At 60.6% G+C, this 41562-nt stretch carries 45 protein-coding genes (1 of these 45 cut by a window edge); 6 read left to right on the plus strand and 39 right to left on the minus strand.

The window, feature by feature from the left end; all coding sequences use genetic code 11:
• Positions 1–398 carry the 3' end of a LacI family DNA-binding transcriptional regulator gene (locus tag V8P77_RS29560; protein WP_335915720.1) on the plus strand. Its footprint begins 628 nt before the window's first position, so only the last 398 of its 1026 coding nucleotides appear in the window; its start codon lies off the left edge, out of view; its stop codon occupies positions 396–398.
• Here the strand turns inward: V8P77_RS29560 and folD are convergent, their stop codons facing one another.
• The 26 genes from folD to V8P77_RS29690 form a co-directional block, all read right to left on the minus strand.
• Positions 399–1298: a bifunctional methylenetetrahydrofolate dehydrogenase/methenyltetrahydrofolate cyclohydrolase FolD gene (gene folD, locus V8P77_RS29565; RefSeq protein ID WP_335915722.1), complete on the minus strand. Its 900-nt coding sequence runs from the start codon at positions 1296–1298 to the stop codon at positions 399–401.
• Between the two features lie 120 nt (positions 1299–1418).
• Entirely contained in the window at positions 1419–3185 is a 1767-nt protein-coding gene (locus tag V8P77_RS29570) for a succinoglycan biosynthesis protein exop (RefSeq protein ID WP_335915723.1), read from the minus strand.
• A gap of 119 nt (positions 3186–3304) precedes the next feature.
• Positions 3305–4144: a WecB/TagA/CpsF family glycosyltransferase gene (locus tag V8P77_RS29575; protein WP_335915724.1), complete on the minus strand. Its 840-nt coding sequence runs from the start codon at positions 4142–4144 to the stop codon at positions 3305–3307.
• Between the two features lie 381 nt (positions 4145–4525).
• Positions 4526–5065 (minus strand): hypothetical protein, encoded by a 540-nt coding sequence (locus V8P77_RS29580; RefSeq protein ID WP_335915726.1) that lies wholly within the window; start codon positions 5063–5065, stop codon positions 4526–4528.
• A complete protein-coding gene (locus V8P77_RS29585; protein ID WP_003545575.1) occupies positions 5065–5430 on the minus strand; it encodes a hypothetical protein in 366 nt (121 codons plus the stop codon). Before V8P77_RS29585 ends, V8P77_RS29580 begins: the two co-directional genes overlap by 1 nt.
• Positions 5431–5553: 123 nt before the next feature.
• Positions 5554–6117 carry a rod-binding protein gene (locus tag V8P77_RS29590; protein ID WP_335915728.1) on the minus strand — a complete coding sequence of 188 codons (564 nt, stop codon included), beginning with the start codon at positions 6115–6117 and terminating at the stop codon, positions 5554–5556.
• Between the two features lie 32 nt (positions 6118–6149).
• Positions 6150–6563, minus strand: coding sequence for a hypothetical protein (locus V8P77_RS29595; RefSeq protein WP_072639630.1), 414 nt, complete (start codon positions 6561–6563; stop codon positions 6150–6152).
• A gap of 7 nt (positions 6564–6570) precedes the next feature.
• On the minus strand, positions 6571–7323 hold the full coding sequence (locus tag V8P77_RS29600; RefSeq protein WP_335915729.1) for a flagellar biosynthetic protein FliR: 753 nt from the start codon (positions 7321–7323) through the stop codon (positions 6571–6573).
• Positions 7320–9407 (minus strand): flagellar biosynthesis protein FlhA, encoded by a 2088-nt coding sequence (flhA, locus tag V8P77_RS29605; protein ID WP_077977635.1) that lies wholly within the window; start codon positions 9405–9407, stop codon positions 7320–7322. The genes V8P77_RS29600 and flhA overlap by 4 nt, the downstream gene beginning before the upstream one ends.
• 192 nt (positions 9408–9599) lie before the next feature.
• Entirely contained in the window at positions 9600–9866 is a 267-nt protein-coding gene (gene fliQ / locus V8P77_RS29610; RefSeq protein WP_009992823.1) for a flagellar biosynthesis protein FliQ, read from the minus strand.
• Between the two features lie 98 nt (positions 9867–9964).
• The gene (flgD, locus tag V8P77_RS29615) at positions 9965–10393 is read right to left on the minus strand and encodes a flagellar hook assembly protein FlgD (RefSeq protein ID WP_130786431.1); all 429 of its coding nucleotides are present in this window, start codon (positions 10391–10393) and stop codon (positions 9965–9967) included.
• The gene (flbT, locus tag V8P77_RS29620; RefSeq protein WP_003556571.1) at positions 10384–10833 is read right to left on the minus strand and encodes a flagellar biosynthesis repressor FlbT; all 450 of its coding nucleotides are present in this window, start codon (positions 10831–10833) and stop codon (positions 10384–10386) included. The genes flgD and flbT overlap by 10 nt, the downstream gene beginning before the upstream one ends.
• Positions 10830–11177, minus strand: a complete 348-nt coding sequence (gene flaF / locus V8P77_RS29625) for a flagellar biosynthesis regulator FlaF (protein ID WP_003556569.1) — start codon at positions 11175–11177, stop codon at positions 10830–10832. Before flaF ends, flbT begins: the two co-directional genes overlap by 4 nt.
• 34 nt (positions 11178–11211) lie before the next feature.
• Positions 11212–12258: a flagellar hook-associated family protein gene (locus V8P77_RS29630; RefSeq protein WP_335915737.1), complete on the minus strand. Its 1047-nt coding sequence runs from the start codon at positions 12256–12258 to the stop codon at positions 11212–11214.
• 3 nt (positions 12259–12261) lie between these two features.
• Positions 12262–13749, minus strand: a complete 1488-nt coding sequence (flgK, locus tag V8P77_RS29635) for a flagellar hook-associated protein FlgK (RefSeq protein ID WP_335915738.1) — start codon at positions 13747–13749, stop codon at positions 12262–12264.
• A gap of 19 nt (positions 13750–13768) precedes the next feature.
• The gene (locus V8P77_RS29640) at positions 13769–15079 is read right to left on the minus strand and encodes a flagellar hook protein FlgE (protein WP_335915739.1); all 1311 of its coding nucleotides are present in this window, start codon (positions 15077–15079) and stop codon (positions 13769–13771) included.
• Positions 15080–15204: 125 nt separating this feature from the next.
• Positions 15205–15876, minus strand: a complete 672-nt coding sequence (gene rem / locus V8P77_RS29645; protein ID WP_003545558.1) for a transcriptional activator Rem — start codon at positions 15874–15876, stop codon at positions 15205–15207.
• Positions 15877–16156: 280 nt separating this feature from the next.
• Positions 16157–16714, minus strand: coding sequence for a transglycosylase SLT domain-containing protein (locus tag V8P77_RS29650; protein WP_335915741.1), 558 nt, complete (start codon positions 16712–16714; stop codon positions 16157–16159).
• The gene (fliK, locus tag V8P77_RS29655) at positions 16662–18098 is read right to left on the minus strand and encodes a flagellar hook-length control protein FliK (protein WP_335915743.1); all 1437 of its coding nucleotides are present in this window, start codon (positions 18096–18098) and stop codon (positions 16662–16664) included. Before fliK ends, V8P77_RS29650 begins: the two co-directional genes overlap by 53 nt.
• A complete protein-coding gene (gene motC, locus V8P77_RS29660; protein ID WP_335915745.1) occupies positions 18095–19390 on the minus strand; it encodes a chemotaxis protein MotC in 1296 nt (431 codons plus the stop codon). Before motC ends, fliK begins: the two co-directional genes overlap by 4 nt.
• A gap of 4 nt (positions 19391–19394) precedes the next feature.
• Positions 19395–20726, minus strand: coding sequence for a MotB family protein (locus V8P77_RS29665; RefSeq protein WP_335915747.1), 1332 nt, complete (start codon positions 20724–20726; stop codon positions 19395–19397).
• Positions 20723–21352 (minus strand): FliH/SctL family protein, encoded by a 630-nt coding sequence (locus V8P77_RS29670; protein ID WP_335915748.1) that lies wholly within the window; start codon positions 21350–21352, stop codon positions 20723–20725. The genes V8P77_RS29665 and V8P77_RS29670 overlap by 4 nt, the downstream gene beginning before the upstream one ends.
• A gap of 202 nt (positions 21353–21554) precedes the next feature.
• Positions 21555–22517 (minus strand): flagellin N-terminal helical domain-containing protein, encoded by a 963-nt coding sequence (locus tag V8P77_RS29675; RefSeq protein ID WP_335915749.1) that lies wholly within the window; start codon positions 22515–22517, stop codon positions 21555–21557.
• A gap of 300 nt (positions 22518–22817) precedes the next feature.
• Positions 22818–23729, minus strand: a complete 912-nt coding sequence (locus V8P77_RS29680; RefSeq protein ID WP_168304751.1) for a flagellin N-terminal helical domain-containing protein — start codon at positions 23727–23729, stop codon at positions 22818–22820.
• 245 nt (positions 23730–23974) lie between these two features.
• Complete coding sequence (locus V8P77_RS29685; protein WP_335915752.1) at positions 23975–24883, minus strand: flagellin N-terminal helical domain-containing protein; 909 nt, start codon at positions 24881–24883, stop codon at positions 23975–23977.
• A gap of 281 nt (positions 24884–25164) precedes the next feature.
• Positions 25165–26070 carry a flagellin N-terminal helical domain-containing protein gene (locus tag V8P77_RS29690; protein WP_335915753.1) on the minus strand — a complete coding sequence of 302 codons (906 nt, stop codon included), beginning with the start codon at positions 26068–26070 and terminating at the stop codon, positions 25165–25167.
• A 430-nt stretch (positions 26071–26500) separates the two neighbouring features.
• Between V8P77_RS29690 and V8P77_RS29695 the strand changes: the two genes are divergently transcribed.
• A complete protein-coding gene (locus tag V8P77_RS29695; RefSeq protein ID WP_335915755.1) occupies positions 26501–28471 on the plus strand; it encodes an O-linked N-acetylglucosamine transferase, SPINDLY family protein in 1971 nt (656 codons plus the stop codon).
• A gap of 106 nt (positions 28472–28577) precedes the next feature.
• On the opposite strand, the gene fliP is transcribed toward V8P77_RS29695, so the two are convergent.
• The 13 genes from fliP to flgF form a co-directional block, all read right to left on the minus strand.
• Positions 28578–29315, minus strand: coding sequence for a flagellar type III secretion system pore protein FliP (gene fliP / locus V8P77_RS29700; RefSeq protein WP_335915757.1), 738 nt, complete (start codon positions 29313–29315; stop codon positions 28578–28580).
• The gene (locus tag V8P77_RS29705; protein ID WP_003545539.1) at positions 29312–29818 is read right to left on the minus strand and encodes a flagellar basal body-associated FliL family protein; all 507 of its coding nucleotides are present in this window, start codon (positions 29816–29818) and stop codon (positions 29312–29314) included. Before V8P77_RS29705 ends, fliP begins: the two co-directional genes overlap by 4 nt.
• Before the next feature lie 12 nt (positions 29819–29830).
• A complete protein-coding gene (gene flgH, locus V8P77_RS29710) occupies positions 29831–30547 on the minus strand; it encodes a flagellar basal body L-ring protein FlgH (RefSeq protein WP_222261855.1) in 717 nt (238 codons plus the stop codon).
• The gene (locus V8P77_RS29715) at positions 30544–31086 is read right to left on the minus strand and encodes a MotE family protein (RefSeq protein ID WP_335915759.1); all 543 of its coding nucleotides are present in this window, start codon (positions 31084–31086) and stop codon (positions 30544–30546) included. Before V8P77_RS29715 ends, flgH begins: the two co-directional genes overlap by 4 nt.
• Positions 31083–32204 carry a flagellar basal body P-ring protein FlgI gene (locus tag V8P77_RS29720; RefSeq protein ID WP_335915761.1) on the minus strand — a complete coding sequence of 374 codons (1122 nt, stop codon included), beginning with the start codon at positions 32202–32204 and terminating at the stop codon, positions 31083–31085. The genes V8P77_RS29715 and V8P77_RS29720 overlap by 4 nt, the downstream gene beginning before the upstream one ends.
• Positions 32201–32683 (minus strand): flagellar basal body P-ring formation chaperone FlgA, encoded by a 483-nt coding sequence (gene flgA / locus V8P77_RS29725; protein ID WP_335915763.1) that lies wholly within the window; start codon positions 32681–32683, stop codon positions 32201–32203. Before flgA ends, V8P77_RS29720 begins: the two co-directional genes overlap by 4 nt.
• Before the next feature lie 17 nt (positions 32684–32700).
• Entirely contained in the window at positions 32701–33489 is a 789-nt protein-coding gene (gene flgG / locus V8P77_RS29730) for a flagellar basal-body rod protein FlgG (protein ID WP_003545534.1), read from the minus strand.
• 19 nt (positions 33490–33508) lie between these two features.
• Positions 33509–33850 carry a flagellar hook-basal body complex protein FliE gene (fliE, locus tag V8P77_RS29735; protein WP_028743724.1) on the minus strand — a complete coding sequence of 114 codons (342 nt, stop codon included), beginning with the start codon at positions 33848–33850 and terminating at the stop codon, positions 33509–33511.
• A 2-nt stretch (positions 33851–33852) separates the two neighbouring features.
• Positions 33853–34269, minus strand: a complete 417-nt coding sequence (gene flgC / locus V8P77_RS29740; RefSeq protein WP_003545531.1) for a flagellar basal body rod protein FlgC — start codon at positions 34267–34269, stop codon at positions 33853–33855.
• A 4-nt stretch (positions 34270–34273) separates the two neighbouring features.
• Positions 34274–34666, minus strand: coding sequence for a flagellar basal body rod protein FlgB (gene flgB / locus V8P77_RS29745; protein WP_017958990.1), 393 nt, complete (start codon positions 34664–34666; stop codon positions 34274–34276).
• A gap of 264 nt (positions 34667–34930) precedes the next feature.
• The gene (locus V8P77_RS29750) at positions 34931–35473 is read right to left on the minus strand and encodes a flagellar protein (protein ID WP_335915766.1); all 543 of its coding nucleotides are present in this window, start codon (positions 35471–35473) and stop codon (positions 34931–34933) included.
• Between the two features lie 2 nt (positions 35474–35475).
• Positions 35476–36876, minus strand: coding sequence for a flagellar protein export ATPase FliI (fliI, locus tag V8P77_RS29755; RefSeq protein ID WP_335915768.1), 1401 nt, complete (start codon positions 36874–36876; stop codon positions 35476–35478).
• A 116-nt stretch (positions 36877–36992) separates the two neighbouring features.
• Entirely contained in the window at positions 36993–37727 is a 735-nt protein-coding gene (gene flgF, locus V8P77_RS29760; protein WP_335915769.1) for a flagellar basal-body rod protein FlgF, read from the minus strand.
• A gap of 252 nt (positions 37728–37979) precedes the next feature.
• Between flgF and motA the strand changes: the two genes are divergently transcribed.
• From motA to fliG, 4 genes are all read left to right on the plus strand, one after another.
• Positions 37980–38852 (plus strand): flagellar motor stator protein MotA, encoded by an 873-nt coding sequence (gene motA, locus V8P77_RS29765; protein ID WP_011650470.1) that lies wholly within the window; start codon positions 37980–37982, stop codon positions 38850–38852.
• Positions 38853–39803 carry a FliM/FliN family flagellar motor switch protein gene (locus V8P77_RS29770; RefSeq protein ID WP_335915771.1) on the plus strand — a complete coding sequence of 317 codons (951 nt, stop codon included), beginning with the start codon at positions 38853–38855 and terminating at the stop codon, positions 39801–39803.
• 65 nt (positions 39804–39868) lie between these two features.
• A complete protein-coding gene (gene fliN, locus V8P77_RS29775; protein ID WP_335915773.1) occupies positions 39869–40456 on the plus strand; it encodes a flagellar motor switch protein FliN in 588 nt (195 codons plus the stop codon).
• 28 nt (positions 40457–40484) lie between these two features.
• Positions 40485–41525: a flagellar motor switch protein FliG gene (gene fliG / locus V8P77_RS29780; RefSeq protein ID WP_003545520.1), complete on the plus strand. Its 1041-nt coding sequence runs from the start codon at positions 40485–40487 to the stop codon at positions 41523–41525.
• Positions 41526–41562: the final 37 nt, after the last annotated feature.

Genomic DNA, 41562 nt, shown 5'->3' on the forward strand with positions numbered 1-41562 from the left:
TCGCGCTCGAGGAGGGTTGCATGAGCCACGCGCTGATGACGGACGAACAAGGCCTGCTGGCGATGGAACATTTCCTGCAATTGCCGGAGCGGCCGACGGCGATCCTCTGCTCCAGCACGGTGCTGGCGCTCGGCGCGATCCGCGCGGTCAACCAGGCGGGATTGCGGCTCGGCGAGGATATCTCGCTGATCGCCCATGACGACGTGTTGCCGCTGCTGAAGCCGGAAAATTTCTCGGTGCCGCTGACGACCACGCGCTCTTCACTGCGGGCGGCCGGCGTGCGTATCGCGCAGCGGCTGATCGGCACGGTGAAGCATGCCGGCCCCTTCCCCGACCAGGAGCTCTGGAAGACCGAGTTGATCGTCAGGGCCTCGACCGGCCCTGCCCCGCGGCCGTAATCAAAACTGGGGCGGCGTCTGCCCGGCAGCGCGATGAGCGGCGATCAGGGTGTTGGCCATCAGCATGGCGATGGTCATCGGCCCGACGCCGCCGGGAACCGGAGTGATGGTGCCGGCGACCGCTGAGACCTCCTCGAAGGCGACGTCGCCGACGAGCCGGGTCTTGCCCTCGCCTCTTTCGGGGGCTGCCACCCGATTGATGCCGACGTCGATGACTGTCGCACCGGGCTTGACCCAATCGGCCCTGACCATCTCCGGCCGGCCAACGGCGGCCACCAGGATATCGGCGTTACGGCAGACCTCGGCGAGATTCTTGGTCCTGGAATGGGCGATCGTCACCGTCGCATTGGCGTTGAGCAGCAATTGCGCCATCGGCTTGCCGAACAGGTTGGAGCGACCGATGACGACGGCGTTGAGGCCGGAGAGATCCTCGCCGTGGGTGCGGCGGACGAAGACCATGGCGCCGGCCGGGGTGCAGGAGACCAGTCCGGTCTTCAGGTCGCCGGTGGCGAGCTTGCCGGCATTGACGACGCTCAGGCCGTCGACATCCTTTTCCGGCAGGATCGACTGGATGATCGCCTCGCTGTCGAGCGGCTTCGGCAAGGGCAGCTGCACCAGAATGCCGTGGATCGACGGATCGGCGTTGAGGGTGGCGACGAGAGCTGCCAGATCCTCCTGCTTCGTTTCCGCCGGCAGCGTGTGCTGAACGGATTTGAAGCCGCACTCCTTGGCCATGCGGCCCTTGGAGCCGACATAGGCGTGGCTTGCCGGGTCGTCGCCGACGATGACGACCGCAAGGCCGGTGGTGACGCCGCTGCTCTTTTCCAGCGCCGCCGTCGCACTCTTGACCGTCTGAATGACCGATGCAGCTACGTTCTTTCCGTCGATTACTGTCGTCACGCGTCTCTCCGCCCTGTTTCGCGTCAATCTATGGATAGTTGACGAGCATCAAATGCTCGCTAACGCCCTATCCTGTCGGAAAGCAGCAATGCAATATCAAAAATGCAAGGAAATGTTCGTTCAACGCGGCTGCCGCGCTTCAAGCGCATGAACACGAAGCCGGTCGCGCAGGCCGGAGATTTCGGAGCGCAGCACCTCCATTTCGTCGACAGGCGCGGGGTCCTGCGCGGGGGTCGACGGCGGAGCCTGCGGCCGGGATACCGGCATTTTCTCGCTTGCGGAATCAGCGACAGGTCTGCGAAGCCGGAGCAGGAAAGCCGCGGCAAAGCCTATCGCAAGGCCCACGACTGCGCCCATCAGCGAGCGGCCGATCCGGCCATCCGTTGCCGATACCACTGTCGCCAGCGCCGGCTTCAGGAGAACGACACGACCGTTAGCGGCCGTTTCCACCGCTGCGGACGTCGCCTCTTCAAGGCGCGAGCGGGCGGCATTCGCCTTTTCCGTGAGTTCGGTCAGGCGTGACAAATCGACGCCGGTATCGCGGCTCTGGGCGATCAGCGTGTTGCGGCGGTCGTTCAGACTCTTGCGCGCATCGACGGCGGCCTTGGCGGCGAGGTTGGCGGTCTGGGCAAGACGGCTGAGCTCCTTGCCCATATTCTCCTTGAGACCGTTCGTTTCGGCTTGCTGCTGCAAGAGGCGCGGATGGCGCGGGCCGAGCTCGGCCGAAAGCTGCGCAAGCGCTGTCTTGGCGACGGCATACTTGTCGCGCCAGTCCTGCAGCACCGGCGAGAGCATAACGGCGGGGAGCGAACCGTCGAGGACCTCCGCAAGTTTTGCGGCCTTGAGCCGGTCGGCCTGCGCCTTTGCGGCAAGAATGTTCTGGTCGGCCGCTTTCAGATCGGCATCGAGCCGGTCGATCTGACGGCGGAGATCGATCGCCACCTTGACATTGCCTTCGCCGCTCTTTGCCGTGAAAGCGGCAAGCTCTGCTTTTGCCTCGTCATGGGTTTTGCGCAAGGCAACATCGGTTTCGACGTTGCCGCCGGCTCCGTCTGCTGCGGAAACCGTTTCGGCAAGCCTTGCGGCGATGCGCATGGATTTGCCGCTGTCGCCGGTCGTCACCCTGACGAGGATGGTCCCGGCGGCGGCATCGGGCAGTATCTCGACTGCATGTTTCAGCGTCACCTCGGCGCGGGAGGCCGGATCGGCAGCAGCACCGGTCGCCGAGAGGAGATCGAGCGCGACGCCGAGCGCATTGGCGCTGGCGCCGGCAAATTCGGGATCATGATCGAGTTTCAGGGTGGCAACCGTCGAAGCAACCACCCGCGCCGACAGCAGCCCTTTCGCCGCGGCCTGGGTGAAGGCAGCGCGGCTTGCGGCATCGCTCTTCACCGCAAGCGTCGCCTCGGCACGGTAGAGGGCCGGCGAAGCCGGCATCAGCGCCGGCAAGCCCGCGCCGATCATCGTCGCGGCGGCCACCGTCATCGCACGGCCGATCCCGCTTGCCCGACGCCGCGGCGCTACCGGCCGGAGCTCGGCGGGTTCTTCACGGATCGCGGCCAGCGGTTCCGGTGGGATCATCGGCTCGTCGGCCGGAACGCTCAGCTCTTCATCGCCCGCCGGCCCCTGAAGAAGCGGATGGCCGACGTCATTGGCGGCCCGGAGACGGTTGCCGAGGATGGTTTCGATGCGGTCGACCAGTGGTGCGGTGCGCGCCGCTCTTGCGCGCTGTTCTTCCAGCGCGCGGCCGATGGCGCGCAGCAATTCGGCCTCGGGTGGCGCGATATCAGGCCGGCTCGACCGAAGCGCCCTGTAGGAATCGTCATGGGGGCGCGGCCCTGCGGCTGCGCGATCCTGGAAGCTGTTTCTGGCCCTGATATCGTACATTGCGCCACATCTCATGCACATGATGGCCGAGTTCGCTCATCCGCACGGATGCAGATGATTAAGCCACTCTAAACATTCATGGCAAAGAAATGGTTAACCGCAGCAGGCGAGAACTGAGGTCAGCTCGCCTTCTTATGCTCCGACCGCGGCTGCAACGCGCTGCCGTGCTCTTCCGGATGGCTGAGGATCCTTTCGCGCCGGCGGAAACGGTAGCGCAGGACATGGAAGAGGAATACCGGGATGCCGATGATGTAACGGCGCCAGAGGCGCGTCGGCTCCTGCAGCAGGCGATAGGCCCATTCCAGGCGCATCATCCGCACCGTCTTCGGCGCACGCGGGACGGCGCCGGAGACGAAGTCGAAGAGAGCGCCCACCGTCAACACCAGCCGCGCATGATCGGCGCGGATATGATCGTGAACCCATTTCTCCTGCAGCGGCGTTCCCATGCCGACGATCAGGATATCGAGCTTCTGGCGCTCAAGCTCCTCGATGACATCAGTTGGTTCGGCCTTGTCGAAATAGCCGTCCGAAACGACGACGAATTCATGCCAGGGCGTGTGCTTGCGGAAATTTTCGGCCGCCGCCTCGACGACCGAGCGCGTGCCGCCGATGAGACCGATGCGCCGCGGAGCCTCCATGAAGGTCAGGAAAGCCGGCACGAAATCGGTGCCATTCAGATTGGCCGGAAACGGCGCGCCATGGGCGATCTGCGATGCGATGTTGAGGCCGATACCATCCGGCAGCACCAGATTGTGCGACATGATCCGATAATATTCGTCGTCGCGTAGCGTCGTCAGCATGTTATGGGCGTTGACGAAGCAAACCACGGTCTGGCCGACGGGAATGGAGGCCAGCTCGTTAATGAAAACGAGGGCGTCGTCCCAGCCGAGATCGCAGACCGGCAGATCGAAGATCGTCCGCCGCGATGCGAGCACCGCGAAGTTTGCAATCAGATTCATTCCTACCTCCTGCCGAGGGTGCTGCATGCGCCCGACATCCCGGAAAACAAGCCCACATTTCCGCACCGGAGGTCTCGAAAGGACCGGTTGCGTCCCGCCGGTGCGCGTCGCTCCGATCCCGGATAAGCGGCGCATGCCAAGCTGTGAGACCTGATATAACAGGACGGCTTCAAACAACCCTTAGGAAAATTCCTTGAATTTCCATGCTCGTATAAGTCGTTTATTAACCACGCGCGTCCATTGACAAACGGCGCCTTGCGGCGCCGTTTGTCATCGATGATCGAATGATGTCTAAAGCATGTGCAGCGGTTTTGCGACAACGACACGCGTAAAACAAAGACCTAAAGCGCGAGGAGCGAATCTGAAAGATCGCGACGCGTTTTAGTGGGCCGCTGGCGCCGGTGCTTCGGTCGCTGGTGCGGTCTCGACGATCTTGACGGGTGCGCCCACCTTCTTCGGCTGACCGGCGGAGCTTTCCTTGACGTCTTCCTTGGAGAGATAGTCGAGCTGCTCCAGCATCACGTCGGCGACGTATTCGCCGCCGAGGCGCTCGTTCATGCCCTTCTTGATCTCCTCGCGGAAAGCCTTCGGATCGAAGGATTTGATGTGGGCGATATCGACCATCTTGTTGCCGACCAGCAGGCTGAAAAGCTCGTCCGTCGTCATCTCGCTCAGCGGCAGCGTCACGCCTTTCAGCATGTCCTTGTTCATCATGAACGAAACGCGGCCGAGGAAATAACCGGTGATCGCACCGTTGCCGATGATCGGCACTGTGATCGTTTCACCCTTCACCAGTTCAAGCGCGCTCTGCTTGGAATCCGTTGCTGCGGGCGCCGGCGCGGTCGCCAGGTACACCGAGAAATAGACCGATGCCAAGGTGATGGCGCAAACCCAGACACCGGTGAGGACGAGCTTGATCATCAGTTTCCACGCGCGGCGAATTGTTCCTGGGAATAGGTGCCGTCGGCGTCAGCGTCCTGAACTGCGTTCTTCAGCAGGTCGGCGACAGCGCGAACCGCTTCGAGATGCGCCTCGACGCGACGGGCATTGAGAACCAGCTTCTTCTTCAGGCCGTGTAGTTGATCGAGATGGGCAGCGGCAAGCTCGGCCGGATCGGTATCGCGGAAAAGCATCGACAACTCGTAGAGGCAGCGGCTCTTATGCGCATTGGAGACCTTGAGATCGAACTGCGGGTCGTTGCCGATCCGGGTGTTCTCATTGTCGATGATCATTTCGAGGCGTCCGAGAACGGATTTGATCCTGTATTCGTTCGAAATTATTTCCATGGTACCCTCGGTTATGCTTCGCTTAGAGCATGATGCCAAAAACGTACGCGGTTTTCGGACGACAGCATGCTCTAACTGTTAATTGGAACGGGATTCGATTTTTTTTGGCCAACCGGCCTAAGATCATCCTGTTCTATCGGTCTTGGCTTCGGCGGTCGGCGTGCCAAAGGTCTTGCGCTGGAAGTCGTCGATCATGCTGAGCGCGGTATTGCGGTCATCGTCATCGGTCGAGGCATTGACGATCTTGCCTTCCTGCCGGCGCAGAAGTTCGCTGTACATCTGCTTGGCAATGCCGATGCCGTCACCCTTGGCCATGACGTTGCCGAGCTGTTCGGCCATCATACCTTTCCAGATATCGCCGGTCGCGCCCTTGCCGTAGACCTCTTCGCTTTCGCTCGGCAGCATGGACTTGACGAAATTCTGCAGGACCATGGCCTCGAACTTCCGGTAGCTTTCCGGAACTTCCTCGGTTTTGGTGCGGTTCTGGACGTTGGCGAGGCCGCTCTTCTGGCCGACATGATCGAGAACGTCGACCGTATTGGAGAAGCCCTTGCCATTTTCGGCGAGACTCGTTGCGGCAAAGGCCGCACGATTTGCCTTCAATTTTTCCTGGGCCGCCTGAACCTCCATGGGGTCGGCAGCTTTGACAACGTCCAGGACCAGATCACTGGGGGGCGAAATAGCCACGTTACAATCCTCTGAATTTAAGATCGTAACGACTATGGTTTTTGAAGCTTGCTGGAGGCTGGCGTTGCGAATTGCTGGTCGATGACATCGTAGACGGCATTGTCATCGGCCTCGCGGCGCTCGACTTCGAGGGCTTCCTTCATGCCGTCTTCGAGGCGGTCGCCCTTGGCGCGCTCGCGCGTCAGCCGCATCTCGTGGATCTGCTGCATGCCGGTCAGCTGCTGGTCCTTGATGGTGAGTCTGCCGAATCGGTCGGCGTAATTCTGCGAGAAGGCGTGGTGGACGGGGTCCATCGAGCCGAGCGCGAGGATGACGTCGTCCATCGCCACATTGACCTCGACACGCTGGCGGCTGGTTTCGGCCAGGTCGTTCTCGGCCATTCTTTCGATATGCCGCTGCACCGAGAGCAGCCGCTTGAGCTTCTGGGAGCGCTTCCTTTCGATCATATCAGCCTCATCGCCCGATATAGATTGAGCCGAAGGACTGGCCGAACTGGCTGACCATCGCCGCAATCGAGAAATAAATCAGGAAGAGCCCGCCCATCAGCAGATAGGGCGTGGAAATGAAGTAGACCGGGATCTGCGGCGCCAGCTTGTTGATGAAACCGATCGAGACGTTGAAAATCAGGCCGTAGATCAAAAAGGGGCTCGCCAGCCGCAGCATGATGTAGGTGGTCTGCTCCAGCGTGTCGGTAAAAGAGATCAGCGTCGCGCGCATCTGCATCATGCCTCCGAATGGCATGGTCGTGTAGGAATCGATCAGCGCGCGGAAGACGATGTGATGGAAGTCCATGATGAAGAGGATCATCATGCCGGCAAAGGTGATAAAGGCCGACAGGCTGGTCTCCGGCGTGTCTTCGAGGATGTCGGCGGAACCCGGCTGGGTGTAGCCGACCATCATGGCGGTGATCGAGGCAGCGAACTGCATGCCGAGCGTGTAGATCCTCGCCAGCATGCCATACATCACGCCGATCAGCGATTCGCTGAAGATCAGGCCGATATAGGTTCCGGCACCGGTGTGAACGGCCGGATAGACAGTATCCCAGAGCAACGGCATGACGGCGATCGAGAGCGCGCTGGCGATGAAGACGCGCAGCTGTGCGGGCACGCGCGCCGAGGAAAAACCCGGAAGAGCCAGCACACAGCCACCGATCCGGCAGAAAACCAGAAACAGCGCGAGAACGGTCCCTTGCGGGTCTGTCATCATGAAATAGAGCCCAAAATCTTTATCTCGATGCCCTTGGCCAGTTCGACATGCGACAGGACCGGGAGCGTGGCGAACAGCCTCTCGATGATCATGCGCACATAGGAGCGTGTTTCCGGCGACGTGACAAGTGCGAATGGCAGACCGCGATCCATGAACTCACGGATAACTTTGGTGGCCTGTTCGCTGAACTCCTCCAGGCTGCGCGGATCGATGTCGAATTCGATCACCTCGCCCTTGGCGTCGCGCTTCAGCGCCTGGTGGAAAGCCAGATCCCATTTGCTGCCCAGCCGCAGCACGCGCAGCACGCCGTTATCGGCGAGATCGCCGCAAAGCTGCTGGGCCATGCGGATGCGGACATGCTCGACGATCTGCTCGGTCTTCCTGACATGCGGGGCAAGCTCGGCCACCGCCTCGAGAATGAGGTGCAGGTTGCGGATCGAGACACGTTCGGCGAGCAGCAGCTTGAGCACTGCCTGCAGGCCGGAATAGGACATGTGCGACGAGCAGATCTCGTCAGCGAGCTTCTTGTATTCGGGGTCGAGCCGATCGATCAGCACCTTGACGTCCTTATAGGACAGCAGCTGCGGCAGGTTGTTGCGGATGACCTCGCTCATATGGGTCAGCACGACGGAGACATTGTCGATCGGCTGGAAGCCCTCGCGCTTCAGATCGTCGGCGAAGTTTTCGAGGATGGAGACGGCAGGCATGCCGAAAGCGGGTTCGCGGATTTCGTCGCCGGGAATGCTCGGCCGGCGGCCAGCGCCGGTGACCACGAGGACTTCGCCGACGCGCAGCAGGTTGGAAGCGACCGTCGTGCCATGGATGCGGATCTGGTAGGACTTCTCGGCGATGGCGATATCGTCCGTCACCTTGATCTCGGGCACGACGAAGCCGTATTGGGTGGCGAACTTCTTGCGCATCTTGCCGACGCGGAAGGCGAGCTCCTGGTGGGCGCCGAGCAGGCGCGTCGAGACCATCTTGCCGAGTGCGAGCTCGATTTCGGAGGTGCGCAGCACCGCCTTGACCGAATCCTTTTCCAGCTCCTTGTTCTGGACGACCTTCTTTTCTTCCTGCTCGCGGCGAAGCATGTTCTCTGCCTCGACCTGACGTGGGATGAACCAGGCGCCGAAGGCGAGAAGACCGCCGAGGACCACGAAGGGGATAAACGGCAGACCCGGCATCAGGGCCAGGATGAACATCAGCACCGCCGAGACGGAAAGCGCACGGGGATAACCGCTCAACTGGTTGACGACCGCCTGGTCGGTGGAGCCGGTGGTGCCGCCGCGGGAGACGAGAAGGCCGGCGGCGAGCGAGACGATGAGAGCCGGCATCTGGGAGACGAGGCCGTCGCCGACGGAGAGCTTGACGAAAACGTCAGCGGCTTCGCCGATCGGCATGCCGTGGCGGAAATAGCCGATGATGATGCCGCCGAAAATGTTGATGCAGGTGATGATCAGGCCGGCGACGGCATCGCCGCGCACGAATTTCGACGCACCGTCCATCGCACCGAAGAAGGAGCTTTCCTCCTCCAGCTCCCTGCGCCGGCGCTGAGCTTCCCTCTCGTCGATGATGCCGGCCGAAAGATCGGCGTCGATCGACATCTGCTTGCCGGGGATCGCATCCAGGGTGAAACGCGCGCCGACTTCGGCGATACGCGTGGCGCCCTTGGTGATGACGATGAAGTTGATGGTGATGAGGATCAGGAAGACGATCAGGCCGATGACGAAATCGCCGGACATCACCAGGCTTGCAAAACCGGCGATGACGCCGCCAGCTGCGTCATGGCCTTCATTACCGTGGGACAGGATCACGCGTGTCGTCGCGATGTTCAGCGCCAGCCGAGTCATCGTCGCGATCAGCAGAATGGTCGGGAATGACGAGAAATCGAGCGGTTTCTGGATCCACAGCGCGACCATCAGGATCAGCACCGAGAAAGCGATCGAGAAGGCCAGTCCCATATCGATCAGGAACGGCGGGATCGGCAGGAAGAGAATGCAGATGATGCCGATGATGCCGAGGGCAAAACCGACATCGCGCAGGTTCGGGGCGACTTTTGGAAGGGGGAGTGCAGGTGGTTGCGCCATGACGATTCCGTCTCTTCATGAGAGGAGGCGGACATGCGGCCCGCCCAATTCGGATCGAGAATTAAATGGCGAAGCTTGCGCGAAGGTGGCTCAGAGCGGTTCAGCTTCTCATGGAAGCGTAGAACCGCTCTAACCTTTTGTTTCTACGCAATCCCGGACGCAAAACCGCAGCGCACTTTTGCTGGAATTGCTCTAGAAACCGGACTGGATGCGCGAGAAGACCAGATTGGTGAAAATCGAGATCTGCGAGCCGACGAAGGGTGCCGTGACGCCGACGGTGATCAGCACCGCCACGATCTTCGGCACGAAGGTCAGTGTCGCTTCCTGCACCTGGGTCAGCGCCTGGATCAAGGCAATGACGAGACCCACCACCATCGCCGCGATGACGGCGGGACCGGCGGCAATCAGGACGGTCCAGATCGCCGCCTGAAACAGATCCAATGCATCAGCTTCATTCATCCGAAGGCAACCTCATATCGCCTTGAAGCGGCCCCGCCGTGGCCGGATCGCCATTGATTGGTATCACCGAGCTATGCGACGCACCGGCGCCGTGGGTATCAGGTATCGCTGGTCGGCGCCTTGTCGGCAATGGTGATTCCCGCCTGCACGAGTATATTACCGCCATCCGTGGTCGTCGCTATGATTCCGTCCGAATAAACCTTGACGGATTCGATGGTGCCTTTGACGGTGCCGTCGGCGCTTTCCATGTATTTTCCGACGTAGCTGCTGGCTTGGGTGAGGCTCGAGCTTGCGAGCAGCGTGTCCAGCTTGGTGTTGGTCTGGATCGTCTGCTCGACCTGCGAGAAGCTCGCCAACTGCGACATCTGCTCGCTGGCATCCATCGGATCGGTCGGATCCTGGTTCTTCATCTGCGCGATGAGCAGCTGAAGGAAATTGTCGTAGTTCAGCGTCGCCTTCGTCTGGGCCGTGCTCGTCGTGCTTGTCGTGCTCGACGTGCTCACGCTCGATGTTGCATCTACCGCCATGGTGCAATCTCCCTGCGAATCTGCTCGACCATCGTCGGCGGCATTTCGTGGTTGTTGAGGATATTGTCTTCGATCGCGTAGAGGCCGCGGATCGCCTTGAGCGCGTCGAAGGCGCGGCCCGTCGAGACGAGCGCATCGATGCGCTTCAGTTCGGCGAGAATCTCCTCGTTCTTGAAGCAGGAAAGCAGCATGGTGATCGACTTGCGGAACAACGCCGTCGAGTGGTCCTTGCCCTCGGGGTTGATGAGGATCATCTGCGCGATGAAATAGAGCTGACGCAGCGGCGTCGTGGCGCCCTCCGGCTGGAGGACGTGGTTTTCGAGAAGGAACGTCACATCATTCAGGAATTCCAGCGCGACCTTGCGGTCGACGCGCAGGACGGCGCCGTTGATGAAGATTCTTTCTCCGGCTTTCAGAGAAATGCGAAGTGTACTTTTCATTTAAGTCCATCCCTGATGATGGTGGTAACGTCGATGATGCCCTGGTAGTTATTAGACTGACGTTTTCTGATCCTGTCGCATTCCTTCAATATCCAGATCGCGATCGAGATGAGGTTGGCCCTCAGCCCGATCTCCAGCTGGTTGTCGGGATGTTTGAGATCCTCGATGAAGCTGATCCACACCCGGCGTGTATAAAACAGGGCTTCAATGGCTTCCCGGCCGTATTTTTCCTTTTCGCGCGCCGCCGCCAGCAGGTCTATGGACCGGTCAAGAACCTGCCATTCCCGCTCTTTCGCGTCGGCCACCGAGTCCTGCATGACTTCGGCATATGAGAACTGATACATTCATGCATCCTTCTTTATTGCGCGCCTTTGATCATCAAAGGTAGTTTACTAGACTCAACTGCTGGATCTTCGAGACGATCGTGTAAGCGGTTTCAAGCTGCGTTTCCAAAGTCTTGACCAGGGTCGAGGCTTCGTAAGGATCGACGCCCTGGAGATCGACGAGCTTGTTCTTGATGATGTTCGATTGAGCGTCGAGAGCGTCGTTGGACTTCTTGACGCGCTCTTGGGAAAGGCCGAGCTGGCTTGCCTGGGTCACGAGGCCGCTGGTCGCCTTCGTCGTGTAGCTGATCGCCTGCTTGGACACCGTGCTCATCGCATCGCTGCTGAGACCCTGGCCCAACAGGGCCGAGGTCATCACCGAAGCGAGCGCGAAGTAACGCATGCCCTCGGAATTGGCATTGGTCGAGGATTCGATCACTTCGGAATTGCTGATGCGGCTCGTCATGTTCTGGCTTGATGCCTGCGACCAGCCGGTCGTCGGATCGGTCCAGGCAGTCTCGTCGAACAGCGGCTCGACCTCCGTGGTGATAAAGGTCTCCATTTCGGCGCCGGTGAGATCACTGACCGACTTGCCGAGACCTGTCGCATACGTGTTCAATGCCGTGACGATGGTTGCGCTCGTCGCGGTCGTCTGGTCGGTCAGCGGCTGCACGTCGGTGTTGATGCCCGAGAACAGATATTCGCCATTCACCATGGTATTGGCCGTGTCCATCATGGTGGATAGCGCACTGGTCGCCGACTGGATGGCGACCGTGATGCTGCCGGGATCGTGGCTGCCTTGCAGCGCCGTCAGCTTCGAAACGAGGCCGTCGCCGACGTCCTTCATCTTGGAAAGGCCGAGCTGCGAGGATTCCATGCGCGCGGTGACAAGCGAATTGCTTGATTTGATCGAGGCTATCCTGTCGACCTCGCGGCTGAAGTCCACGCTCCTGGCGGCGTTGCCGCCGAGCGAGACACCGATATCCGCATAGACTCCCGTCGTCGCCTCCATCGTTGCCTTCGTCATCTGGTTCTGCGCCTGACGGATCGTCAACCGCATCGCGTTCTGAATGGCCGAACTTGAAATAAATGAGCTCTTCATGGCTTAACTCGCAATATCCAGCAATGACTTCAACATTTCGTCAACGGCGTTCAGGATCTTGGTCGCCGCCTTGTAGGACTGCTCTATGTCGAGGAGCAGCGTCAGCTCCTCGTCGAGGTTGACGCCCGTCTCGTTGGAATAGGCTTCGTCGGAACGCGACAGCGCCGCCGAGGTGTTTTCCGCCGCCGTCGTGGCGTTGCTGCGGTACTGCTCGAGCCAGCCAAGGGAATTCGTGGCGAATTCCATGATGCTGACATTTGAATCGATGCCGGTCGTGGCGTCGAAACCGACTGCCGTTCCCGTTGCTGGGTCGAAATCCATATCGGAGCTCATCGCCGTATACAGGCGATCGAGTTCATCCGTATAACCGCTGGCGCCGTCGGCGTTCAGGACGAGGCCGGTCAAGTTGATGCCGCCGTCGCGCAGGCGCATCGGATCTCCGCCCTGCGAGGTAATGACACGGCTGCTGACGCTGATGCTCGCCGCCATGCCCGCAACCGCGGTGGCGCCGGTATCGACCGTGCCGCCGCTCCAGGTGAAGAGGCCGGGCACATAGGTCGGGCTGGCTGCCGTGTTCTGCTCCTTGAAGAGCGAGACCAGGCCGCGGGCGACTTCGTCGAGCTGCTTCTGGAAGTTCGGGGCGATTTCGTCGCGGACCTGGAGGAGCGACTGAAGGCTTCCCTGCGCCGTCGTCGTCGATCCGCTGCCGCGCGGAAGTGCCACACCGTCGATATAGACAGAATTGCCGGTGATGGTCGCGGTATAGACGTCCTGAGACTTGAACGTCACCTTGCGCGGGATCGTCTCGAAGAGGATCGTCCCGTCAGACGTGCTCAGCACCATGTCGTTATTGTCGCGCGTCGTTGTGTTGACGCCGACGATCTGCGAAATCTGCTTGAGAGCCTTCTCACGTTCGTCGAGGGCGCCGGATGCATCCGCACCCGAGGCCGTGGCGGTCTTCACCGCGTTGTTGGCCTTCTCGAAGTCGCTGAGAAGCGTATTCAGCTTCTCGACGTCGGTGGCGATCTGCTTGTCGGCGGTGGCGCGGACGTTCTGAACGGATTGCGAGGCATTGTTCAGCGAGTTGGCGACGTCCTGGGCGGCGGTGATGGCGCCCTGGGCGGCGACGGTGCTGCCCGGCGTCGTGCGGAAAGCCTGAAGCTTCTGCTGGAAAACACCGAGATAGGTGGATGGCGACGTTTCGTAATCGTTGCCACCCACGATCGACTTCAGGTCCTCGAGACCGCCGAGCAATGCCTGCTGGGCGCTGTCCTGAGAGGATGTCTTCAGGTATTGGCGCAGCAGCGCTTCTTCCTGCGCCCGGTCGATCTTGACGACCTGCGCGCCATTCAAGGACGTGGTGAGCATCGCCTGCCGGCGCACGTAATCTTTGTTGCCGGCATTCGAGATATTGTTCGATACGACACTGCTCTGAGTGCCCGTATTGTTGAATATGCTCTGCGCGGTATTAAGTGCTGACGTGAGCGACATGGCTTACCCGGTACCTTGCTTATCTCTTGAGGTTGACGAGGACGTCCATGATGTCGGCCCCCGTCTGGAACACCTTGGAATTGGCAGTATAGCTGCGTTGCGATTCGATCATCTCGGTCAGCTCGCCGGCGAGGTCGACGTTCGAACCTTCGAGAGCGCCTGACTTGATCGTGCCGAGGCCGTTGGTCTGCGGGAAGCCGGTAACGGTGACGCCCGACTGGCCGTTGGCGCTGTAGACGTTGCCGCTCATCAGCGTCAGCTTGTCCGGGCTCGCAACATTGGCGAGCGGGATGCGATAGAGCGGCTTGGTGCTGCCGTCTTCATACTTGGCGTAAACGATGCCGTCGCCGTCAATCGTGACGTCCTTCACCGGGCTTGCGGCCTGGCCGTTCGGCGTACCGGTGCCGGCAAAATCGGCGCCGAGCTGCGTGAAGCCCGTGAGATCCATGTCGATCATCTGGCCGGTCGTCGCCGTATCGTCGATCGTTACGGCGCCCGTCGAGTTGGTTATTTTTCCAGTGGCGTCGAAATCGAGCGTGGTCGTGCCGACAGCGGCGGTGCTGTAAGGGAAGGAGGTCGTGCCGCCCGTCGCGGCATCGGCGTTGCGGAAGATCGCAACTTCCCAAGTACTGGCAGTCGCAGGAGTTGCCGGCGGCGGTGTCGTGACCGAGGTCTTCGTGAAGTAGAAGTCGTACATCACCTTGTTGCCGAGAGAGTCGTAGGCGACCATCGAGAACTTCTTGGTGTCGGTTGTCGGGGTGCCGGTAGCGCCGTTGTCACTCGGGAGCGTCGCAGGAGCGACCGGAGCGACATTGGCGCCGGAATCGAGGTTGCCCTTGAAGACCCCTGATGTCGAGGCGATGGCGGTCAGCCCTTCCTGGTTGACATTGACGGGAACGAGACCGTCGAAGCCGTTGACGACGACGGCGGGAGAGCCGGAGTCATAGGAATAACCCATCAGCTGGAAGCCGGCGGCATTGACGAGATTGCCTTCATCGTCCTTGGTGAAATCACCGGCGCGGGTTAAAACCGGCGTACCGTCCACACCCTGGACGATGAAGAAGCCGTCGCCCGAGATTGCGAGATCGGTGCCCGAGGTGGTGTAGGAAATATCGCCCTGGTCGGAGACGGCCTGGCGAACGGAGGTCTGAACGCCGCCGGAATTGTAATTGCCGCCCGAGGAGGGCAGAACCAGCGACGAGAAGCTCGTCGACACAGACTTGTAACCGGTGGTGTTGACGTTGGCGATGTTGTCGGCGACGGTGCTGAGGCGGTTGGCCTGAGCGTTCATCCCCGATACTGCCGTCTTCATGCTGCCGAAAATGCTCATCTGAAAACCTCGTTTTACCTGTTATGCACGAGAGTATTTGCCGGGCCTTGCGTGAAGCTGTCTGTCATGCGAGCTGCGAAGCCAGATATCGAAGTTCAGCCGGGCGCCGCCGCCCGGCCGAGAAATCAGGCCCAATCGATGCAGTAACCAAGGAAGCGCTTGGAATCGACCGGATCGACGCCGAGCTTTTTGCGCAGCTTCTTGCGCAGCTTCGAGATGTGGCTTTCGACGACGTTCTCCTCGACCTCTTCATCGAAGATGCCGTAGATGGCATTGAAGATCTGGGTCTTGGTGACCCGGCGACCGCGATTGGCGATCAAATATTCGAGGATGCGGCGCTCGCGCCGTGGAAGTGCGAAGACTTCGCCGTTGATCTCGGGGTCACGGCCATCCGAGAAGACGCGGATCCCGCCGATCTCGGTGTAATTGGTGATCGCCTTCAGCCGGCGCCGGATCGCAGCCGCCCTTGCGAGGATCTCGCGGGGATGCACCGGTTTGCGCACCACGTCGTCGACGCCGCAATCGAAAAGCGCAAGAGTGTTTTCGAGCGAGTGCTGGTCGCTGACCGCAATCACCGGCGCCATCGACCGATCCCGGATCGCCCGGGGCAGTTCGAAGTTGCGCTGGCCCTGACCGATCAGAAAGGCCTCGACTGCAGCTATATCGGAATCGGCGGCGGTCTGTACCCACTCGCCAAATTCCGCCGGATCAAAGCCGGTGGAGGGAATGCCCTCACGCCCGAACAGAGATGTGTATCCATCTTTCACGAGCTCACGCTCATCAACCACTACGATCATTCGTCCGCCTCCGAATCAGTGTGGCACTTCGATGATCTATGGGTACGAATCGCACGAATCGGCGACAACTCGTTAAAGTTAATGGCAGAAACTAATAATTGATTAAGATCTGGGTAGCGATTTGATCTATATCTAGTGGGTACGCCTGATTATGCACACAAAAATTTCGTGGAAAAGTTAACGGTCAGTTAAATATGACTTGCGCACGGGATTCACGCCGGATTCCTGCCACATTGTGACACAGTTTCGTCACAATACGCCTCTTCCATCTTTGGTTGAATCAATTTCGGCAAAAGTTACTCGCATTGAGAGTCCACTTGCCATAGCCGGTGGCGACGAGATTGGAGATGACGCGGCAGACATATTGCTTCTGCGCCGGATTGTTGTTCGGTCCGGCATGGTATCTGGCTACCGCCATCGTCCATGTCTCGTGACGGTCATGTAGATTGCGGAGGAATTTTGCAGCATACTCCACGTTGCGATGAGGATCGAACATCTCCTCGGCGGAGCGGAAATTCTCGCCGTGAAAGTAATGGTTGATCTGCATGCAACCGATGTCGATGAGCTTGGCGCCGCTGCTGCGGGCGACATCGAACTGCCGCATCGCGTCCTGCTCCGAGGGCGGAAAGATCGCCTTGCCTTCGACGTTCATGGCGTAGGGATAGAGCGAGCCCTTGCGGCCGGTCTCCGTCAGCCCAACCGAATAGAGGATGCCTTCCGGGATACCGTATTTGGCCGCTGCCGACTGGATCTCGCGTTCGCAGGCGCCGGTGGAGGCGATCGCCTCAGAGGTAAACGCCGCCAGTGTCGCTGCTGCCGCCAGAACGAGTGTCTTCAATACTGGTATCGCCTGCGCCATTGAAGCCCCCGTCCGTCCGCTGCGCCGTCTGATTGTGGCGCTCGCGCGCCTCGCCGCCCTGCCCCTGCTGAGGGAGCGACTGCTGCTGGGAAGCCTGGCCCTGGTTGCCTGCGTCGGGACGCTCGACCGGTGCCATGCTGATGGTGACGTTTTCGACCGCGTAACCCTGGCTGCGCAGAGCTTCGAGAATCTTGCCGTGATCTTCCTTCATTTGACGATAGGCCGCTCCGGTTTCGACCTTGAGGTCGACGTTCAGAGCGTCGCCGGACAGGCGCATGGTCGCCGTCACCAGGCCGAGATCGAGCGGGTTCATCTGGATCTTCAACGTATTGACCACCTTGCCGGTGCTCGTCCATTCCGCCGCGTTGGAGAGCGCCGAGCTCGGCTCCATGGCGCGCGCCCATTCGGAATCGCCGGAGAGAGCGGCGGTGACGGCGGCGGAATTCGTATTCTGCATCAGGCCGATATAGCGGCGCGATTCGAGCACCGAAACGTTTTCGACATCGGCCTTCTTCGAACCATCTTTCGGCCCCGCCTGATCCGTGCCGATGTGGACATCCATCGACACGCCGCGGCCATCGGCGCGGCTGATCCTGAATGTCTTGCCATCGGCGGCTTCGGCATTCTCCGAGCCGGGAACCCTGGCATCATCCGCCTTGCCGCTCTCGATATTGCCGCTGACGGCAGCAAGAGCGTCGGACGCATGGCCGCCCGCTTTGGCTTCGATACCATCGAGTTTCTTGTCGACCGCTCCAGCCTCGTCGACCTTGGCGGAGACGTGATGCGCGGTGGTCGCCGGCAAAGTCACGGTCCCGTCGGCAGGCTCCTGCTTCAGCAGACCCAGAACATCGGAAATGCCGCCGTCATCATCGTCGCTGGCCTTGTCCGTATCGGTTTCCAGCGCGCCGGCCTTGGTATGTTTGCCGCCCTTGGCTGCCGGAGCGACCTCGTCTGCGGGACTGTCCTTCGGATCGAGCTTGCCGAAGGCGAGATCGGCCGGCATTTTGACTTCAGCCTTTACGGGCTTTGTCGCGGCCTTTTCAACACTGGCGATCGTTTCCGGCTGCACCTCGGCCTGTGCCTTCAGCGCGGCGTCGCTAAGATCGATCAACGGCTTTGCACCGCTGCGGCCGCGGATCGTCCGCGCCACTTTCTCGGCGCCGCCGTCGGCAGCCACGCCCTGATCCGGCTGCACATCGTCGGGCTCGCCATTGACGGCATCGCTGCCTGCCTTGGCAAGTGCGTCGAAGAAGCCACTCTTCTGGCCGTCAGCAGCATCACCTTTTCCGGCCAATCGCGCGGATTTCGCAACCGCAGCCGTCTCCGTACCGGAGGCTCCGCCCGAGACGTTTATATCCATCATTGTTCGTTGCCTTCTTGCGCCAGAAGACCGTCGATCTCGTCGAGCTTGGATCGATTGGTCGTCACAAATGCGTTGAATGAGGGGTCGGTATCCTGGCTTTGGCCAGTCGATGCCACACCTCCCGGAACAGGCTCGGGAAGTGCGCCTGGCGCTCCCGGTTGCATGGCTATCGCCGCAGCCTTTTCAGAAGTGATTTCTTGATGATCAGTGTTAGGATTGGAGGCTTGCGTCAAGCTTGCCGGGTCGGGAGCGCGCAGGATCTGCTCGGCAACGGATCGCGCCGCCTCCTGCAACGCCTGATCCCGTGGCGACAGCGCGCTGCCGTCGATGCCGCTGACATTCTTTGCTGCCTGATCGATATCCTCCGTGGGAAGGCCGGCCATGCCGCCATAGAAATCCGCGAGCGGACCGAAAGCATTGTCGGTGCCGCCGCCAAGCGACTGCACACGTCCGACCGCCATGCGCGCCAGCTCCGGCTTGCCTGATATAGCGGCGGCGCGGGCGATGCGCAGATAAACCTCGCGCTGGCGCGGTGCGTCCATGAAGGACAGGATGTCGATGACATCCTGCGGCTTTACGTCGTGATCGTGGCCGACGACGAGGGTGACGAAAAGATCGGCGAACTGGCTGGCATAGGGCGAATGCAGGAAGCGACGGACATAGCGCTGCGAATAGGCCATTCCCCTGTCGAGCATCCCCTTGTCGACGCAAATGGCGACGGAGCGGCGCAACGCCGCCTCCTCGACGATCGTACCCGGGGCGGCAAGACGCGCCTGGTCGTAGAGATCCAGCGCGTCTGTCGGTTTCGTCGCGATCAGCACGTTGCCGCCGATCAGCGCAAGATAGGGGCCGATCTTCTTGTCGCGATATTCCCTGGCCGTCTCCTGCAGCGTCTTGGCGACGAGGAGGCCCTTGCCGCTCAGATATTTGCGCAGCACGTCGGTGACACGGTTGTCGAAATAGCCGTTGACGTCGTGGGCGATCAGATATTCGAGCGTCTGCGGATTGCCGCCGCTCATCGTGTAAATCAGCGCTGCGTCGACGTTGCGGTCGTCGTCGAAGATCGACGGTTCGACGGTGCGCAGCCGCGTGTCGATCGTGCCCAGCATGAAGCGCTGCATCTCACCGGCCGAATGATCGCCGGTAACGACGGAATCCTGCACGAATTGCAGCGACCGCAGCATTTTGTAGGGCGCGAGATCGTCTGGATCCTGCGCTTTGGCTGCGGCCGGCGAAAGCATCGCCAGGCCGAGAGCCACAAATCCGACATAACGATGCTGCCGACGCGCCATTCGACTATCCTTGATCCGCCTGCACCAGAATCTCGATCCGGCGGTTGGTGGCGTTGAACGGGTCAGACGGCAGCTTCAGCCGACGGTCGGCAAAGCCTGAGACCTGGGAGATGCGTTTCTCATCGAGCCCGCCGCGCACGAGCATGTAGTAGGCGCTCTGAGCGCGGTCCATCGAAAGCCGCCAGTTCTCGTTCTGCGCGCCCTTATACTGGCGACCGTCCGTGTGGCCGCGGATGGCAACCGCACCACCCCTCTCCTTCAGGATCGCGCCGATCCTTTCCATGGCCAGCACCATCTCCTGGCGCGGAACCGCAGAACCGATATTGAACATCGAATCGTCGGCCTGGTCGGAGATGCTGACCAGGAATCCACCTTCGGACGCCGTCACGGTCAGGCCTTCGGCGAGCTTGCCGGCCACGCCGCCGATCTGCTGGGCGATCTGCGCCTGCAGCTGCTCGGCTTCCTTTTGCTGCTGCTGTTCGGCCTCGGCGGCACTCTTGTCCGCATCCTTCTGATGATCGGCGTCCTTCTGAGCTTCGGCCTTCTTGTCTTCGGGCGACTTGCCACCCGGCGTCTTGCCGTCCTTGGCCTCGACCGCGCCCTTGGTTTCCTTCGTTTCTTTGGTTTCCTGGGCAGCCTTCTGATCGGTGGTCAGCGGTATCGGCTTGGCGTCCTCAAGCTTGGCGATCTCGGTCGCCTCGCTCTCGACCGCCTGGTCGTCGCTCTTGCCGGGCGGTAGCGGCTTGCCGGCCGTCGTGACCTCGACCTGCTTCGTCCAGAAGTCCGGATCGAAGGGATCACGATAGGCCTCGCCGCCATCGGCACCGGTGGCCGGGCCGGAATCGGCGGCACCGCCATCACCCTTGGCGCTGACATTGGCCTGCTGGCCGACTTCCTGGGCGATCTCGGCGAGAACCGAATAAGGGTTTTCGAAGAAATCGGCCTCGGAATAATTGGTTTGGTCGCCGGAGGTCGATGTCTGGTCGTCACCATCCGCCACGGCCTTGCCGTCGTTCGGATCTTCTTCCTTCTGTTTCGACTTCTCCTGCTTCTCCTCACCCTCGGCATTGTCGACGGGCTTCTTCAGGCCCTTCTCGGTCGGCTTTTCGTCGGAAAGTTTGATCGGATTGAAATAGGTCGCGACCGAGGCCTTGGTCTCCTCGTTGGCGGCATTGACCAGCCACATGACCAGGAAGAACGCCATCATCGCCGTCATGAAGTCGGCATAGGCAATTTTCCACGCACCGCCATGGGCGCCATCGTGATCACCGCCGCCATGTCTCTTGACGATGATGATCTCGTTCTTGCCGTGGTGGTGGTTTTCGCCTTCGCTCATTCCAGAACTTTCTTCAAGCTGGCCGCCCAGGCGGACATACGGGTGACGATGACGGAATCACCGATTTCTATGGCAAGATCGATATCGTCGATCTCAAAGTGGCGAACCCCGCCGGCATGTTCGCCGAGCTCAGCCTTCAATATATCGAAAAGCCGGGTCGGGCCCCTGACGACGATCGCTCCGGCCGCGCCTTCGAGGATCGCATCACGCAGCAGGGCGGCGAGGCTTTCGACAGCCTTGGCCGCGAGCGCTTCCGTCATCACAGGCGCGATGACCTGGGCAGCGCCGGCGCTGACCATCTGAGCGACCTCTTCTGCAATATCGCGGATGCGGGATGCAATGACCGCCGCAGCCTCGACTTCGTAACGCAGCTTCAGTTCCTCGAGTTCACGCGCATGGACCTCCGCCAGCGTCCGCGCCTCGCGTTCGTATTTCTCGGTCAATTCCACGGTCGCTGCGGCATGACCTTCCGCATAGGCTTCGCGGCGCTCCGCCTCGACGTCGATCGCCGGTTCGCTCGGCATTTCGGGGAAATCGTCGCCGCCGAAATCGTTCATGTCGAGGATCGGCGCTGACGATTCCGGTTCACCGAAATCCTTCAAATACCGCGAAAGCGTAATGCTCATAAAAAACCATCCAGCATTCGGGAGGCATGCAGCATGCCCGCCCCCGCTCAAAGTGACCTTGCGCGCCGGCATCCCTTCGGAACGGGCAAGGGCCTAACCTTGCGCCGGCACGGATTCGGACGATGCCTTCATCCCGGAAACTAGGAAGTCAAACTTGCGCGAGGATGAATGGCGGCGCCGCCACCCGTGATCGCGCCCACCCCTATTCCAGCAGGATCAGGATCTTGCTTGCGGCCGTATTGAGGATCGAGATCGCTTCGACGGCCATCTGCTTCTGGGTCTCGATCGCCTTCTGCCGGATCGAAGCCTCGTCCATGTCGGTGTCGACGAGCGCGCCGACGCTCTTGTCGATCGAATCGGCCAGATCGGCGGTATAGTCGATCTGATCGTCGATGCGCGTCTTCATCACGCCGATGGACGCGGCTGTCGCCGTCAGCGAGGAAAGAAGCGCGTCGGTGACGTCAAGCATGTCGGTGAGTTGCTCACCGGTCGTGTTGTTGTCGATCGCAATTTCCGTACCCGTCGCCGGCGTGGTGGAGTCGGCGTCCAGCAGATAATAATTCCGCGACGTCGCGCCACTGTTATTGATCGCATTGGCATCGACCGACTTGGTCAGCAGGCCGCCGCTCGCATTGTTCTTGTCGATGAGGATGGTCTGCGACGATGGGAAATCGATGGTCTGGGCCTGATATTCGCCGGTCGGAGCGCGCACGAAACCAGAGATGACCGACCACGTCGGCGGCGCAGCGGTGTCGCCGTTCAACAGCCAGTTTTCACCCGCAAACGATGTCGATTCAACGATCGTCTGCAACTGCTCTTTGTATTCGCTGATCTCGGCGTTGATCTTGTCCTTGTCGGCGCCGGGCTCTCTTGCCGAAACCAGCTTGGCGCGAATATCGCCTATGAGATCGATCGCCGAGTTCATCGCCGTGTAGGTCGCATCCACCTTGGCAGCACCGAGACCGAGCGCATCTCCGATCGTTCCGAGATTGGTGCTGTCCGAGCGCATGACGGTCGCGACCGACCAATAGGACGCATCGTCGGCGGCCGTCTCGATACGATATCCCGAGGACACTTGCTGTTGGGTCTGGTTGGCTTCTTTGTTGATGCTGCGCAGCACCGCAAGCGCATTCACCGCGGCCGCGTTGGTAATCTTAACGGTCATCGACAGGTCTCGGAATCGGGGTGAAAGGGCAGGCCGGATTGCCGGCGGCGACTGAAGTGGCGTCATGCCTCCGGCAGGGTTTCTACCGGCGTGTCGCAAAAGCAAATCAACTCGAGGCGAAGTTAACTCGATACCAACCTGTTGGGCAAGTGCGCAGCACTGAGCCTGACGCAGCGATCGCAATGCCGACCAAGGCATTGATATAAAAGAAAGAACCGCGCCATTTTGGGCGCGGTCCGGGATGCTTTGCGCTTCTTGCCAGACGACGGCGCAAGATTGGGTCCAGCTTCAGCGCCTGATTTAGCTGCGGAACAGCGTGAGGATGTTCTGAGCGCTGGAGTTGGCAATCGACAGCGACTGGATGGCCAGCTGCTGCTGCGTTTGCAGCGCCGTCAGCTTGCTCGATTCCTCTTCCATGTCGGCATCGACGAGGCGGCCGACGCCCGATTCGATCGAGTCACTGAGCGCGCCGACGAAGTTTTCCTGCAGCTCGATGCGCGTGGAAATCGAGCCGAGCTGCGATGCAGCCTTGGTCATCGCCTCCAGGCCGGCCTCGATCGACGTCAGGGCCATGGAGATCTCAGCCGAGCCGAAAGTGCTGATGTCCATCGAGTAGATCGAGCCGATCGTACCGTATGATGTGCCGATGATGCCGGAGCTCGTGTCGATCACGCCGGCCGAGGTCATGCCGAAGAGGACGTTGCCCGTGGAGCTCGTGTCCAGGACATAGTCCGTCGTCTTGACCGAGACATTTCCGTTGCCGTCGCGGACGAAGGTGGAAACGACGCTCTTGGTGCCGTCGACGCCGGCAACCCAGTTTTCACCGGAGAAGGAAGCCGATTGCGCGATGCTCAGGAGCTGCTGCTGCAGCTGGCTGATCTCCTCCTGGACCTTGGTCTTGTCGACGCCGTTTTCGGTCGCGGCGACGATCTTCGCCTTGATTTCGCTGATGACGTCGATGGCGCTGTCCATGGCAGAGTAAGCGGTGTCGACCTTGGCGGCGCCGAGACCGAGAGCGTCGGAAACAGCCCCGAGAGCCTTGTTGTCCGAACGCATGGTCGTGGCGATCGACCAGTAGGCGGCGTTATCGGCTGCCTTTTCGACGCGGTAACCCGACGATACGTGGTTCTGCGTCGTCTCAAGGCTGTCGTTGATACCGCGGAGTGTCTGAAGAGCGGCCATCGCCGCGACGTTCGTCAAAATGCTGGTCATGAAATGATTGCCCCTTGTCGGCATATGGAAAAAAGGGACATTCCGGAAAGCCACCGGGAACGGGAAGCAGCCTCATGCCTGTTAACCGGTTCTTAAATTTGGTTAACTCTCCGTCTCGTTGACCGCAGAAGACAGCATTATGGTTAATCAACGGTTAACGGAAATTAAAAAAGCCGCGCTCCATTGAAGCGCGGCGATTCCGAGATGCCCGCCGGAGACCGGCGGGCCGATGTTTCTGCGGGTTATTAGCCGCGGAACAGCGTGAGGATGGTCTGCGAAGAGGAGTTCGCGATCGACAGCGACTGGACGGCCAGCTGCTGCTGGGTCTGCAGGGCGCTGAGCTTGGAGGATTCTTCTTCCATGTTGGCGTCGACGAGACGGCCGACACCGGAGTCGATCGAGTCGCTGAGAGCGGACACGAAGTTTTCCTGCAGTTCGATGCGCTTGGAGATCGAACCGAGCTGAGCGCCGGCGCTGGTCATGGCCTTCAGAGCCGCTTCAACGTTGGTCAGAGCCGACTGGATTTCGCCGAGAGTGAAGTCGGTGATGTCCATTGCGTAGACAGAACCGGTTGCACCACTCGAAGTACCGAGGATACCCGAGGAGGTTTCGACCGAGCCGCCGCTCATGCCGAAGAGAACGTTGCCCGTGGAGCTGTCGTCGAGAACGTATTCGGTCATCACGACCGAAACGGCGTTGGAGCCGTCGCGGACGAAGGAGGCAACGACGTTCTTGGTGCCGTCAGCGCCGGCAACCCAGTTTTCACCGGAGAAGGAAGCCGACTGCGCGATGCTCATCAGCTGCTGCTGCAGCTGGCTGATTTCTTCCTGGACCTTGGCCTTGTCGACGCCGTTTTCAGTGGCGGCAACCAGCTTGGCCTTGATGTCGCCGACGACATCGATGGCGCTGTCCATGGCGGAGTAAGCGGTGTCGACCTTGGCAGCGCCGAGGCCGAGAGCGTCGGAGACGGCGGAAAGTGCCTTGTTGTCCGAACGCATGGTCGTTGCGATCGACCAGTAAGCAGCGTTGTCGGAAGCCTTGCCGACGCGATAGCCGGACGAAACGTGAGCCTGGGTTTCCTGGAGACCCTGGTTGATGCCACGGAGAGTCTGGAGGGCTGCCATTGCAGCGTTATTGGTGTTGATGCTCGTCATAGTTTGCTTGCCCCTTGTTGGCAGATTTTAAGAAGGGACATTCCGGATTTTCGGCCGGCCCACAGCGATCAGCATCATGCCTGTTAACCGTCTCTATTAAGGTTAACTCGCCGTTTCGATGGGCCTAGAAAACAGCAAGATGGTTAAGGAAAGCTAAATCGAGATCGGAAATTTCTTAAAAATATCTGAGGCTTAGAAGGATTTTCATTAACCTTATATTAAAACATATCGCGGCCGGGATGACCCGGCCGCGAAACTTGGAAATCTTGTGCCGACCGGTCTTAGCGGAAGAGCGACAGGATGTTCTGCGAAGAGGAGTTCGCGATCGACAGCGACTGGATCGCCAGCTGCTGCTGGGTCTGCAGGGCGCTGAGCCTGGAAGATTCTTCTTCCATGTTGGCATCGACGAGACGGCCGACACCGGAGTCGATCGAGTCGCTGAGAGCGTTGACGAAGTCGTCCTGGAGTTCGATGCGCTTGGAGAGCGAGCCGAGAGCCGCGCCGGCGCTGGTCATGGCTTTCAGAGCCGCTTCAACGTTGGTCAGAGCCGATGAGATTTCGCCGGCGGTGAAGTCGGTGATGTCCATTGCGTATATCGAACCGGTTGCACCACTCGAAGTACCGAGGATACCCGTGGAGGTTTCGACCGAGCCGCCGCTGATGCCGAACAGAACGTTGCCCGCAGAGCCGTCGTCGAGGATATAGTCGGTCGTCTTGATCGAAACGGCGTTGGAGCCGTCGCGGACGAACGAGGAAACAACACTCTTGGTGCCCGCAGCGCCGGCGACCCAGTTTTCGCCGTTGAAGGAAGCCGACTGAGCGATGCTCAGGAGCTGCTGCTGCAGCTGGCTGATTTCTTCCTGGACCTTGGCCTTGTCGACGCCGCTTTCAGTTGCGGCAACCAGCTTGGCCTTGATTTCGCCGACGACGTCGATGGCGCTGTCCATTGCGGTATAAGCGGTATCGACCTTGGCGGCGCCTACGCCGAGAGCGTCGGAAACAGCCGAGAGAGCCTTGTTGTCCGAACGCATGGTCGTTGCGATCGACCAGTAAGCGGCGTTGTCGGAAGCCTTTTCAACGCGATAGCCCGACGAAACATGGTTCTGCGTGCTGTTGAGGTTCTGGTTGACGCTGCGCAGCGTCTGGAGAGCGGCCTGTGCGGAAGAATTGGTGTTAATGCTTGTCATAAGTGTGTCCCCTGGAAAACAAGATACAAAAAGGAGGACATACCGGACTATAGTACCGGCGATGACGGACCAGCTTCATGCTACTCGGCGCCTGTTTTGTTGGCCCAAACCCGTCATGTCCAGGGCAATCTCGCAGCCAATGCTTGCCAACTTCTTAAAAATACAGGCCCCGCGCCGGCTCCTTACAGGGCATAGTTAATGCCTTCTCACAAGGCTTAGTTAATGCCTGCTGAAGATAATTTTTGGCATTCGAATTTGAGCGGCAAAAGCGAACTTTACCGGCGAAAGGGGCGCCTTCCTGGGACGGTCAAGGCTTTCCGGACAAAGCAGACACTCATCGCGCCACCGGTTTCAAGCAAGCTTCGAATGCCAGTATGGCAGATGCCGGGATAGCATTATCGGACCGACCCCGTTTTTGGGAGGACGGTCCATGCGCGCGGCGACAGACAGCCATGCCAGAACATTTCCTTCACGGAGTTGGGTTTTGAACAGCAAAGTTTCGTTCTCTGCGGCATCCAAGGACTACCAGATGGGCCGCTACACGCAGTCCCTGGCGACCCTCAACCAGCTCATCGACGTCCAGCAGGATGCCAAGACCTATGCGCTGCTGGCGAAGAACCTGCTGCAGCTCGGCTTCAAGGCCGACGCCGCGAAGGCCTATAGCCTCGCCGGCAAGTGCGAAGGACCGAATTCCTATGAGTACCTGAAACAGGCGGCCAAGCTGCACTATGAGACGGGCAACGAAGACGAAGCGCTGCTGATCGGCATGCGTCATCTTGCCAAGGCGCAGGAAGACCCGGAACTCGCCTTCATCATCACCGCGATCTACCTCAAGCGGCAGCAGCGCGATATCATCCGGCCGTTCAAGACGGTGCTGTCGGAGAGCATGAACCCCGATCATATGCGCTTGGCAGCCCTGCTGCTGAGCGACGATCTGAACGACGCAACGAATCAGAGCCTCTCGCGCAACCTCTTCAAGCGGTTTCCGGGCAATCTCGCATTCCGCTTCCTGCATCTGGTCTTCGCCCGTGAATTCAACGAGTTCGAAGAGGCGAGCAAGCACCAGGCGGTGATCGATGCCGCACTCGCCAAGGGCGATATTGAGATCCTGCGCAAGGACAACCCGTTCTATCACCTGCACTGGTGCGGCAATGAGGATTTCAACCGCTATGCGACGATCGGCACCACTCCTCTCAACCCGGAACGGGTGACCTTCCGCCGCAACATGCCGCACACTTGGTCGGACAAGATCCGGATCGGCTACATGTCATCGGACTTCTGGGATCGCCACGCGACGATGAAGCTCTTGCAGCGCATCCTGGAACTGCACGACAAGGACCGGTTCGAAGTAACGCTTTTCTGCCATACAGGGCCGGAATATCTGAAACACAACGATACCGACCGCAGCCGCTGGGGCAGGATCGTCACCGTGCACGGCTTCTCCGACCAGGCGGTGTTGGAGGTGGTGCGCGAGCATAATATCGACATCATGGTCGACCTGAAGGGCCATACCTCGGGCAGCCGCGCGTCGGCCTTCAATTTGCCGCTGGCACCCGTGCATGTCGGCTGGCTCGGCTTCCCCGGCAGCACGGTCAATATCGATCTCGACTACGTCATCGGCGACCATTCGGTATTGCCCGAGGTGGCCAAGCCCTTCTACCATGAGAAATTCTGCCGGCTGCCGGAGAGCTATCAGCCGAACGACCCGATGCATCGCCCGAAGCCGCGTCCAGTCACCCGCGAGCAGCTCGGCCTGCCGGAAGGCGCCTTCATCTTCGCCTCCTTCAACGGCAACCGCAAGATCACGCCGGAGACGATCGGCAGCTGGTGCCGGATCCTCAAGCGCGCGCCGAACAGCGTGCTCTGGCTGATGGCGAACACGCCGCGCAACCAGGCGAACCTCTTGAAGCAATTCCAGGCGGCGGGCATCTCCGCCAAGCGGATCATCTTCTGCCCGCGCGCGCCTTACGAAGAACATATCGACCGCCAGCAGGCGGCCGACCTCGGCATCGATACCTTCCCCGTCAACGGCCACACGACCACCTCGGAGCAGCTCTGGGGCGGCCTGCCGGTCCTGACTGTCAAAGGCACCAACTTCGCGTCGCGCGTCAGCGAGAGCCTGCTCAGGGCCATCGACCTGCCTGAACTCGTCGCAGGCGATCTGCAGGCCTATGAGGATATGGCCGTCGAGCTGGCTGAGAATCCCGGACGGATCGCTGAGTACAAGGCGCATCTCAAAGAGACGCGCTATATCGCGCCGCTCTTCGATGCCGAACGGTTCTGCGACCATCTGGAGCAGGCCTATGAAATCATGGCCGAGCGCGCCAAGCAGGGTCTCGCACCCGATCACATGGATATTCCGGCGCTGCCGCCGCGCACGGCGCCGTTCGCGGCCGATTGAGGCTTTCGACCCGCACTATACTGCGGCACTTGGAATTATGCGGTAAAAATCCGCCGGAGCGATCCGGCGGGTTTGTCTCACTGGCGAATGTACAAGCAGCAGCCGGTCAGCTGAACGAGCGCACCAGGCTGCCGACGAGCAGGTTCCAGCCGTCGATCAGCACGAAGAAGAGAATCTTGAAAGGCAGCGAGATCGAGGTCGGCGGCAGCATCATCATGCCCATCGCCATGGTGATGGTGGCGACGATGAGGTCGATGACGAGGAACGGCAGCACGACGAGGAAACCGATTTCGAAGCCGCGGCGAATCTCGGAAATCATGAAGGCCGGGATCAGCACGCGGTAGTCGATCGGAGCGGTCGTCTGGATATTCTGTCCGCGTTCGCGCGCCAGGTCGACGAAGAGCGCCAGATCCTTATCGCGGGTATTGGCCGCCATGAAGGTGCGGAAGGGTTCGCCGATACGCTGGACCGCCTCGGTCTCGTTGATCTGATTGGCAAGCAGCGGCTGCACGCCGTTCTGCCAGGCCTGATCGAAAGTCGGCGACATGACGTAGAAGGTCATGAACAGCGACAGCGACAGGAGGATCATATTGGAGGGCGTCGAGGAGAGACCCATGCCTGAGCGCAGGATCGAGAAGGCGATGATGAAGCGCGGAAAGCTCGTCACCATGATCAGGATACCCGGCGCGACCGAAAGAATGGTCAGCAGGCCGAATGTGCGGATGATCCAGGCGGCGACGGAGCCATCGACCGGCACGTTCAACAAGTCAGTCGGCAGCTGCTGTGCCACCGCCAGTTCCGGTACCGCCATCATGGTGGTAAGGAAAACTATGAGACGAATCATTCGATGACAAATGTCCTGAACATGACCTTCGATACCCGCCCTTGCGAGCGAAGGTCAACACGTTCCTGTATGTCATCCTTGAGATATTGAAAGCCCCGCGGCCCCTCGATCTGCTGGAGGGAAACGGTCCTGATATAGGCGAGGATATCCTGGTGAATATCCTCGGAAACCTTGACATCCGGTGGCCCGTTGAACAGCAGCGCGACTTCGAGTCGCACCCAGTTTTCCGAGGGGTAGGCAAGGTTCGACGTGATCGGCTCGAGCTGGACGACGTTGTTGGCCTCGGTCGAGATGCGCGCCAGGCCTTCCTCGGCCTTCTTCTTCGCCTCCGCATCCTTGGCCTGCTCGACCTCCTTGGCGCCCTTGATGTTGGGCGCGACGATCGTACCGACCGCCCAGCCGCCGCCGGCGCCGAGCAGGGTCAGCACGGCGATGCCGATGATCGTCATCAGCGAGCCGGATTTCTTCTGCGATTGACCTGCGCTTGCGTCTGGCTCTGCCATCGTCGTTCAGCCTCAAAGCGGCGAGAAAAGATCGACGGCCTGCTGGCCGCGCGGAGGCTGCTGCACTTCCATCAGGCGGCCGCGGCCGCCGTAGGAGATGCGGGCTTCGGCGATCTTGTCGTAGGAGATCTGGTTGTCGGCATTGACGTCCTGCGGGCGAACGATACCGGCGACATTCAGGATGCGCAGCTCCTGGTTCAGGCGAACTTCCTGCGAGCCTGATATGACGAGGTTGCCGTTTTCGAGAATGCCGGTGACGACGGCGGCGACCAGAAGGGTGAGCTTGTCGGTGCGCTCGATCTTGCCCTTGCCGTCGGTGCTGGTGTCGGAGCCATAAGTCAGGTCGGTCTTCGACTCGGGCGTCCAGCCGAAGATCTGGGCGTTGACATCCCAGTTCATGCCGCTCGAATTCGTGCGGCTGCGGTTGGTCTCATTGTCGAAGGAGGCCTTGTCGTTGATCTGGATGTCGACCGTCAGGATGTCGCCGACGTTGAGCGCGCGCGCATCCTTGAAGAGAGCGGCCTGCGAATCGCTCCACAGCGAATAGCCCTGCGCCACAGCACGCGGCTGCTTCGGATAAAGCGCCATCTGTGGTGTCTGGCCGTAGGCGAGGCCGCTGCCGATCGGGCTCATGGCAGGCGCACGGCCGATCTCGCTGACCGCCGTCGGAGACTGGCAACCTGCAAGGAGTGCGAGGGCGGCGATCGCGGCCGAAAAACGCATATTCATGAAGGATCCTTCGACGTATTGGGATCGGACGCACTGGCGATGACGCTGGCGATGACCGCGGCCTTTTGCGGGTCCATCTCGTTGAGGATGAGGCTCGACTGACGCGGGCCGAGCCGCATGATTACGGCGGAGGCCACCTCGATCTTCATGTCCTGCAACTGAAGTGCGGCCGCATCCGGCTTCATCTTCCTGTAGATTTCAGTGAGGCCGGCTTCCGCCTGCTTCAGGAAATCGTCACGCCGCTTCAGCCAGTCCTGGTATTCGGCCTTGCGCTTGTCCATTTCCGCTATGCGGGCGTCGATGTCGGCGCGAAGCTTTTCCAGCTCCTGCTTCTGCAGGAGGTAACGCTGGTCGCGGGCGGGCTCGGCGATGTTGGTGCAGAACTGCTTGATCTCGTCCTGGGAGGTGATGTCGCCTGCCGGCGCATGTTCCTGCGCGAAGGCGCTGGGGATCGACAGAAGGACGAGGCCTGCGGCCGGCAGCGCCAGCCGGCGCAGCAATTGCAGAACCGTCATGTCAGGGTTGATGATATCAATCATTGCAGCACAAGCTCCGCCTGCAGGGCGCCTGCCGACTTGATGCCCTGGAGAATGGCGATGATGCCATCCGGTTTGACACCGATATTGTTGAGGCCGGCGACAAGGGTCCTGAGATCTGGACCGTCGATGATGGCGACGCGCCCGCCGGTCTGCTCGGCCGCGATATCTGTCTGCGGCTGGACGGCGGTCCGGCCGCGCGAGAAGGGTTCGGGTTGGATGATCTGCGGCGTCTCGGTGACCTGGACAGTCAAGGTGCCGTAGCTGACGGCGACCGGCGAGACGCGGACGTCGGAGCCGATAACGATCGTTCCGGTGCGCTCGTTGATGACCACCTTGGCCGGCGTATCGGTTTCGACGATGAGGTTTTCGACATCGGCCATCAGCCGGGTGAGATCGGCCGCGCGCGGCTTCTGGATCACGACTTCCTGCGAATCCTTGGCTTCGGCAACCGGGCCGCCGAAGCGCGCCGAGGCATAACCGTTGACGATGTCGGCGATACGGATCGCCGTCGAGAAGTCTGGGTTGCGCAGCTGCAGGACGAGATTGACCGAGTCCTTGAAGCGGGACGGCAGTTCACGTTCGATGATCGCGCCGCCGGGCACGCGGCCTGCGGTGGTGACGCCTTCGGTCACGGTCGCCGCCTGGCCCTGCGCCTGGAAACCGGAGACGATGACGGCGCCCTGCGCGACGGCATAGATCTGGCCGTCGGCGCCGGAAAGCGAGGTCATGACGAGCGTGCCGCCGCGCAGCGACGTCGCGTCGCCGAGCGAGCTCACCGTCACGTCGATACGGCTGCCGGGACTTGCGAAGGGCGGCAGGTTGGCGGTGACCATCACGGCCGCCGTGTTCTTGGCGCTGGACTGGCCGCCCTGCGTCGAGATGCCGAGATTTTGCAGCATCGCCCGCATCGACTGCTCGGTGAAGGGCGAGGAGCGGAAGCCGTCGCCGGTCCCCTGCAGGCCGACGATCAGGCCATAACCGATCAGCTGGTTATCGCGCCCGGCCTGAAGGGAGGCGATGTCCTTGATGCGGGAGGTCAGCGCCCAGGCGGGCGCGACATCAGCCAAACTCATGGCGAGAACCGCGACAAGAGTGAGGAAACGGAAGAACAGTTTCATTTTGCCCTCACATGGACCGTGCCGTCCGCAAGCACCGTGCCGCTGACGATGACGCCGGAGTCCATATTGCGCGCGCGAACGACCTGCCCGATCGCGCCGTCTTCGAGCGGCGTGCCGGCGGCGGAGATCGTCATCGCGCCGAGCGACAAGACCAGGCGGATCGAAGAGCCGCGCGTCACCGTATAGGCCTCGCGCAGACCCGAAACCGAAATCGTGCGGCCCGGCAACAGCGTGCGCTTGGAGACCATGCCTTCGACTTGGGAAATGGATTTGGCATAATCGCCGGCGAGGTTGGGGTTGGTGACTTCGACCTCCTGAAGCTGGCTCGACGACAATGTGTCGCCGGGGTAGATGATCGTCGTCGGGACGACGGCATAACCCATGCCGGCATCCACGTCCGCGGGCAGGAAAATGCCCGCGACTGCGATCGTGGCTGCCGCCACCCATCCCGAGATGTGTCCTGCCCGGCAAAACATCATGTTTTCGGCCCTTCCCTTTACTTCAGGTTCTTGCTGACGATGGAGGCCATTTCATCAGCGGTGGTGATCACCTTGGAATTCATTTCGTAAGCGCGCTGGGCCGAGATCAGCTCGGTGATTTCCTTCACCGGGTCGACGTTGGAAGATTCCAGGTAACCCTGCTTCATGTAGGCGAAACCTTCCTCGTCAGGATTGCCGATGACGGCTTCGCCCGAGGCCGGCGTTTCCTGGAAGAGATTGTCGCCGAGCGGCTGGAGACCCGCCTCGTTGACGAAGTCGGCAAGGGTCAACTGGCCGAGCTCGGTCGCCTCCGTCGCTCCCGGCAGCTTGGCCGAGACCTGGCCGGAGCGGCTGATCGTCAGTTCGGTCGAGCCCGTCGGAATGGTGATGCCGGGAAGGACCTCGTAGCCGTCGATGGTGACGAGTTGGCCCTGGTCGTTCTTGTTGAAGGCGCCGGCGCGGCTGTAAAGCGTCGTACCGTCGGTCGACTGGATCTGGAAGAAGCCCTTGCCGATCAGCGCTACGTCGAGATCGTTGCCGGTCTGGGTCAGTTCGCCCTGGAGATGCAGGTTGCGGACCGCCGAGGTCTGGACGCCGAGGCCGATATTGGCACCTTCCGGAACGACGGCCTGGTTGGCGCGGTTGGCGACACCCTTGGCACGTTCGGTCTGGTAGAGAAGATCCGAGAATTCGGCGCGGGCGCGCTTGAAACCGGTTGTATTGATGTTCGCGATGTTGTTCGCGATGACTTCCAGATTGGTCTGCTGGGCATCCATGCCCGTTGCTGCGATGGCGAGCGCTCTCATGTGTTCGTCCTCAAATCAGTTACATCTGCATCTTGGTGACTTCGAGAAAGGCCGAGACGACCTTGTCGCGGATGGCAATCGCGGTCTGCAGCGTCTGCTCGGCCTGGAGCATGGAATCGACGACTTCACGCGTCGTCGCCGTGCCCTTGATACCGGCAAAGGACATGCTTTCCGCACCCTTCAGGCTATTGACCGCATCGCTCGCCATGTTGCCCATGACGGAGGCGAAGCTCATGCCGTTGGCCGCACCTGCGGCGCCGGGCATGGTGGCGGCAGACGACGAGGCGGAATTTTCGGTATCGACGGCGCCGAGCGCACGGGTCATCGACAGGTTGCTGACATTCTGGACGCTGCTGATCATTATTATTGGCTCTTCAGGAGGTCGATCGTGGAGGAGATGAGATCGCGGGTCTGTTTGATGGTCTGCAGATTGGCGTCATACGAGCGGTTGGCTTCGCGCATGTCGGCCATCTCGACCAGGATATTGACGTTCGGCAGTTTGACGACGCCCTTCTGGTCCGCAGCCGGATTGCTGGGGTCGAATTCAGTGCTGAAGTCGCCTTCGTCGACGCCGACCTTCTTGACGCCGACAGTCTCGACGCCGTTGCTGCGATCCATCTGCTGGCCGAAGGTGATCGTCTTACGGCGATAGGGGTCAGCACCGGGCGTGTCGCCGGTCGAGCGGGCATTGGCGATGTTTTCCGAAACGATGCGCAGGCGCGTCGACTGCGCCTCGAGCCCGGAACCGGCGATTTTCATTGCTGCTGAAAGCGGATCCATGACTTTACCTCCTGACCGTCATCAACATCATGCGGTTGAAGGAACTGACCAGCGAGGTGTTCAGATCGTACTGACGCTTGATATCGCCCGACTTGGAGAGCTCCTCGGCCAAACCGACCGTATTGCCGGATTCCTGGACACCGATTTCCTGGTCGAGCGCGGCGTCCTTGACGTCGATATCGCCGCTGTCGCTGAAATCGTTGCCGCTGAGATGCGCCGGATTGGTGCGCGCCATGTTGATATCGGAATTGTCGAGCACCGCATCAAAGGGCGTAACGTCCTTGGCGCGGAACTTCGGCGTATTGGCATTCGCGATGTTGCCGGCAACAACCTGCTGACGGATCGTCAGCCATTCCGCCTGCCGCGAAGCCAAGTCGAAAAGTTGGATCGGTTGCATGAGAACTCTCCGTTTTTACTGTCCCGAACCTAGTGCGGTAATCTTGCGTGGGACTTACGGGAAATTCAGGCGTCGAGGCGGTTTTCGGCGAACGCCGCCGCGATGACAACGCCGCGCGTCTTTCGGATGCGCAAGGACGTTGTAACTCTTTGAATTTCTGCGTCATTCCTAAATCGGAATCGATCTGGGAAATGACGGAAAAAAACGGGGGCTCCGGCCGGTTCGCGGCGGAGCCCCTGTTGCCTTCGGCGTTTACGGACAGGTTCAATTGTTCTGGTAGATCTCGCCCTTGGAGGTGACGATCACCCATTTGCCGTCGCGCTGCTCGAGTGTCGCAAGGCGGCTTTCGTCGGGCAGGATCGAGCCGATGCGCACCACATACATGCCCGAGGGATCCTCGATCAGCGCCCGGCCGTTGGAAACATGCAGCAGGCGGAAGGAAGATTTGCCGGGGAAAGGCTGATCTTCCTGTATGGCGCGGCCATCGCGCTCCTTGCCGAGATCGGAGACCGTCGCCGTCGTCAGCGGATCGATCGGCGGGGCCTTCTTGTCCGCCTCGTTCTTGTTGACCATGGCAAGCGGCGAAACGCTGAAAACGTTGCGGGCCGGCCAATCCGGCAGTTCGCGGGAATTGCCGCTGGTTGCAACATTGATGCCGAACTTGTCCGCATTGAAGAAGACGTACCAGGGGAAGAAGGCGGCGGCGCCCGCAAGTGCCAGGCCGGTGAAGGTCAGAAGCCGATCCAGGATGGCGGCTTTCCTGCGCTCCTTCAGTGAAGCGATGCGTTCGTCGTCGAAATCAGCCACGTCTAACCTCTCCTCTGAATAGGGGCGCCCAGATTGCCCATGCCGGCTGCAGCCTTGAGCGCGCCAGCGAGGTCGGCGAAAGCGTCGAGCGAGTCGCGATCGCCCGGCGACTGCTTCAGGACGTCGTAAATAACCGGCACCTGCTTGATCGCCATGTCGAGATCGGGATCAGCACCCTGGCGGTAACCGCCGATCATGCGCAGGTCGCGCGTCTCTTCGAAACGATGGATCAGCACCTTCAGCCGCGATACCAGCTTTTCCTGATCCGGCGTCCAGGCCTTGCGGGCAAGACGCGAGATCGAGGCGAGCGGATCAATCGGAGGATAACGCCCTTCTTCGGCGAGACTGCGCTGCAGGACGATATGTCCGTCGAGGATGCCGCGGGTCGAATCGGCGATCGGGTCATTGTGATTGTCGCCGTCGACGAGGATCGAGATGATCGCCGTGATGGTGCCGGCGCCCTCGGGACCGGGACCGGCGCGTTCCAACAGGCGCGGCAGCTCGGTGAAAACGGAGGCGGGATAGCCGCGCGCGATCGGCGGCTCGCCGGAGGCGGTCGCCACCTCGCGGATCGCATGGGCGAAACGTGTGACGCTATCGACGATGAAGAGGACGTTCTCGCCCTTGTCGCGGAAATGCTCGGCGATGGTGACCGCCGTCAGCGGCGCCATCTTGCGCAGCATCGGGCTCTCGTCGCTGGTGGCGACGACGGCGATCGCCTTCTTCATATTGCTGCCGAGCGTATCCTCGATGAATTCGCGCACTTCGCGGCCGCGTTCGCCGACGAGCGCAATGACCACCTTGTCGAAGGCGTCGGCGCGGGCGAGCATGGACAGCAGCGTCGATTTGCCGACGCCGGAACCGGCGAAGATGCCGAGGCGCTGGCCGAGGCAGAGTGGCGAGAAGATGTCGATCGCGCGCACGCCGGTCTTGAAGCCGGTCTCGACACGCTTGCGGGTCATCGAGGGCGGCGCGGTATTGGAGATTGAGCGGCGATCGAGGCCCTCGGTGATCGGCCCCAGCCCGTCGATCGGCTCGCAGAGCGAGTTGACGGTGCGCCCGCACCAGCTGTCCGTCGGTGAAATGCGGAAGGCGCCCTTGCGGATGACGGTATCGTGGATACCGATCGGTTCGCCGGGTTCGATCGGGCAGACATAGATCAATTCCGGCTCGACGCGCACGACCTCGCCCAGATGGATGCCGGTGGCCGATTTATGGGCCACGAACTCGCCGAGACGCACATGGCGGGAGAGACCGTGAACCGTGTAGTGGCCGGCAGCGATGGTCTGCACGCGGCCGCCATGGGCAACCGCGAACTCCGGCGATGCGTATCGGTCGACGAGGTCCGCCAGATGCGCCAGCTTCGGAGAAAGACCGTCCACTGATAGTAGCGTGGTGCTCATGCTTCAAATCCCGCCCTAAAATACGTCGCGTGCAGCTTGCTGTATGCGACGTATTTTGGATCTTTGTTCTTCATGTCGTTCTCCCAAAACCGCCGGACACTTTTGGGCGACATGCATTAGCGACTGCCCCCAAGCGTCTGAACCGCTTCCTTGAAGGAATCCTCGCTGTCGCGCATCAGCGACGAGACGCTTTCGAAGGCGCGGTTGACTTCGATCAGCTGGGTGATCTCGCGCATGGCGTTGACGTTGGAGTTTTCGAGATAACCCTGCTCGACACCGACATTGAAGCGGTCGACGACGGCGCGCGGCTGGTCGGTGGTCATGATGCCGCTGTTTTCGTAGCGCAGGTAACCCTTGCTGATATCGGCCTCAAACAGGCCGAGCGAGCCGATCTGGCGGCCGCCCTGATAGATGATGCCGTCGGTGCCGACGGCCGGCTCGCCGCCTGTCGTGTTGAGCTGGATCGGCGCGCCGCCGGAGTCAAGAACCGGGTATCCGCGGATCGAGACAAGCTCGCCGGTATCCTTGATCGTAAAGCGGCCGTCCCTCGTCAGAACCTGGCCGGCCGGCGTGTCGAGCGCAAACCAGGCATCACCCTTGACGGCGAAATCGAGCATGTTACCGGTCTGCTGCAACTCGCCACTTCCCTCGTTCAGGTAGTCGTTGCCCTGGGAAACGAAGGCGACTTTGGTGTTCAGCTTATTCTTGGTGGCCGCCACCATCTCGTCGAACTTCACCTCGGTGGCGCGAAAACCGGTCGTGTTCACGTTCGCCATGTTGTCTGCGATAGTGGTCAGGCGCTTTTCGAGGGCCATCTGCGACGACAGAGAAACATAAAGACCGGATTGCATGTCGGTAAGCTCCAAGCATTGGCGATGAACGGAAAGAAAGCCGGGCGTCGTCTCAAGTGGTTCGGCCGGATTTCGCTGAGGCGGCATCTCAGAAACGGGTGCGCGCACCCATTCGTCCCCTTTAGACTGACGACAGATGCTTGCGCGAAGCTGGTACGCGGAAATGCCTCGCGAGCGGGCCTTTCATCAGCCTCACGCAAGGCAGAAACCCTATCGGTCTCAATGAAAAGCAACGTTCAGATTGGGCTGACGATGAACATCATTATCGGATTTATAGTGACTTGCGGCTGTGTCATCGGCAGCTTCATGGCGATGGGCGGCGACGTGAACGCTCTGTTCCAGCCCTTCGAATTCGTCATCATCGGTGGCGCCGGTCTTGGCAGCTTCATCATGGCGAACCCGATGAAGGTGGTGAAGGATTCCGGCAAGGCGCTCGGCGAAGCTTTCAAGCATGCCGTGCCGAAGGAACGTAACTATCTCGATACGCTCGGCGTGCTCTATTCGCTGATGCGCGACCTGCGCACCAAGTCGCGAAACGAAATCGAAGCCCATATCGACAATCCGGCCGAATCGACGATCTTTCAATCGGCTCCGACCGTTCTGAAGAACAAGGAACTGACGGCGTTCATCTGCGACTACGTGCGCCTGATCATCATCGGCAACGCCCGCAGCCACGAGATCGAGGCGCTGATGGATGAAGAGCTCAACACCATCATGCACGACAAGATGAAGCCCTACCATGCGATCCAGATCATGGGCGATTCCTTCCCGGCGATCGGTATCGTCGCGGCCGTTCTCGGCGTCATCAAAGCGATGGCCCACATCAACGATTCGCCCGAAGTGCTGGGTCACCTGATCGGCTCGGCGCTCGTCGGCACCTTCCTCGGCATTCTCTTGTCCTACTGCGTCTGCTCGCCGCTGGTCTCCCAGATCAAGGTCGTGCGCAACAAGCAGCACCGCCTCTACGTCATCGTCAAGCAGACGCTGCTTGCCTATATGAACGGGTCGGTACCGCAGGTCGCTCTCGAATACGGTCGCAAGACGATCTCGGCTTACGAGCGTCCGTCCATCGATGCTGTCGAACAGGAAATGATGAACCCAGGTGGCGAAAACAAGGCGGCTTAAATGACTATGAGCAATGCTTCGCACGACAAACCGGCAATGGATCCTGCCCTCCTCGCCAAGCTGACAGGCGGGCTTGGCGACAGAGGCAGGGTCGCCAAGATCTGCAGCTCCTTCGGGGAAATCTACAGCGAATTCTTTCCCGACGTCATCAAAAGCGAGACCGGCCTAGACGTGACGGTCAACTATCTCGGCTGCGAGATCGGCTACAAGAACCACCTCATCGAAGACCTGAGCGCGAACGTCACACTCGTCGACGCGACGCTGCGCAACTGGTCGCAGAACATTACGCTTGCCTGCGGCAACGGCTTCGTCATCACGCTGATGGAGCATCTGCTCGGCGCCACAGCCGATACGATCGAGGAACCGGCCGACCGGCTGCTGTCGATCATCGAGCTCGATCTGGCGGTCATGGTCTTCGACAAGATCGCCAAGGTGCTGCGCTCGGCCGTCAACGCGTCGGGCGGTTTCGAACCGAGCCTTTCGGCCCCGTACGCCCATGACATGCGCGCCCGGCCGCAGGAGGATCGTGCGGATGAATTCGCGGCCGCCATCAACATGTCGATCACGCTTGCCGGCATCGTTTCGGAATTTTCGTTGATCGTTCCGCAGACGGCACTGCTCAAGACCAAGGTAACGCCGCCGAAGCCGAAACGCCAGGCCAGCAGCAACTCAGCGGAATGGACCGAACAGCTTGGCGACCAGGTCCGCCGCTCACATGTCACGCTCGAGGCCAAGATCAGGCTGCAGGACCTGACGCTGCGCACGATATCGAAGCTGATGGTCGGCGACGTCATTCCGTTCCGCGACCACGGCGAGGTGCGCGTCGAGGTCAGCGCCAACAGCAAGGAATTGTACGTGTGCGAGTTCGGGCGTTCAGGCGAAAACTACATGGTCCGCGTCAAGGATACGATGAACTCGGATGATGAACTCATCCGTCATTTAATGAATTAATCGGTTCTCTGGCTTTTGGGCTGCAAAGGCAGTTTGAGGCAAGTTTCAACTGGAATAGTGATTTCATGGCTACGAAGAAAACACAGCAGAACAGCGACCTCTCCCTGGATCTTCCGGGCAGTGAAGCCGATCTCGACCAGGCGATCGACGATCTGCGCGGCGTGCTGAAGCAGGATGCCGATGGCGACCTGTCGCAGTTTGGCGACGACCTGCAGAGCGATCCCTTCGCAGCAGGAACGGACCTGGCGGCCTTTGGCGGCGAGACTTCGGAAACCCCGTTTGGCAGCGACGATTTCGGCGGCGACTTCGGCGGCGGCGATGCCAGCCCGGCGGCCGGCATGGATTTCGGCAGCAGCCCCTCCTTCGAGGCGTCGCCGGCCCCGCTCGGCAGCGCTTTGAATTCCAACTTCGACCTGATCATGGACATCCCGATCGACGTCCAGATCATGCTCGGCACCAGCCGCATGCAGGTCTCCGGCCTGATGAACCTCAATGAAGGGGCGACGATCGCCCTCGACAAGAAAATCGGTGAACCGGTCGAGATCATGGTGAATGGCCGCAGGATTGCCCGTGGCGAAATTACGGTGCTTGATAACGACGACACGCGATTCGGTGTGAGACTGATTGAAGTTTTGAGTACGAAAAAAGCCTGATCCCTGTGTGGGACGGAGAGGTTAGACCATGATGGACTTTGACGATTTCGGCGGCGCACTAGCCGGGAAACCGTTGACCCAGGCTGAAAAGGCGGCGGCTGTTCTTCTCGCTATGGGAAAGGGCGTCGCCGGCCGGCTGTTGAAATATTTCACCCAGGCCGAACTGCAGACCATTATCTCATCCGCCCAGTCGCTGCGCGCTATTCCGCCGGATGAGCTCCTGTTGCTCGTCTCCGAGTTCGAAGACCTCTTCACCGAGGGCGCCGGACTGATGGACAACGCCAAGGCGATCGAGGCCATTCTTGAAGAAGGCCTGACGCCCGACGAGGTCGACAGCCTGCTCGGCCGCCGCACTGCATTCCAGGCCTACGAAACCTCGATCTGGGATCGCCTCAGCGAGGCGGAGCCGACATTCGTCGCACAGTTCCTGCTGCGCGAACATCCGCAGACCGTCGCCTATATTCTTTCGATGATGCCCTCCTCCTTCGGCGCCAAGGTGCTGCTGCAGCTTCCCGACAACCGCCGCGCCGACATCATGAACAGAACAGTCAACATGAAGGCGGTCAGCCCGAAGGCTGCGCAGATCATCGAAAACCAGGTCATGACGCTGCTTGCCGAGGTCGAGGCAGAGCGCAATGCAGCCGGCTCGACGAAGGTCGCCGATCTTATGAACGAGCTCGACAAGCCGCAGGTCGACACGCTGCTCAGCTCGCTCGAATCGATCAGCCGCGAGTCGGTCAACAAGGTTCGCCCGAAGATCTTCCTGTTCGAGGACCTCATGTACATGCCGCAGCGCAGCCGCGTCATGCTGCTCAACGACATCTCGACGGACGTGCTCACCGTTGCGCTGCGCGGGTCGCCCCCCGAGATCCGCGAATCGGTTCTCTCCGCCATCAGCCCACGTCAGCGCCGCATGATCGAATCGGATCTGCAGAGCGGCATGGGCGGCGTCAATCCGCGCGAGATCGCGATAGCCCGCCGCGCCGTAGCGCAGGAAGCGATTCGGCTGGCCAATTCCGGCCAAATCGAGCTCAAGGAAAAGGAAGGCGACGCTTCGGCGGCCGCCTAAAGCGCGTGGCGATCTTTCAGATACGCTCCTCGCGCTT

The organism is Rhizobium aouanii, assembly GCF_037002925.1.
In the GTDB taxonomy this organism is placed as follows: Bacteria; Pseudomonadota; Alphaproteobacteria; order Rhizobiales; family Rhizobiaceae; genus Rhizobium; species Rhizobium aouanii.

Bases quoted from the DNA above. Each gene is read 5' to 3' on its own strand.
- V8P77_RS29570 (WP_335915723.1), bottom strand. From the start codon at position 3,185: ATGTACGATATCAGGGCCAGAAACAGCTTCCAGGATCGCGCAGCCGCA.
- V8P77_RS29575 (WP_335915724.1), bottom strand. From the start codon at position 4,144: ATGAATCTGATTGCAAACTTCGCGGTGCTCGCATCGCGGCGGACGATC.
- V8P77_RS29580 (WP_335915726.1), bottom strand. From the start codon at position 5,065: ATGATCAAGCTCGTCCTCACCGGTGTCTGGGTTTGCGCCATCACCTTG.
- V8P77_RS29585 (WP_003545575.1), bottom strand. From the start codon at position 5,430: ATGGAAATAATTTCGAACGAATACAGGATCAAATCCGTTCTCGGACGC.
- V8P77_RS29595 (WP_072639630.1), bottom strand. From the start codon at position 6,563: ATGATCGAAAGGAAGCGCTCCCAGAAGCTCAAGCGGCTGCTCTCGGTG.
- V8P77_RS29600 (WP_335915729.1), bottom strand. From the start codon at position 7,323: ATGATGACAGACCCGCAAGGGACCGTTCTCGCGCTGTTTCTGGTTTTC.
- flhA (WP_077977635.1), bottom strand. From the start codon at position 9,407: ATGGCGCAACCACCTGCACTCCCCCTTCCAAAAGTCGCCCCGAACCTG.
- fliQ (WP_009992823.1), bottom strand. From the start codon at position 9,866: ATGAATGAAGCTGATGCATTGGATCTGTTTCAGGCGGCGATCTGGACC.
- flgD (WP_130786431.1), bottom strand. From the start codon at position 10,393: ATGGCGGTAGATGCAACATCGAGCGTGAGCACGTCGAGCACGACAAGC.
- flbT (WP_003556571.1), bottom strand. From the start codon at position 10,833: ATGAAAAGTACACTTCGCATTTCTCTGAAAGCCGGAGAAAGAATCTTC.
- flaF (WP_003556569.1), bottom strand. From the start codon at position 11,177: ATGTATCAGTTCTCATATGCCGAAGTCATGCAGGACTCGGTGGCCGAC.
- V8P77_RS29630 (WP_335915737.1), bottom strand. From the start codon at position 12,258: ATGAAGAGCTCATTTATTTCAAGTTCGGCCATTCAGAACGCGATGCGG.
- flgK (WP_335915738.1), bottom strand. From the start codon at position 13,749: ATGTCGCTCACGTCAGCACTTAATACCGCGCAGAGCATATTCAACAAT.
- V8P77_RS29640 (WP_335915739.1), bottom strand. From the start codon at position 15,079: ATGAGCATTTTCGGCAGCATGAAGACGGCAGTATCGGGGATGAACGCT.
- rem (WP_003545558.1), bottom strand. From the start codon at position 15,876: ATGATCGTAGTGGTTGATGAGCGTGAGCTCGTGAAAGATGGATACACA.
- fliK (WP_335915743.1), bottom strand. From the start codon at position 18,098: ATGATGGATATAAACGTCTCGGGCGGAGCCTCCGGTACGGAGACGGCT.
- motC (WP_335915745.1), bottom strand. From the start codon at position 19,390: ATGGCGCGTCGGCAGCATCGTTATGTCGGATTTGTGGCTCTCGGCCTG.
- V8P77_RS29665 (WP_335915747.1), bottom strand. From the start codon at position 20,726: ATGAGCGAAGGCGAAAACCACCACCACGGCAAGAACGAGATCATCATC.
- V8P77_RS29670 (WP_335915748.1), bottom strand. From the start codon at position 21,352: ATGAGCATTACGCTTTCGCGGTATTTGAAGGATTTCGGTGAACCGGAA.
- V8P77_RS29675 (WP_335915749.1), bottom strand. From the start codon at position 22,517: ATGACCGTTAAGATTACCAACGCGGCCGCGGTGAATGCGCTTGCGGTG.
- V8P77_RS29680 (WP_168304751.1), bottom strand. From the start codon at position 23,729: ATGACCAGCATTTTGACGAACGTCGCGGCGATGGCCGCTCTTCAGACA.
- V8P77_RS29685 (WP_335915752.1), bottom strand. From the start codon at position 24,883: ATGACGAGCATCAACACCAATAACGCTGCAATGGCAGCCCTCCAGACT.
- V8P77_RS29690 (WP_335915753.1), bottom strand. From the start codon at position 26,070: ATGACAAGCATTAACACCAATTCTTCCGCACAGGCCGCTCTCCAGACG.
- V8P77_RS29695 (WP_335915755.1), top strand. From the start codon at position 26,501: ATGCGCGCGGCGACAGACAGCCATGCCAGAACATTTCCTTCACGGAGT.
- fliP (WP_335915757.1), bottom strand. From the start codon at position 29,315: ATGATTCGTCTCATAGTTTTCCTTACCACCATGATGGCGGTACCGGAA.
- V8P77_RS29705 (WP_003545539.1), bottom strand. From the start codon at position 29,818: ATGGCAGAGCCAGACGCAAGCGCAGGTCAATCGCAGAAGAAATCCGGC.
- flgH (WP_222261855.1), bottom strand. From the start codon at position 30,547: ATGAATATGCGTTTTTCGGCCGCGATCGCCGCCCTCGCACTCCTTGCA.
- V8P77_RS29715 (WP_335915759.1), bottom strand. From the start codon at position 31,086: ATGATTGATATCATCAACCCTGACATGACGGTTCTGCAATTGCTGCGC.
- V8P77_RS29720 (WP_335915761.1), bottom strand. From the start codon at position 32,204: ATGAAACTGTTCTTCCGTTTCCTCACTCTTGTCGCGGTTCTCGCCATG.
- flgA (WP_335915763.1), bottom strand. From the start codon at position 32,683: ATGATGTTTTGCCGGGCAGGACACATCTCGGGATGGGTGGCGGCAGCC.
- flgG (WP_003545534.1), bottom strand. From the start codon at position 33,489: ATGAGAGCGCTCGCCATCGCAGCAACGGGCATGGATGCCCAGCAGACC.
- fliE (WP_028743724.1), bottom strand. From the start codon at position 33,850: ATGATCAGCAGCGTCCAGAATGTCAGCAACCTGTCGATGACCCGTGCG.
- flgC (WP_003545531.1), bottom strand. From the start codon at position 34,269: ATGGATCCGCTTTCAGCAGCAATGAAAATCGCCGGTTCCGGGCTCGAG.
- flgB (WP_017958990.1), bottom strand. From the start codon at position 34,666: ATGCAACCGATCCAACTTTTCGACTTGGCTTCGCGGCAGGCGGAATGG.
- fliI (WP_335915768.1), bottom strand. From the start codon at position 36,876: ATGAGCACCACGCTACTATCAGTGGACGGTCTTTCTCCGAAGCTGGCG.
- flgF (WP_335915769.1), bottom strand. From the start codon at position 37,727: ATGCAATCCGGTCTTTATGTTTCTCTGTCGTCGCAGATGGCCCTCGAA.
- motA (WP_011650470.1), top strand. From the start codon at position 37,980: ATGAACATCATTATCGGATTTATAGTGACTTGCGGCTGTGTCATCGGC.
- V8P77_RS29770 (WP_335915771.1), top strand. From the start codon at position 38,853: ATGACTATGAGCAATGCTTCGCACGACAAACCGGCAATGGATCCTGCC.
- fliN (WP_335915773.1), top strand. From the start codon at position 39,869: ATGGCTACGAAGAAAACACAGCAGAACAGCGACCTCTCCCTGGATCTT.
- fliG (WP_003545520.1), top strand. From the start codon at position 40,485: ATGATGGACTTTGACGATTTCGGCGGCGCACTAGCCGGGAAACCGTTG.